This is a genomic window from Stenotrophomonas sp. C3(2023), assembly GCF_032911385.1.
GTDB lineage: Bacteria > Pseudomonadota > Gammaproteobacteria > Xanthomonadales > Xanthomonadaceae > Stenotrophomonas.
The window spans coordinates 2,262,909-2,317,234 of record NZ_JAWJLO010000001.1; the positions used below are offsets into that span (position 1 = coordinate 2,262,909).

55 protein-coding genes and 2 tRNA genes are annotated in these 54,326 nt (G+C 66.7%); 12 read left to right on the forward strand and 45 right to left on the reverse strand.

The genetic code is table 11. The annotated features are described in order from the left end of the window. Window positions 1-60: 60 nt before the first annotated feature. Window positions 61-975 carry a LysR family transcriptional regulator gene (locus tag RZA67_RS10120; RefSeq protein WP_317212627.1) on the reverse strand — a complete coding sequence of 305 codons (915 nt, stop codon included), beginning with the start codon at window positions 973-975 and terminating at the stop codon, window positions 61-63. A 138-nt stretch (window positions 976-1,113) separates the two neighbouring features. Between RZA67_RS10120 and RZA67_RS10125 the strand changes: the two genes are divergently transcribed. Both RZA67_RS10125 and RZA67_RS10130 read left to right on the forward strand, forming a co-directional pair. After that, window positions 1,114-1,815 (forward strand): pirin family protein, encoded by a 702-nt coding sequence (locus tag RZA67_RS10125; RefSeq protein ID WP_317212628.1) that lies wholly within the window; start codon window positions 1,114-1,116, stop codon window positions 1,813-1,815. A 190-nt stretch (window positions 1,816-2,005) separates the two neighbouring features. Then, window positions 2,006-4,141 carry a TonB-dependent receptor gene (locus RZA67_RS10130; protein ID WP_317213980.1) on the forward strand — a complete coding sequence of 712 codons (2,136 nt, stop codon included), beginning with the start codon at window positions 2,006-2,008 and terminating at the stop codon, window positions 4,139-4,141. A 65-nt stretch (window positions 4,142-4,206) separates the two neighbouring features. On the opposite strand, the gene RZA67_RS10135 is transcribed toward RZA67_RS10130, so the two are convergent. The 19 genes from RZA67_RS10135 to rlmE form a co-directional block, all read right to left on the reverse strand. Next, entirely contained in the window at window positions 4,207-4,776 is a 570-nt protein-coding gene (locus RZA67_RS10135; RefSeq protein ID WP_317212629.1) for a DUF488 domain-containing protein, read from the reverse strand. A 165-nt stretch (window positions 4,777-4,941) separates the two neighbouring features. Then, the gene (locus tag RZA67_RS10140) at window positions 4,942-5,916 is read right to left on the reverse strand and encodes a hypothetical protein (RefSeq protein WP_317212630.1); all 975 of its coding nucleotides are present in this window, start codon (window positions 5,914-5,916) and stop codon (window positions 4,942-4,944) included. Window positions 5,917-5,929: 13 nt separating this feature from the next. Further along, window positions 5,930-6,211, reverse strand: a complete 282-nt coding sequence (locus RZA67_RS10145) for a hypothetical protein (protein WP_317212631.1) — start codon at window positions 6,209-6,211, stop codon at window positions 5,930-5,932. 198 nt (window positions 6,212-6,409) lie between these two features. Continuing rightward, window positions 6,410-6,502 (reverse strand) — tRNA-Ser (locus tag RZA67_RS10150). An 80-nt stretch (window positions 6,503-6,582) separates the two neighbouring features. Then, a complete protein-coding gene (gene csrA / locus RZA67_RS10155) occupies window positions 6,583-6,783 on the reverse strand; it encodes a carbon storage regulator CsrA (RefSeq protein WP_317212632.1) in 201 nt (66 codons plus the stop codon). A gap of 157 nt (window positions 6,784-6,940) precedes the next feature. Then, complete coding sequence (gene alaS, locus RZA67_RS10160) at window positions 6,941-9,589, reverse strand: alanine--tRNA ligase (RefSeq protein ID WP_317212633.1); 2,649 nt, start codon at window positions 9,587-9,589, stop codon at window positions 6,941-6,943. 106 nt (window positions 9,590-9,695) lie between these two features. Then, window positions 9,696-10,187, reverse strand: a complete 492-nt coding sequence (recX, locus tag RZA67_RS10165; RefSeq protein ID WP_317212634.1) for a recombination regulator RecX — start codon at window positions 10,185-10,187, stop codon at window positions 9,696-9,698. A gap of 107 nt (window positions 10,188-10,294) precedes the next feature. After that, window positions 10,295-11,335, reverse strand: a complete 1,041-nt coding sequence (gene recA, locus RZA67_RS10170; RefSeq protein ID WP_317213981.1) for a recombinase RecA — start codon at window positions 11,333-11,335, stop codon at window positions 10,295-10,297. A 149-nt stretch (window positions 11,336-11,484) separates the two neighbouring features. Beyond that, window positions 11,485-12,123, reverse strand: a complete 639-nt coding sequence (gene lexA / locus RZA67_RS10175) for a transcriptional repressor LexA (RefSeq protein WP_317212635.1) — start codon at window positions 12,121-12,123, stop codon at window positions 11,485-11,487. 97 nt (window positions 12,124-12,220) lie between these two features. Beyond that, window positions 12,221-13,897, reverse strand: coding sequence for a 2-polyprenylphenol 6-hydroxylase (gene ubiB, locus RZA67_RS10180; protein ID WP_317212636.1), 1,677 nt, complete (start codon window positions 13,895-13,897; stop codon window positions 12,221-12,223). Between the two features lie 39 nt (window positions 13,898-13,936). Further along, window positions 13,937-14,431, reverse strand: a complete 495-nt coding sequence (locus RZA67_RS10185; RefSeq protein ID WP_317212637.1) for a nicotinamide-nucleotide amidohydrolase family protein — start codon at window positions 14,429-14,431, stop codon at window positions 13,937-13,939. A gap of 115 nt (window positions 14,432-14,546) precedes the next feature. Continuing rightward, window positions 14,547-15,857: a ribosome rescue GTPase HflX gene (hflX, locus tag RZA67_RS10190; RefSeq protein ID WP_317212638.1), complete on the reverse strand. Its 1,311-nt coding sequence runs from the start codon at window positions 15,855-15,857 to the stop codon at window positions 14,547-14,549. A gap of 14 nt (window positions 15,858-15,871) precedes the next feature. Next, window positions 15,872-16,147: an RNA chaperone Hfq gene (gene hfq, locus RZA67_RS10195; RefSeq protein ID WP_317212639.1), complete on the reverse strand. Its 276-nt coding sequence runs from the start codon at window positions 16,145-16,147 to the stop codon at window positions 15,872-15,874. Between the two features lie 76 nt (window positions 16,148-16,223). Further along, a complete protein-coding gene (gene miaA, locus RZA67_RS10200; protein WP_317212640.1) occupies window positions 16,224-17,201 on the reverse strand; it encodes a tRNA (adenosine(37)-N6)-dimethylallyltransferase MiaA in 978 nt (325 codons plus the stop codon). Then, complete coding sequence (folP, locus tag RZA67_RS10205; protein ID WP_317212641.1) at window positions 17,201-18,097, reverse strand: dihydropteroate synthase; 897 nt, start codon at window positions 18,095-18,097, stop codon at window positions 17,201-17,203. The genes miaA and folP overlap by 1 nt, the downstream gene beginning before the upstream one ends. Window positions 18,098-18,149: 52 nt before the next feature. Then, the gene (locus RZA67_RS10210) at window positions 18,150-18,650 is read right to left on the reverse strand and encodes a hypothetical protein (RefSeq protein ID WP_317212642.1); all 501 of its coding nucleotides are present in this window, start codon (window positions 18,648-18,650) and stop codon (window positions 18,150-18,152) included. 111 nt (window positions 18,651-18,761) lie between these two features. After that, window positions 18,762-18,947 carry a hypothetical protein gene (locus RZA67_RS10215; protein ID WP_317212643.1) on the reverse strand — a complete coding sequence of 62 codons (186 nt, stop codon included), beginning with the start codon at window positions 18,945-18,947 and terminating at the stop codon, window positions 18,762-18,764. Between the two features lie 133 nt (window positions 18,948-19,080). Further along, window positions 19,081-21,018 (reverse strand): ATP-dependent zinc metalloprotease FtsH, encoded by a 1,938-nt coding sequence (gene ftsH, locus RZA67_RS10220; RefSeq protein WP_317212644.1) that lies wholly within the window; start codon window positions 21,016-21,018, stop codon window positions 19,081-19,083. A 68-nt stretch (window positions 21,019-21,086) separates the two neighbouring features. Then, window positions 21,087-21,719, reverse strand: coding sequence for a 23S rRNA (uridine(2552)-2'-O)-methyltransferase RlmE (rlmE, locus tag RZA67_RS10225; RefSeq protein WP_317212645.1), 633 nt, complete (start codon window positions 21,717-21,719; stop codon window positions 21,087-21,089). Window positions 21,720-21,785: 66 nt separating this feature from the next. Here rlmE and yhbY point away from each other — a divergent pair, with 66 nt between their 5' ends. Continuing rightward, window positions 21,786-22,091 (forward strand): ribosome assembly RNA-binding protein YhbY, encoded by a 306-nt coding sequence (gene yhbY, locus RZA67_RS10230; protein WP_317212646.1) that lies wholly within the window; start codon window positions 21,786-21,788, stop codon window positions 22,089-22,091. Between the two features lie 10 nt (window positions 22,092-22,101). Then, complete coding sequence (locus tag RZA67_RS10235; RefSeq protein WP_317212647.1) at window positions 22,102-22,476, forward strand: Mth938-like domain-containing protein; 375 nt, start codon at window positions 22,102-22,104, stop codon at window positions 22,474-22,476. Between the two features lie 88 nt (window positions 22,477-22,564). Here RZA67_RS10235 and RZA67_RS10240 read toward each other — a convergent pair whose 3' ends face one another. From RZA67_RS10240 to surE, 4 genes are read right to left on the reverse strand one after another with little or no spacing between them, the layout of a single operon-like run. Then, window positions 22,565-23,341, reverse strand: coding sequence for a peptidoglycan DD-metalloendopeptidase family protein (locus tag RZA67_RS10240; protein ID WP_317212648.1), 777 nt, complete (start codon window positions 23,339-23,341; stop codon window positions 22,565-22,567). Then, complete coding sequence (locus RZA67_RS10245; RefSeq protein WP_317212649.1) at window positions 23,338-23,952, reverse strand: YqaA family protein; 615 nt, start codon at window positions 23,950-23,952, stop codon at window positions 23,338-23,340. Before RZA67_RS10245 ends, RZA67_RS10240 begins: the two co-directional genes overlap by 4 nt. 19 nt (window positions 23,953-23,971) lie before the next feature. Next, entirely contained in the window at window positions 23,972-24,649 is a 678-nt protein-coding gene (locus tag RZA67_RS10250) for a protein-L-isoaspartate(D-aspartate) O-methyltransferase (RefSeq protein ID WP_317212650.1), read from the reverse strand. Continuing rightward, a complete protein-coding gene (surE, locus tag RZA67_RS10255) occupies window positions 24,646-25,452 on the reverse strand; it encodes a 5'/3'-nucleotidase SurE (protein WP_317212651.1) in 807 nt (268 codons plus the stop codon). The genes RZA67_RS10250 and surE overlap by 4 nt, the downstream gene beginning before the upstream one ends. Before the next feature lie 175 nt (window positions 25,453-25,627). Here surE and RZA67_RS10260 point away from each other — a divergent pair, with 175 nt between their 5' ends. Then, window positions 25,628-26,170, forward strand: coding sequence for a Smr/MutS family protein (locus tag RZA67_RS10260; protein ID WP_317212652.1), 543 nt, complete (start codon window positions 25,628-25,630; stop codon window positions 26,168-26,170). 377 nt (window positions 26,171-26,547) lie between these two features. Here the strand turns inward: RZA67_RS10260 and truD are convergent, their stop codons facing one another. The 9 genes from truD to RZA67_RS10305 form a co-directional block, all read right to left on the reverse strand. Next, window positions 26,548-27,612: a tRNA pseudouridine(13) synthase TruD gene (gene truD / locus RZA67_RS10265; protein WP_317212653.1), complete on the reverse strand. Its 1,065-nt coding sequence runs from the start codon at window positions 27,610-27,612 to the stop codon at window positions 26,548-26,550. Next, on the reverse strand, window positions 27,609-28,106 hold the full coding sequence (ispF, locus tag RZA67_RS10270) for a 2-C-methyl-D-erythritol 2,4-cyclodiphosphate synthase (protein ID WP_317212654.1): 498 nt from the start codon (window positions 28,104-28,106) through the stop codon (window positions 27,609-27,611). The genes truD and ispF overlap by 4 nt, the downstream gene beginning before the upstream one ends. Window positions 28,107-28,134: 28 nt before the next feature. After that, window positions 28,135-28,833 carry a 2-C-methyl-D-erythritol 4-phosphate cytidylyltransferase gene (ispD, locus tag RZA67_RS10275; protein WP_317212655.1) on the reverse strand — a complete coding sequence of 233 codons (699 nt, stop codon included), beginning with the start codon at window positions 28,831-28,833 and terminating at the stop codon, window positions 28,135-28,137. Continuing rightward, the gene (gene ftsB, locus RZA67_RS10280) at window positions 28,830-29,180 is read right to left on the reverse strand and encodes a cell division protein FtsB (RefSeq protein ID WP_317212656.1); all 351 of its coding nucleotides are present in this window, start codon (window positions 29,178-29,180) and stop codon (window positions 28,830-28,832) included. Before ftsB ends, ispD begins: the two co-directional genes overlap by 4 nt. Window positions 29,181-29,184: 4 nt before the next feature. Further along, window positions 29,185-30,477, reverse strand: coding sequence for a phosphopyruvate hydratase (eno, locus tag RZA67_RS10285; protein WP_317212657.1), 1,293 nt, complete (start codon window positions 30,475-30,477; stop codon window positions 29,185-29,187). A gap of 128 nt (window positions 30,478-30,605) precedes the next feature. Beyond that, window positions 30,606-30,926, reverse strand: coding sequence for a hypothetical protein (locus RZA67_RS10290; protein ID WP_317212658.1), 321 nt, complete (start codon window positions 30,924-30,926; stop codon window positions 30,606-30,608). Beyond that, the gene (gene kdsA, locus RZA67_RS10295) at window positions 30,923-31,753 is read right to left on the reverse strand and encodes a 3-deoxy-8-phosphooctulonate synthase (RefSeq protein WP_317212659.1); all 831 of its coding nucleotides are present in this window, start codon (window positions 31,751-31,753) and stop codon (window positions 30,923-30,925) included. Before kdsA ends, RZA67_RS10290 begins: the two co-directional genes overlap by 4 nt. A gap of 98 nt (window positions 31,754-31,851) precedes the next feature. Next, complete coding sequence (locus RZA67_RS10300; protein ID WP_317212660.1) at window positions 31,852-33,507, reverse strand: CTP synthase; 1,656 nt, start codon at window positions 33,505-33,507, stop codon at window positions 31,852-31,854. 374 nt (window positions 33,508-33,881) lie between these two features. Further along, window positions 33,882-34,121: a hypothetical protein gene (locus RZA67_RS10305; protein WP_317212661.1), complete on the reverse strand. Its 240-nt coding sequence runs from the start codon at window positions 34,119-34,121 to the stop codon at window positions 33,882-33,884. Between the two features lie 147 nt (window positions 34,122-34,268). Here RZA67_RS10305 and parE point away from each other — a divergent pair, with 147 nt between their 5' ends. Both parE and RZA67_RS10315 read left to right on the forward strand, forming a co-directional pair. Further along, window positions 34,269-36,158: a DNA topoisomerase IV subunit B gene (gene parE / locus RZA67_RS10310; protein ID WP_317212662.1), complete on the forward strand. Its 1,890-nt coding sequence runs from the start codon at window positions 34,269-34,271 to the stop codon at window positions 36,156-36,158. A 143-nt stretch (window positions 36,159-36,301) separates the two neighbouring features. Then, window positions 36,302-37,789, forward strand: a complete 1,488-nt coding sequence (locus RZA67_RS10315) for a S10 family peptidase (RefSeq protein ID WP_317212663.1) — start codon at window positions 36,302-36,304, stop codon at window positions 37,787-37,789. Between the two features lie 472 nt (window positions 37,790-38,261). Here RZA67_RS10315 and RZA67_RS10320 read toward each other — a convergent pair whose 3' ends face one another. Both RZA67_RS10320 and RZA67_RS10325 read right to left on the reverse strand, forming a co-directional pair. Next, the gene (locus RZA67_RS10320; protein WP_317212664.1) at window positions 38,262-39,383 is read right to left on the reverse strand and encodes an inorganic phosphate transporter; all 1,122 of its coding nucleotides are present in this window, start codon (window positions 39,381-39,383) and stop codon (window positions 38,262-38,264) included. A gap of 13 nt (window positions 39,384-39,396) precedes the next feature. Continuing rightward, complete coding sequence (locus RZA67_RS10325; RefSeq protein ID WP_004152833.1) at window positions 39,397-40,023, reverse strand: DUF47 family protein; 627 nt, start codon at window positions 40,021-40,023, stop codon at window positions 39,397-39,399. 313 nt (window positions 40,024-40,336) lie between these two features. On the opposite strand from RZA67_RS10325, the gene RZA67_RS10330 reads away from it, so the two are divergent. Together RZA67_RS10330 and RZA67_RS10335 are read left to right on the forward strand one after the other, a co-directional pair. Beyond that, a complete protein-coding gene (locus tag RZA67_RS10330) occupies window positions 40,337-41,641 on the forward strand; it encodes a hemolysin family protein (protein ID WP_317212665.1) in 1,305 nt (434 codons plus the stop codon). Next, window positions 41,625-42,284 (forward strand): exopolysaccharide biosynthesis protein, encoded by a 660-nt coding sequence (locus tag RZA67_RS10335; protein ID WP_317212666.1) that lies wholly within the window; start codon window positions 41,625-41,627, stop codon window positions 42,282-42,284. Before RZA67_RS10330 ends, RZA67_RS10335 begins: the two co-directional genes overlap by 17 nt. 106 nt (window positions 42,285-42,390) lie before the next feature. Here RZA67_RS10335 and RZA67_RS10340 read toward each other — a convergent pair whose 3' ends face one another. The 4 genes from RZA67_RS10340 to RZA67_RS10355 form a co-directional block, all read right to left on the reverse strand. Further along, a complete protein-coding gene (locus tag RZA67_RS10340) occupies window positions 42,391-42,888 on the reverse strand; it encodes a pyridoxamine 5'-phosphate oxidase family protein (RefSeq protein ID WP_317212667.1) in 498 nt (165 codons plus the stop codon). An 86-nt stretch (window positions 42,889-42,974) separates the two neighbouring features. Beyond that, entirely contained in the window at window positions 42,975-43,970 is a 996-nt protein-coding gene (locus tag RZA67_RS10345) for an LLM class flavin-dependent oxidoreductase (protein ID WP_317212668.1), read from the reverse strand. Between the two features lie 124 nt (window positions 43,971-44,094). Then, window positions 44,095-44,862, reverse strand: a complete 768-nt coding sequence (locus tag RZA67_RS10350; RefSeq protein WP_317212669.1) for a sulfurtransferase — start codon at window positions 44,860-44,862, stop codon at window positions 44,095-44,097. A gap of 29 nt (window positions 44,863-44,891) precedes the next feature. Continuing rightward, window positions 44,892-45,257 carry a DUF6164 family protein gene (locus RZA67_RS10355; RefSeq protein ID WP_317212670.1) on the reverse strand — a complete coding sequence of 122 codons (366 nt, stop codon included), beginning with the start codon at window positions 45,255-45,257 and terminating at the stop codon, window positions 44,892-44,894. 291 nt (window positions 45,258-45,548) lie between these two features. Between RZA67_RS10355 and RZA67_RS10360 the strand changes: the two genes are divergently transcribed. The 3 genes from RZA67_RS10360 to RZA67_RS10370 all read left to right on the forward strand — a co-directional run bounded on the left by RZA67_RS10360 (window position 45,549) and on the right by RZA67_RS10370 (window position 48,523). Then, window positions 45,549-46,775: a YcaO-like family protein gene (locus RZA67_RS10360; RefSeq protein ID WP_317212671.1), complete on the forward strand. Its 1,227-nt coding sequence runs from the start codon at window positions 45,549-45,551 to the stop codon at window positions 46,773-46,775. 82 nt (window positions 46,776-46,857) lie between these two features. Further along, on the forward strand, window positions 46,858-47,289 hold the full coding sequence (locus tag RZA67_RS10365; RefSeq protein ID WP_317212672.1) for an FKBP-type peptidyl-prolyl cis-trans isomerase: 432 nt from the start codon (window positions 46,858-46,860) through the stop codon (window positions 47,287-47,289). Further along, window positions 47,273-48,523: a TIGR03862 family flavoprotein gene (locus RZA67_RS10370; protein WP_317212673.1), complete on the forward strand. Its 1,251-nt coding sequence runs from the start codon at window positions 47,273-47,275 to the stop codon at window positions 48,521-48,523. The genes RZA67_RS10365 and RZA67_RS10370 overlap by 17 nt, the downstream gene beginning before the upstream one ends. Window positions 48,524-48,572: 49 nt before the next feature. Here the strand turns inward: RZA67_RS10370 and RZA67_RS10375 are convergent, their stop codons facing one another. From RZA67_RS10375 to RZA67_RS10400, 6 genes are all read right to left on the reverse strand, one after another. After that, window positions 48,573-50,195: an FMN-binding glutamate synthase family protein gene (locus tag RZA67_RS10375; protein WP_317212674.1), complete on the reverse strand. Its 1,623-nt coding sequence runs from the start codon at window positions 50,193-50,195 to the stop codon at window positions 48,573-48,575. Between the two features lie 56 nt (window positions 50,196-50,251). Next, window positions 50,252-51,553 (reverse strand): nucleotide sugar dehydrogenase, encoded by a 1,302-nt coding sequence (locus RZA67_RS10380; protein WP_317212675.1) that lies wholly within the window; start codon window positions 51,551-51,553, stop codon window positions 50,252-50,254. Window positions 51,554-51,623: 70 nt separating this feature from the next. Continuing rightward, window positions 51,624-52,058, reverse strand: coding sequence for a BLUF domain-containing protein (locus tag RZA67_RS10385; protein WP_317212676.1), 435 nt, complete (start codon window positions 52,056-52,058; stop codon window positions 51,624-51,626). Window positions 52,059-52,279: 221 nt separating this feature from the next. Continuing rightward, window positions 52,280-52,364: transfer RNA gene (locus RZA67_RS10390), tRNA-Leu, on the reverse strand. Window positions 52,365-52,420: 56 nt separating this feature from the next. Beyond that, window positions 52,421-53,830, reverse strand: a complete 1,410-nt coding sequence (gene hemN / locus RZA67_RS10395; RefSeq protein ID WP_317212677.1) for an oxygen-independent coproporphyrinogen III oxidase — start codon at window positions 53,828-53,830, stop codon at window positions 52,421-52,423. 44 nt (window positions 53,831-53,874) lie between these two features. Beyond that, entirely contained in the window at window positions 53,875-54,315 is a 441-nt protein-coding gene (locus RZA67_RS10400; protein WP_317212678.1) for a group III truncated hemoglobin, read from the reverse strand. Window positions 54,316-54,326 lie beyond the last annotated feature (11 nt).

Here is a 54,326-nt window from a genome sequence, read left to right on the forward strand (position 1 = left end):
CGCCAACCCCCGGGGTGGGGCCCCCGTGTGGGACGTCACGCTTCTGCATTGCGCACGCATTCAACCCAGCGCCTGCCACCAGCACTGCAGCGTGTCCGGGCCGGTCAGGCGCTGCCGCCACCAGCGCAGCGCTGCACCGTCTTCCCCGGTCCGCCAGGCCAGCCAGAAACTCTCATCAGGTTTGTGCTCGGCCACCTCGCGGATCACCAGCTCGCCGCGGGCGGCCGCCGCGCGTGCGCAGGGCTCGGGCAGGAAACCGAAGCCCACGCCCTGACACTGCAGCCGCACCTTGCTGACCATGTCCGGCACGGTCAGCGTCTCCTGCCCCATCAACAGTCCGACAGTACGCGGCAACAGACGCCGAGCCGAGTCGGCCACCGCCACCGCGCAGTGCTCGGCCAGCTGCTCACGGCCCAGCACCCCCTGCACCCGGGCCAACGGATGCTGCGGCGCGACGGCGAACACGAATGCCACCGTGCCAAGCGGTTCGACCACGTACCCACCACCGCTGGGGCCCTCGCCGGCTGCGCCGATCAGCAGATCGGCACGCCGGTCCAGCAGCGCCTCCCAGGTCCCGGACAACGCTTCGCTGACCAGCCGCAGCCGGGTCTGCCGGGCCACCTCACGAAAGGCCTGCACGTCAGGCCCCAGCAGCCAGGCCGGGAACACTGAATCCAACGCCAGGGTCAGCTCCGATTCCCAGCCCGACGCGACCCGGCGTACCCGCAGCTCCAGCTCCCTGGCCGCGCGCAGCAGGTGGCGCCCTTCATCCAGCAACGCGCGCCCGGCGACGGTCAGCTCCGCCCGAGGCCCCACCCGGTCAAACAGCTGGACGCCCAGATCGTCCTCGAGTTTGGCCACCGTGTAGGAGATCGTGGAAGGCACCTTGTGCAGGGCCTTGCCCGCCGCCGAGAACGAGCCACGGCGGTCGATGGCGTCGAGAATCTGCAGGGCATCTAGGCTGAGCTTGAGCATTCGATTTTTTTGATGATGGCTTGCAAAACTATCCGTTTTTCAAAGCCATCGCGCAAGCCGATACTTCTTCGCAACGGGGGAACACCGCACACGGTGCGGCGCCCCACTTCATCGAAACCATCGAACGAGGAGTACAGCATGCTGCAGATCCGCAAGAGCGCAACCCGTGGCCTGGCCGAGCATGGCTGGCTGTCTTCGCGCCACACCTTCTCCTTTGCCAGCTACCACGACCCTCGCTATGTGAGCTTCGGTCCGCTGCGCGTGATCAACGAGGACAAGGTGATCGGCGGCCAGGGCTTTGGCACCCACAGCCACAGCAACATGGAAATCGTCTCGTATGTGCTCGGCGGCGCGTTGGAGCACAAGGACTCGATGGGCACCGGTTCGGTGCTGCGCTATGGCGATGTGCAGCGCATGAGCGCCGGCAGCGGCGTCTCGCACAGCGAGTTCAACCATTCCGCCACTGAGCCGGTGCATTTCCTGCAGATCTGGCTGTTCCCGGACACCGAGAACATCACCCCGTCCTATGAGGAGACCCACTTCAGCGCGGAAGCGAAGCAGGGGCAGCTGCGGCTGATCGTCTCCCCCGACGGTGCCGACGGTTCGCTGAAGATCCACCAGGACGCGCGCATCTACGCCAGCATCCTCGATGGCGCACAGCGGCTGACCCACATCCTGGCCGAGGGCCGTGGCGCCTACATCCAGGTCGCCCGTGGGCAGCTGCAGGTCAACGGCATCGCGCTGGACACCGGTGACGCGCTGCAGATCACCGACGAAGCCATCGTGACGCTGGACAATGCCATTGACGCCGAGGTCCTGGTCTTCGACCTGCCGCTGTAACCCACGCCCCAGCCCTGCCCGGGGCAGGTGACGACCGTTGGTCGTCACCCCTTACGGCGCCGTGACCCGCAGGCGGCAAACCAACGGCGTGACGACCAACGGTCGTCCCCCACCTGGAATGTTTACATGGATGAAGATGATGTTAATCTTTCGCACCTGCTAATCATTCTCATTCGTCACTGTGCGATACATATCATCCCCTACCCTGCTGGCGTCCGCGCTGGCCCTCGCTTGTGTATCGCCGCTGGCCGTTGCGGCCGAACCGACGTCCACGTCCACTCCCCGTGATCTGGATGCCGTACACGTGCTGGGTCGCGCCCAGACGCTGTACAAGGCCGACGACGCGGCCGTCGGGACGCGCACCGACACGCCGCTGGAAAAGGTGCCGCAGTCCATCCAGGTGCTGCCCCGTGAGTTGATCGACGACCAGGCTGCCCGCCAGGTCACCGACCTCTACCGCAGCATCAGCGGCCTGAGCACTTACAGCTATGGCGGCGCGGTTCTGCGTGGGTTCCGCCAGGACAACGTGCTGTATGACGGTCTGCGCGGCGACCCCTACGCCGGCTTCTCGGTGCCGCAGCTGTTCAACATCGAGCGTGTCGAAGTGCTGAAGGGACCCTCGGGCGCGCTGTACGGCGGCGGCGATCCGGGCGGGGTGATCAACTATGTCACACGTAAACCGCAGTCCATGGCCCAGCGCACGCTGGAGCTTCAGGTCGGGGATGAGGGGTTCCGCGCCGGCTCGCTGGAAGCAACCGGTCCGCTGCGCGGCACCGACCGCATCCGCTACCGCGCCGGCCTGTACGGTGAAGTCGAGGACGGCTTCCGCCGCAATACCGACCGCGACGGGGTCATCGCCGATCTCTCGGTAGCCTTCGATATCGGCCAGACCGGCGAGCTCACCCTGCAGTACACCGACATTACCCAGAACCTGGGCGGCAACCGCCTGCGCGGGGTGCCGGTGAACGACAACGGCACCTTCCTCACCGACATCCGCTGGAACCACAACGAAGCCACCGACTTCCTCGACATGTCAGCCAAGGTGGCGCTGGCCCAGTACCGCTTCTCACCGGGCATCAACTGGGACGTGGATGTAGCGGCACGCTGGTATGAAAACAGCGAGCACCAGATGTATCACGAGCCGCTGGGGCTGATCGACCGCGACCGCGATGGCGTCGCAGAATGGATGACCCGCCAGCTGCGCAACCAGCTGCGCGACAACGAGGGACTCACCCTTGCCGCCAATGCGGTGTGGCGTACCCGGACGGGGGCAATAGAGCACAAGGTACTGTTCGGTGCCGATACCTACCGGCTCGACGCCGACTTCAACGCACAGACCGCCAACAGTGCCGACCTGGCGCGCAATGCCGGACCGGTGCCGGGTCTGGACCTTTACCATCCGGTGTACGGTGCCAGCTCGTGGCGCGATTACGGCCTGGACCGCCTGCCGTGGCGCAACACCAGTACCCGCAGCGACCGGCAGGGTCTGTACGTGCAGGACGAGATCGCTGTGACCCCGCGCTGGCAGGTGCTGGCCGGCCTGCGCTGGGACCGCTTCAAGGACGTGGACAATCTCAGCGGCGCACGCGTGGAGGGCAATGACACGAGCTGGCGTCTGGGCAGCACCTACGCACTGACCGAAGGGGTGAACCTCTACGCCAACATCGCCGCCGGTTTCGTGCCGCAGACGGCGGCCAACCAGGAGCGCGCGGCTGGCGGTCCGTTCGATCCCGAGCGCAGCCGTCAGTGGGAGCTGGGCATGAAAACGCTGCTCGGTGGGCGCTACACCCTCAACGGTGCGGTCTACCGCATCGAGCGCAGCAACATCGTGCAGGCCACCGGCACCGTCGTGAACGGGGTCAATCAGCTTCGGGCGCTGGGGCTGGTGCGCAGCACCGGTGCCGAGCTGGACCTGCTGGCCGACATCACCGAGCGCTGGGTCCTCAACCTCAGCTACGCCTACAACGACGCACGGGTCATCGATGCCGGCACCGGCGGCATCACCGAGGCGGTGGGCGGCCGCTTCGCCAACGTACCGCGCAACACGCTGGGGCTGTGGACGCGCTATGACATTCCGGCGTGGAACTCCGCGCTCGGCTTCGGCGCCGACTACATGGGCGACCGGGTCAGCCTCGGGGGCCAGCGGGTCAAGCCGTACACGGTGTTCGATGTGAGCTGGAAAACGCAGTGGCAGCAGTGGCAGTTCCAGGCCAACATCAAGAACCTGTTCGACAAGGTGTACGCGAGCAGCGGGTTCGTTGCACGCAGTGGCCACTTCCCGGGCGAGCCGCGCCGGCTTTATCTGCAGGCGACCTACAGCTTCTGATCAACGCGGAGCAGACCGATTACAGGGTGCCGACCGAAGGGTCGGCACGCCGGCCGTGTGGTCCTTCAGCCCGGCGCGAACAGATCACCCTGCGTCGACGGATAGACCAGATCCGCACCGCGTTCCTGCGCCAGCGGGTTGAGCGGGTGCGGGCGCGGCTCGCCAAGGCCCATGATGTGCAGCACCGGATGACCCCGGTGCACAAGCAGGTCGCTGATCATCCGACGATGGCAGCGCCACCACGGCGCCTCGGCGCACATCAGCGCGGTGCGCCGGTGGCCGGCCAACGTCTGCAGCCGCTGCCAGCCCTCTGCAAACTCGACCGAGTACATGTGGTCGGCATATCCCTGGAACGCTTTGTTGTCCCAGCCATCGTTGGGGGATCCCGGCTGCGGTGCGCGGCGCCCGCCCAGCTCCGGCAGCCACTGATAACCGATGCCTGCCACGGGCAGCGCGGCCGCCATCGTTTCACTGGCAAACCACGGATGGCGCCGTGAGCCGGGAAAGCGGCGCACGTCGGCCACGGCTTCAATGCCGTGTCGCTGCAGCAGGTCCACGAAGTCGGACCATGGATGGGTCGAATGCCCGATGGTCCAGATCGTCGGTGTCGAATCGCATTGATGGGCGGCGCTCATGCACCCAGTACAGCGCAGCCGCGGTTGCCGACGCGTCAACGCCGTTGCAGCGCCTCGTGTTCCGGCTGGCCTGCAGGGAACGCGGTCGCGCCCCAGGTACCCCAGCCTGCATCGTCGATGCGCCGTTCTGCCGATGCATGATCATCCCGATGGAGCAGAGCGTGCTCAAGCCTGAAGCGAAATGCTCTCCTGCGCCCGGCTGCGCCTGGCACGCTCTGCGTGATACATGAGCTGATTGGACAGCCAGATCAACCGGGCACGCCAGCTGCCAGCGAACGGGGTCTGCCGCAGCCGTTCCATCGTCGCCTGATCCATGTCGCCGATTCCACTGAGCAACCGCGATGCACGGTTGGCGGCCGCCTGATCGGCAGCCGCCGCAGCGTTGATCATCCCGGCAAAAACAGCATCAAACCGCGCCCGCTCCGCTTTTGTCAGCATCCAGAACTCCTCCCTGGAATACGGCTCGGTACGCGCCCGGTAAGCGGCCAGCACAACGCGACGCTGCCGTTCGTCCAACTGTTCCCACGTCACACCCGCGCCCAGAACACGGGTGCCAAATCGCTGCAGATTGGCAGCCGTCATGCGCTCTTTGGCCGGTGCCAGCCTGAGCGCACGTGTGACCAGCAACAGGGGAGGCTCCTTCGAAGCCCGGCTGGGCACGATGTCGTCCGGCAGCCTGGCCAGCCCCGACAATGCCAACAACGTCGGGTAGCGGGTCTGCGGCACGGCCACCGCCATCATCACCAGACTGGTCACCAGCAGTACGGCCCCGGCTGCAACCTTCAGCAGAAGAATGAGCCCGCGCCGGCTGTTGGCCGCAGAAGGCGCGGTAATACGATAATCGCCCGAGGTCTCGACGTACCCTCCGGTGAACATTCGATCGTTGATTTCCCGTGCCCGCGCTTCCTGCTCTTCCCGCTGCAGCGTGCGCAGTGGCGTTTCACCACGCAGCTGCCCTTGGACAGTACGGGCGAAGTCGAGTCCATGCGCTGCCGACGAAAACGGATCATTGTTGCTCATGCGATTCCTTGCATAACGAATCCTGTGGACGCGCGCGCGCGATACATGTCTGCGTCGGCCCGCCGGGTGGGTCTTGGGGCGGCTGCTGGCAGCCTGCGCTGCCAACAGCATTGCTGCCATTGATGGCGCGGTATCAGAGCTTCTCGATGACCGCCGTCCAGACCACACTCACGGTACCCGGGCGTGCCACGTCCATCGAACTCTGCGGGAAGACCGCTACCACCCGCCAGCCTTTGTCGTAGAGCTGGCTGACCGTCGCCGAGCCCGCCTTGGAGCAGTTGAACACTGCGCTGTCGTCGAACGACCGCATCTGCTGCACCGGCGTGGTCAGCGCCACGGTGAGACAGACCTCTCCCTGTGCAGCAACGGCCGATGCCGAAACCATGCACAGCAACCCTGCCAGAAGCACTTTCATTCGCACCTAGACTCTCCTTGTGAACCACCGCAACGGCAGCATGGCGTGCCGCAACAGCCTGCTGCTCCTCTACAGACATTATCGGCAGCACATCTCGATGCTTGAGTCGCCCGCAGCAGCCGCCTCTGGACTTCAACGGTGCTCGGGATGCAAAGCAAAACGCCCAAAGATCGTCGATCTTCGGGCGTTTCTTTTAACTGGCGGAGTGGGAGGGATTCGAACCCTCGATAGAGCTTTTGACCCTATACTCCCTTAGCAGGGGAGCCCCTTCAGCCACTCGGGCACCACTCCGGGGTTTTGCATCCGCTCAACGCTCAGGCGTCTCAGCGGGGACGCGAATAATAGCCTTATTCGCGACCAAAGGTAAAGCGTTATTCACCAGAATTTTCATCTGCGGCGGTTACGTCATCGCCGCGCTGGATGCGCTGGTAGATTTCTTCGCGATGCACGGCCACATCCTTCGGCGCAGTGATGCCGATACGGACCTGGTTGCCCTTGACGCCCAGCACAGTCACGCTGACCGAGTCGCCAATCATCAGGGTTTCGCCGACGCGGCGAGTCAGAATCAACATTTGGGTATTTCTCCATGGAACCGTGTGGAAGGGTATCCCCCACCGGCTTAGCAGGCTGTCAAGGCCCGCTCCACGACAAAGGGAAAAGATTGCCAATTTTACCGTCAGCCCTTCTGCAGCGACAAGCAACAGAAGGGCGTGCGGTGTTCAGGCAAGGTCAGAGCCGCGGGCGGATCCACTCGGGAACGGCCGACAGTGCAGACGCAAGGGCGGGCCCGTCCTCACCACCACCCTGGGCGAGGTCCGGGCGGCCGCCGCCCTTGCCTCCAATCTGACCCGCCACATGCGACAACAGTTCCCCGGCCTTGACCTTGCCCATTGCACTGCCATTCACGCCAGCCACCAGCGCTGCCTTGCCGTCCTGCGCACCGGCCAGCAGGATCACCGCGTCGCCGAGCTGCTGCTTGAGACGATCCACCGCGTCACGCAGCGCCTTGGCATCGAACCCTTCCAGACGTGCCACCAGCACCTTGACTCCGGCAATATCGACAGCCTGGCTGGAAAGATCGGCGGTGGCCCCGGCGGCGACCTTGGCCTTGAGCGACTCCAGCTCACGCTCGAGCTGCTTCTGACGCTGGCCCATGAGACGGATCTTCTCGACCACATCGCCTGCGCTGCCGCCCAGCAGCTCGGCCGCTTCAGCCAGACGTGCCTCTTCGGCATCGACATGGTCCAGCGCGCCCTGCCCGGTCACTGCTTCGATACGCCGCACGCCGGCGGAGACACCGCCTTCGGAGGTGATCTTGAACAGCCCGATGTCGCCGGTGCGACCGACGTGGGTACCGCCGCACAGTTCGGTGGAGTAGTCACCCATCTTCAGCACACGCACCTGCTCGCCGTACTTCTCGCCGAACAGTGCCATCGCGCCGAAATCCAGTGCTTCCTGCATGCCCATGTTGTGCACTTCGGCCGCACTGTTGGCGCGCACCTGCTGATTGACCTTGCGCTCGATCAACGCCAGTTCCTCGCCACTGATCGGCTGGAAATGCGAGAAGTCGAAGCGCAGGCGATCCGGCGCGACCAGCGAGCCCTTCTGCTGCACGTGGGTGCCCAGCACTTCGCGCAGGGCGGCGTGCAGCAGGTGGGTGGCGGAGTGATTGAGGATCGTGGCGCCGCGGCGTTCGGCATCGACCTGGCCGGCAAGCACGTCGCCCACCTTCAGGCTGCCGCCGCTGACCCGGCCGACATGACCATGGAACTGGCCGGCGAACTTCTGCGTGTCTTCCACCTCGACCTGTACACCGGCGCCGGTAAGCTGGCCGCTGTCGCCTACCTGGCCGCCGGACTCGGCGTAGAAGGGCGTACGGTCGGTGAGCACGATCGCCTCGTCGCCCGCCTCCACCGCCTGCACCGGGCGGCCATCCTTGAGCAGGGCGACCACGCGCAGCTGGTCGGCCTGCAGGTCGGCATAGCCGAGGAACGTGGTCGGCGCCAGGGTAGCCACCAGATCGGCCGGAAGCGTCACGCCACCGCCGAACTTCCCGGCTTCGCGCGCACGGCGGCGCTGTCCGTCCATGGCGACCTTGAAGCCGTCTTCGTCCACCTTCAGCTCGCGCTCGCGCGCAATATCGGCCGTGAGATCCAGCGGGAAACCATAGGTGTCATACAGACGGAAGGCGTCCTCGCCGGCGATCACGCCGCCAACGGCCTTGGCCGCCACGTCCTCGAAGATCTTCATGCCGGCGTCGAGCGTTTCGGCAAAACGCTCTTCCTCGGCCTGCAGGGCGCGGGTGACGGTGTCGGCCGCTGCCGGCAGCTCCGGATAGGCCTGGCCCATCTGTTCGACCAGGGTCGGCACCAGCCTGCTGAAGAACGCCTGGCGCACGCCCAGCATCCAGCCATGACGCAGGGCGCGGCGGATGATACGGCGCAGCACATAGCCACGACCTTCGTTGGACGGCAGCACACCGTCGACGATCAGGAACGCGCAGGCACGGATGTGGTCGGCGATGACGCGCAGCGACTTGTTTTCCAGATCGGTCGTGCCGGTCAGCTCGCCGGCCTTGCTGATCAGGGCCTGGAACAGGTCGATCTCATAGTTGGTATGCACATGCTGCAGAATCGCCGCCAGGCGCTCCAGCCCCATGCCGGTATCCACGCACGGGGCGGGCAGCGGCTGCAGGGTGCCGTCAGGCTGACGGTCGAACTGCATGAACACCAGGTTCCATATCTCGATGAAGCGGTCGCCATCCTCGTCCGGCGAGCCCGGGGGGCCGCCGGCGATGTGTTCGCCGTGGTCATAGAAGATCTCGGTGCACGGGCCGCAGGGGCCGGTATCGGCCATCTGCCAGAAGTTGTCCGAAGCAAACGGCGCGCCCTTGTTGTCGCCGATGCGCACGATGCGCGATTCGGGAATGCCGATCATGTCGCGCCACAGCGCGTAGGCTTCGTCATCGGTCTGGTAGACGGTGACCAGCAGACGATCGGCCGGCAGCTTCCAGACCTGGGTCAGCAGCTCCCACGCCCAGGCAATGGCATCTTTCTTGAAGTAATCGCCGAAGGACCAGTTGCCCAGCATCTCGAAGAAGGTGTGGTGACGGGCGGTGTAGCCCACCTGGTCAAGGTCGTTGTGCTTGCCACCGGCACGCAGGCAGCGCTGGACGTCGGCGGCGCGCACGTAGCTGCGCTTTTCGGCGCCCAGGAAAACGTCCTTGAACTGCACCATGCCGGAATTGGTGAACAGCAGGGTCGGGTCATTACCCGGCACCAGCGGTGCCGACGGCACGATGGTGTGGCCCTTGTTCCTGAAGAACTCAAGGAAATCGCTGCGGATCTGGGAGGTCGTGAATTTGGCGGATGCGTTCATGTGGGGCTGGCAGTCTGCGGGCCGGGCGGTCCACCGCCACCGGCCACACTGGCCAGGGTCGGGTTTCGGACCTCCGAAACCCTGAAGGGTAACAGGCCAGAGGCGCTCAGTCCTCCGGGTCGTAGCGGGTGGCGCGCCGGATGCTGTCGCCATCGAAGCCGCGACGGGCCAGCAGATCAGCCGCCTTGCGCCGTTGCGGCAGGTCCAGCGGGCCCTCGTCGCCGAAGCGGCGGCGGACCAGATCACGCGCATTTTCCTGCCAGTCACCTTCGAAGGTATCCATGGCCGCTGCAATCGCGCTGCTGTCCAGCCCATGCGTCCCCAGCTCGGCGCGGATATGAAGCGGCCCATAGCCGGTGTTGGCGCGACTGCGCACCAGGCTCTGGGCAAAGCGTTCGTCGTCCTGCCAGCCCTCACTGCTCAGGCGGTCGACGGCGGCCTGTGCCTGCTCGGGATCGATGCCCTTGGCCACCAGCTTGCGGCCCAGCTCGCGGCGCGAATGCTCCCGGCGCACCAGCAGGCCGAGGGCCCGTTGCACCGGTGTCTGCTCGGGGCGGCGGCGCCTGCGCCGACCCGGCCCGGTATCGGTCTCGTCCATAACTGTCCCATCACGTCATAGCGAGGCTCAAGCCGTCGCTGCGGGAGGGTAAATCCACGGGACAGGGCAGCGTCACTGACGGCGCTCCCCTGCCCCGCGGCAAGCCCTTACTTGTCGTCGTCGCCGTCGTCGTCGCCTTCCTCACGGGAGGCTTCGGCAGGCTGGAACTTCTCGCGCAGCTCGGCTTCGAGCTTGGCCGCCACCTGCGGGTTGTCGCGCAGGTAGCCACGGGCGTTGTCCTTGCCCTGGCCGATGCGTTCGTCGCCGTAGCTGTACCAGGCACCGGCCTTGTCCACGAGCTTGGCATCCACCCCCATGTCGATCAGTTCACCCTCACGGCTGATGCCTTCGCCGTAGAGGATTTCAGTGATGACCTGCTTGAACGGCGGCGCCAGCTTGTTCTTGACGACCTTGATCTTGGTCTGGTTGCCGATGATCTCGTCACCCTTCTTGATCGCACCGATACGGCGGATGTCCAGGCGGACCGAGGCGTAGAACTTCAGCGCGTTGCCGCCGGTGGTCACTTCGGGGCTCTGGCCCGGCATCATCACGCCGATCTTCATGCGCAGCTGGTTGATGAAGATCACCAGGGTGTTGGAACGCTTGATGTTGCCGGTCAGCTTGCGCAGCGCCTGGCTCATCAGACGGGCCTGCAGGCCCGGCAGCTGATCGCCCATTTCGCCTTCGATTTCGGCCTTCGGGGTCAGCGCTGCGACCGAGTCGACCACCACGATGTCCACCGAATTGGAACGCACCAGCATGTCGGCGATTTCCAGCGCCTGCTCACCGGTATCGGGCTGGGACAGCAGCAGGTCGTCGACGTTGACACCCAGCTTGGCCGCGTAGACCGGGTCCAGGGCGTGCTCGGCGTCGATGAAGGCGGCGGTGCCCCCCTTCTTCTGGCACTCGGCGATGGCCTGCAGGGTCAGCGTGGTCTTGCCCGAGGACTCCGGACCATAGATTTCCACCACACGGCCCTTGGGCAGGCCGCCAATGCCCAGCGCGATGTCCAGCATCAGCGAACCGGTGGGGATGGCTTCGATGGGCTCGACCACGCGGTCACCCATGCGCATCACCGAGCCCTTACCGAACTGCTTTTCGATCTGGCCCAGTGCGGCTGCAAGGGCGCGCTTCTTGTTCTCGTCCATCGTCTTGGTCCTTGAGGAAGTGGTCATCTGTCTTTCTAGGTCAACTCAGGTTCGGGGGAGACTGTAGCGGCGACCCATCGCACAGACTGAGACGGGGCCAACGAAGTCGATCATTATCGCCGCTGGCGCCAGTTCCCGCCGTACCCGGGTCATCGGTTCGGCCGCAGCAGGCCGCAGTACAGCCCTTCAATCGAGAAATCCTGGTCGGGCAACACGTCGATGGGGGCGTAATCAGGGTTGCGCGGCAGCAGCCGGATGCGGTCCTTGGCGATCTTCAGCAGCTTGACGGTGATCTCGTCATCGATGCGGGCCACCACGATCTGCCCGGTACGCGCGTCGCGTGTGCGGTGCACGCCGATCAGGTCGCCATCGAAGATGCCCTCGTCGATCATCGAGTCGCCCTGCACCTTGAGCAGGTAGTCCGGCGCCGGTGAGAAGAACACCCGGTCGAGCACCACGAAGTCATCCGAGCCGATGTCGGCGCCGATCGGCAGTCCGGCAGCGACGCGGCCGAGCACCGGCAGGCGCAGCACGCTGTCATCGTTCCGTGCCTCGACGGCCGCCGGCTTGACCGCTGCCGCCTGTACCAGCCGGATGCCGCGCGCCTGTCCCGGCACCCGCCGGATGGCGCCGGCCTGCTCGAGCGCCTCCAGGTGGTACTGGGCCGCGCGGACGCCCTTGAAGCCGAACGCGCGGGCAATTTCAGTCTGCGACGGCGGTGCGCCATCGCTCTCGATACGCTCGGCGATCAACTGCAGGATCGCCTGCTGGGTGTCGGTCAGGTCCATGGTTAGTAGTATTACTACTAACGAAACGGAATGCAAACAGGAAACCGCCCGCATGCCGGTAAGCCAAGTGCCGCGCTCTGCCCGGGAGCACTACCGGTCACGGCCGCCGACCGCTGCGCCAGATCGAGAACAGGATCCAGACACCGCAAAGCCCCGCCCCGACGAACCCGGCCACGCCCAGCGCCAGCAACCAGCGGCTGGAAAGCCCGCCCACGCTGTGCATCACGATGGACGAGCCGATGATCAGCGCGGCGGTGATGATACCCACCACCATGCGGTTGGCGGCCTTGTTGACCTGGTCACCGAAACCGGCCAGCGCGCTGGTCTGCACGTTCAGCTGCAGCCGCCCGCGGCGTGCTGCCTGCACCAGTCGGCGCAGATCACGAGGCAGATCACCGGCCAGGTCGACCAGCCCGAGCAGGCTGCGTCGGCCACGCTTGAGCAGCGCTTTGGGTGCATAGCGCTGCAGCACCACACGCTCCACATACGGCCTGGCCGCGCTGGCCATGTCGAATTCCGGATCAAGCTGCCGCCCCATGCCTTCCAGCGTCAGGAAGGCTTTGATCATCAAGGCAAGATCCGCCGGCAGCACCAGCTGATAACTGCGCAGCAGCTGGGTGATGTCGGCCAGCATGCGGCCGATGCGCAGGTCCTTGAGCGGTACGCCGCGGTACTGATCAACGAACTGCCCGATGTCCTGCTGCAACCGGCCCTCGTCCACGGCCACGCCCCCGGCCCAGTCGAGCAGGATGTCGGCCACTGCTTCAGGCTCCTGGTCGACCAGCCCGTGCAGCAGCTGCGCGATCTGGAAACGGCGTGCCTCGGACAGCGCGCCGACCATGCCGAAGTCGATCACGCCGATGCGGCCATCATGCAGGTAGAAGATGTTGCCAGGGTGCGGGTCGGCGTGGAAGCAGCCGTCCTGCAGCACCATTTTCAACACGATGCCAGCGCCGCGCTGGGCCAGGGCCGCGCGATCCAGCCCTGCGGCATCAACCGCAGCCAGATCACGCCCGGCGATGCCTTCGACGAAGTCCTGCACGTTGAGGCTCTCGCAGGTCCATTGCCAGTGCACGCCGGGAATCAGGATGTCGTCGCGGCCTGCGAAATTGCGCGCGATGCGTTCGGCGTTGCGACATTCGGCGGCAAAATCCAGTTCGCGGCGCAGCGAGGATGTGAACTGGGCGACCACTTCGGTGGGCCGGTACCGGCGCAGGTCAGGCACCTGCGCTTCGATGATCTCGGCCAGCCGGGCCAGCAGCCGCAGGTCTGCCTCGACCACATCGCGGATGCCCGGACGGCGGACCTTGAGCACGACCTGGCGACCGTCATGCAGACGTGCGCGGTGCGCCTGGGCCAGCGAAGCTGCAGCCATCGGCGTCTCGTCGAGCCACGCAAACACCTGTGACGGATCCTCGCCCAGATCGCGCTCCAGCTGGTCACGGATCTGCGCATAGGGCAACGCAGGCACCGCATTCTGCAGTTCGGAGAACTCGGCGATCCATTCGGCGCTGAACAGATCCACGCGGGTGGCCAGGATCTGCCCGAGCTTGACGAAGGTCGGCCCCAGCTCCTGCATCGCAAGCCGCACCCGCTGCGGCGCGGTCAACGGCACGCGCGCCGGTTCGCCCCAGTGCAGCAGCCTTCCGGCGCGCTCGAGGGCAGCGGCCAGGCCGATGCGCCGCACCAGATCCCCAAATCCGTAACGGATCAGGACACCGGCGATTTCCTGCAGCCGGCCCAGGTCACGGACCGTTCCCAGTGTTTCCCACATTGATGCCTGCTCCGTGCCGGGATTGCGGCCCCCAGCATCTCACAGCCGTCGCGCGATTCCGTCCAGCGCGGTGGCCACGGTCTGCCGACGGATGGCGTCGCGGTCACCGTCGAACTGGAACAGCTCCGCATCGGCGTAGCCGCCGCGGCGCTTCCAGCCGATCCAGACACTGCCGACCGGCTTGTCCACGCTGCCACCGCCGGGCCCGGCGATACCGGTCACGGCCACGGCGAAACCCGCCCCGGAATTGACCAGCGCCCCGGAGACCATTTCCAGAACCGTCTCACGGCTGACCGCCCCGCTCTGCTCCAGGGTCTGCGCGCGCACGCCGAGCAGACGCTGCTTGGCCTCGTAGCTGTAGACCACGATGCCGCAGTCGAAGAACGCAGAGGAGCCGGCAATATCGGTCATCACCTTGGCGATCCAGCCGCCGCTGCAGCTTTCCGCGGTGACCAGCAGAAGACCGGCCTGCTGCAGGCGTCGGCCAAGGACTACGGCCTGGGCGTTGAGGTCGGTATCGGTGACGTGGGTCATGGACAGGGGTCGGGATGAAACAGGCACGTTGTAACCTGTGAGGCCGCGCGCGTCGAGGGGGGCGTGACGACCAACGGGCGTCACCTGCCAGCGCGATGCCGGGCAGAGCCCCGCACTACCATTCGGGTTGCTTTTCCGGCAGCAGGGCGCGGATGGGCTCGCCGTCGGTACCGGCAGCCAGCTTTTCGGCTTCGGCGATCGGGATGTCCACCTGCAGCAGCCAGCCGTCCTCGTCGGCCTGCTCGCTGCGCACCACCTCGAGCTGATGCAGGCGCGCGCGCAGGCGGCCGGCTTCCGGAGGCAGACGCAGCTCACCGGTCACGTGCTGCAGGCCCAGCCGCTTGCCCAGCACCGACTGCAGCAGCTCCAGGCCGCGGCCATCACGTGCCGAGAGCCAGACCCGCTCCCGCCGCGATTCATCCGGCACGCCGTCCTGACCGTCGTGGCGGACCTCGCCATTGTCGAGCCGGTCGATCTTGTTGAACACCAGCAGCTGCGGCAGCTCACCCGCACCTACGGCCTCCAGCACCTCGTCCACCTGGGCGATGCGCTCTTCGCGGTGCGGGTCTGCCGCATCGACCACGTGCAGCAGGAAATCGGCCTCGCGCGCCTCGGACAGGGTGGAGCGGAACGCGGCGACCAGATCGTGCGGCAGATCGCGCACGAAGCCCACCGTGTCGGCCAGCACGACATTGCCGCCAGGCAGCACGATGCGGCGCACGGTCGGGTCGAGCGTGGCAAACAGCTGGTCGGCCGCGTAGGCCTCGGCGCCGGTCAGCGCGTTGAACAGTGTGGATTTGCCCGCATTGGTATAGCCGACCAGCGCCACGCGCGGCAGTTCGCTGCGCACACGGGCGCGGCGCATCTGGGTGCGCTGCACTTCCACTTTCTCCAGCCGCTTCTGCAGCTGCTCCACCCGCTTCTGCAGCAGGCGGCGGTCGGTTTCCAGCTGGGTTTCACCCGGGCCACGCAGGCCGATGGAACCACCCCGCTGGCGCTCAAGGTGGGTCCAGCCGCGCACCAGGCGCGTGGCCAGATGGCGCAGCTGCGCCAGCTCGACCTGCAGCTTGCCTTCGTGGCTGTGCGCGCGCTGGGCGAAGATGTCCAGGATCAGACCGGTACGGTCGATCACTCGACGCTCAAGAAAGCGCTCCAGGTTGCGCTCCTGCACCGGGGTCAGCGCATGGTTGACCAGCACCAGGTCGGCACCGGTGGCTTCGGCGGCGGCCTTGACCTCGTCGAGCTTGCCGCTGCCGATCAGGGTCGAGGGATTGGGCCGGTCCAGCCGCGCAGTCAGCGTGGCGGCGATGCTTGCGCCCGCCGAGCGCGCAAGGTCACCGAATTCTTCCAGCACGTCCTCTTCGAGCTTGCCGAAGTGCGGCTGGATCAACAGGGCGTTTTCGCCCTTTTTCGAGCGGTCAAACACGGACCGCTCCGCAATCAGTTGTCTTCTTCATCACCCGCCTGGGTACCTTCAGTGGACTGCACGTAGCCGCCGCCCGGACCGACCTTGACGTTGCGCGCCGGCACCACGGTGGAGATGGCGTGCTTGTAGATCATCTGGCTGACGGTGTTGCGCAGGACGACCACGAACTGGTCGAACGATTCAACAGTGCCCTGCAGCTTGATGCCGTTGACCAGGTACACCGAAACCGGCACGCGTTCGCGCCGCAGAGCATTGAGAAAAGGATCCTGCAGCGATTGTCCCTTGGACATTGCCAACTCCTGTTTATAGTTTTTATGGTTGCTGGTCACACGGACGGTCGCCAGAGGACCGCCAGCCGTGCTGATGTTACACGCTGCCGGGGCACGGCACGGGGCGTTCGACAAAGGTCGACACCGCCTCGCGCAGCGCCTCGGACTGAACATGGGGATCGAACCAGCGCGCATCAAGCTCACCGCGCAGCCAGGTGAGCTGGCGTTTAGCCAGCTGGCGGGTGGCCTGGATCGCGCGCTCGCGGAAGGCCGCGGCGCTGCCCTGCCCGTCCAGGAACTCCCAGGCCTGACGGTAGCCGACTGCGCGTACCGCAGGCAGGTCCAGTGGTGCTGCCACCGCCGCCATCTGCGGGAGCGCACGCAATGCCCGCACCTCGTCCAGAAAGCCCTGCGCCAGCATCAGGTCGAAGCGGCGCTCTATCCGATCGTGCAGCACGCTGCGCGCGGCAGGCGCCAGCACCAGCTTGAGCGTGCGCAACGGCAGACGGCCGCTGCTGGGCAATGCCTGCCACTGGCTGATCGGCCGTCCGCTGAGCCGGTATACCTCCAGCGCCCGCTGGATGCGCTGGGGATCGGTAGCATGGATGCGCGCGGCGGCAGCCGGGTCCACAGCCGCCAGTTCGGCATGCATCGCCGCCAGGCCACGCTGTTCGATCTCGGCCAGCAGACGCGCGCGCATCGTTTCATCGGCCGGCGGCATCGGCGACAGACCCTCCAGCAGAGCACGGAAGTACAGCCCGGTTCCGCCGGCCAGAATCGGAATGCGGCCGCGCGCCACGATGCCATCGATCGCGCGCCGCGCATCCACCGCGAATTCCGCCGCCGAGTAGGTCTGCCAGGGGTCGCGCAGGTCCAGCAGATGATGCGGCGCCTGCGCGCGCTCGGCCGCGTCGGGCTTGGCCGCACCGATGTCCAGGCCGCGATACACCAGCGCCGAGTCGACGCTGACGATCTCTCCGCCGAGCTGCCGGGCCAGCGCGATGGCGGTGGCGGTCTTGCCGCTGGCGGTCGGCCCCATCAGGGCGATCGCCAGCGGGCGCCGGTCGATACCCATCAGTCTTCGTCCGGCCAGCGCAGGCTCGGCGCGGCGTCCACGCGCGGCGCGGGCACCGCATCCACGGCCTGCCAGATCTTCAGCGCGTCGACGGTGGCGGCAACATCGTGCACGCGCACGATGCGGGCGCCCCGCTGCACCGCAATCAGGTGCGCCGCCACCGAGGCGGCCACCCGCTCGCTTGGCCGCTCACGTCCGGTCAGCTCACCCAGGCTGCGCTTGCGCGACAGGCCGGCCAGCATCGGCAGACCCAGTTCGGCAAAGCGCGCGGTGCGCGCCAGCAGGGTGATATTGTGCTCTGTGGTCTTGCCGAAACCGAAGCCGAGGTCGATGACCAGTCGTTTGCGTTCGATGCCGGCCATCTCGGCGGCGAACACCCGCTGCAGCAGGAAGCCGTGCACCTCGGCCACGACGTCGCCGTAGTGCGGGGCGGCCTGCATGCTGCCCGGCTCGCCCTGCATATGCATCAGCACCACGGCGGCACCGCTGGCGGCGGCCGCTTCCAGCGCGCCAGGCTGGCCCAGGGCGCAGATGTCATTGATCATGCCGGCACCAGCGGCAACCGCGGCCCGCATCACCTCTGGTTTGAAGGTGTCGACGCTGATCGGCACGGTGGTGCGCGCGGCCAGCTGCTCGATGACCGGAATCACCCGTGCCAGTTCGTCTTCCACGCTGACCGGGGTTGCGCCCGGTCGTGTGGATTCGCCACCGACATCAAGCAGGTCGGCGCCCTCCTCGACCAGTTTCAGACCATGGGCCACCGCAGCGGCGGTGGTGTCATGCGCGCCGCCGTCGGAGAACGAGTCGGGAGTGACATTGACGATGCCCATGACCCGGGCGCGGTCCAGCCGCAGAACGCGTCCGGCGCAGTCAAGCTGGGGGGCGGTATCGAACATGTGGGTTCCTGCAGACAACAACGGCCGCCAGTTTACGCGCGGCCGCGTCGGCTCAGAAGTCGCCCAGCCGTGCGCTGTCGGTGGGCGCTGCCAGCCACGTCGCCAGGTCGCCGGCGATCGCGGTGACCACCCGGTCCAGTACCGCGCACGAGCCCTTGAAGCCCCCCAGGGCGCCACCACGGGAGATGCGGCGCGCGGTCACGGTCGCCACACGGGTCCCGTCTTCATACAGTTCGCCGCGCACCGCAGCGGATTTGAAGTGACCGATGAAGGCATTTCCCGCGCTCTGCGCTTCCACGAACTCCAGCTTGAGCGATCGACCCGCGCCGCTGTCGGCCCCCACCGCGCCCTCAATCAAGGTATTGCCCAGCGCGTTGGCCTTGGTCGCCAGCTCCACCGACAGCGTGGTACCGATGCCACACTCGGCCTTGATCGCCTCGGCGATGATCGCGTTCTCGGCGTACGGCACCGGTTGGTTGACGCGGATATCGGCAGCGCACGCAGGCGCCGCCAGCACCAGCCCAAGCAGGGCCAGCGGGTAGACAGGCTTCATCGAATTCCCCGGATTCAGCGGCTGCCACCATGGCGGCCGTCCGCCGCATGCTGCTCCCTGCGGTGGGTCAATGCAAGCGTCGGTCAGCCCCGCCTGCCGCGCACGTCGGCCTCAGCGGCGGCGCTTGCGGTCCACGTACAGCGTCTTTGCGATGCTCAGGACGATGCCCAGCCCGATGCCGACAGCGCAGCCGAGCAGCAGGTTGTCGGTGCCCAGGCCGACGGCGACGCCCACCACGGTGGCGATCACCATCTCGAGGGTGTGGGAAATCGGTTCGGGACGCGGCGGCTGGGACATGCGGCAATGACCATCAAAGAGCGGAAACGACCGCTATTGTCACCCAAGCCGTGCCGCTGCGGCGCTGACGGCCTGAACGGACAAGGCCGGGTCACCCCGGCCTTGTCTTTCCTGCGGATCAGCAGTGGCGCACTCAGTGCTGCTCGGCCGGTCCTGCAATCGGCGGCAGCGGACGGGCGTCACCGCCTGAATCGTTGCCACCACCATCCTTGTTCGACTTGCCCCAGCCGGCCGGCGGCGGCGGATCGCGGCCTTCCATGATGGCGTCGATCTGCGGCGCATCGATGGTCTCGTACTGCAGCAGCAGCTGGGACATGGCGTGCAGCTTGTCCAGATTGGCGGTCATCAGCTCGGTGGTGCGCGCATAGGCTTCGTCGAGAATGTTGCGCACTTCCTCGTCGATGCGGCGCGCCGTGTCATTGGACACGCTCTTGTGCTGGGTGACCGAGCGGCCCAGGAACACTTCGTCATCCTCTTCGCCGTACGCGATGGGACCCAGCTGGTCGGACAGGCCCCACTTGGTGACCATGTTGCGGGCCATCTTGGTCGCGCGCTCGATATCGTTGGACGCACCGGTGGTGACCTTGTCGGCGCCGAAGATCAGCTCCTCGGCCACGCGGCCACCATACAGCGAGCACAGCTGTGACTTGATGGCCACGCGGTTCATCGAGTACTTGTCGCCCTCCGGCAGGTACATGGTCACACCCAGCGCACGGCCGCGCGGGATGATGGTGACCTTGTAGACCGGATCGTGCTCGGGCACCAGCCGGCCGACAATGGCATGGCCGGCCTCGTGGTAGGCGGTGAGGGTCTTTTCCTCCTCGCTCATGGCCATCGAGCGGCGTTCGGCCCCCATCAGGATCTTGTCGCGGGCGCGGTCGAAGTGGTCCATGCGGACCTCCTTCTCGTTGCCTCGCGCGGCGAACAGCGCGGCCTCGTTGCACAGGTTGGCCAGGTCGGCACCCGAGAAGCCCGGGGTACCGCGCGCAATCACCATCGGCTCGACGTCGCCGGCCAGCGGCAGCTTGCGCATGTGCACCTTGAGGATGTGCTCGCGACCCTTCACGTCCGGCAGGCCGACCACCACCTGGCGATCGAAACGGCCCGGGCGCAGCAGCGCCGGATCGAGCACGTCCGGACGGTTGGTGGCTGCGATGACAATCACGCCTTCCCCGCCCTCAAAGCCGTCCATTTCCACCAGCAGCTGGTTCAGGGTCTGCTCGCGCTCGTCATGACCACCGCCCAGACCGGCGCCACGGTGGCGACCGACCGCGTCGATTTCGTCGATGAAGATGATGCACGGGGCATGCTTCTTGGCCTGCTCGAACATGTCGCGCACGCGGCTGGCGCCGACGCCCACGAACATTTCCACGAAGTCCGAACCGGAGATCGAGAAGAACGGCACCTTGGCTTCGCCGGCGATGGCCTTGGCCAGCAGCGTCTTGCCGGTGCCGGGCGGGCCGACCATCAGCACGCCGCGCGGGATCTTGCCGCCCAGCTTGGTGAACTTGGACGGGTCGCGCAGGAAGTCGACCAGCTCGCCGACCTCTTCCTTGGCCTCGTCACAGCCGGCGACGTCGGCAAAGGTCACTTTGATCTGGTCCTCGCCCTGCAGCTTGGCACGCGACTTGCCGAAGGACATCGCGCCCTTGGCACCACCACCCCCCCCCTGCATCTGGCGCATCATGAACAGCCAGAAGCCGATGATAAGCAGCACCGGCAGGAAGTTCATCAGGATCGCGCCCAGCGAGAAGCCGCTGGAGGGCTCCTGCTGGACGATTTCCACGTTCTTGGTCCGCAGCACGTTGATCAGATCGCGGTCGAACGGCGCCGGAATCGTGGCGGTCTGGCCGCTGCGGGTGGTGTAGGTCAGCTCGGTGGTGCCACCGCGCATGTCACCGGCAAAGGTGACCTTCTGCACGTTGCCGTTGTCCACCTGGTCCAGGAACTGCGAATAGGTCGCGCCCTGCGCCGCCCCGCCACTGGTTTTGGGGGAGAAGCTCTGGAAGACCACCATCAGCACGACGGCGACGACCACCCATAGCAGGAGGTTCTTGGTCAAGTCGTTCATCCTCATTGGCTCCGGCGTTCCTCTCAGTGCTTGCGTGTCGCGTGGGTTTCGGGCTTGCGGGTTCGAGCTTACTTGATCTGGGCGCGTTTGCCCTGCCCCAGGGCGTAAACCTCGGGCGAACGCTTGCGCGAAGCTTCCGGCTTGCGGATGGAGACCTTGTCGTACCGGCGGCGCATCTCGCGCACGTAGTCGTCAAAGCCCACACCCTGGAACAGCTTGATCAGGAACGCCCCACCGGTCTTGAGGTGGTTGTCGGCGAAATCCAGCGCCAGCTCGGCCAGATGCATCATCCGCGGCTGGTCCACCGCGTCCATGCCACTCTTATTGGGGGCCATATCGGAGAGCACAAGGTCCACCGGCTGATCGCCCAGCATGGCTTCAAATGCCGATAGGACGGTTTCTTCCCTGAAGTCACCGTGAAGGAACTCGACCCCGGCCAGCGGCGGCATGTCCAGGATGTCCAGCGCGAGGACCCTGCCAGTGTCGCCCATCTGCCGGCGGACCTGCTGTGACCAGCCGCCCGGCGCGGCGCCCAGATCGACCACCACCATGTTCGGCTTCAGCAACCGGTCACGTTCGAGCAGTTCTTCGAGCTTGTAGGCGGCACGCGAGCGCATGCCTTCGGCCTGGGCCTTCTTCACGAAGGGGTCGGAAAAGTGTTCTTTGAGCCAGCGCTGGCTGCTTTTGCTGCGGGAAACCATTGAGAATTACGGCCAGATGGGGTGGTCATGATACCCTGATCGCCCCAAGTCACCGCGCTTTCCTGCATGTCCACTGCCCTGACCTCTTCCCAGACCCGCTTCCTGCGCGGCCAAGCCCACGACCTGAAGGCCCTGTTGCAGATTGGTGGCAAGGGCGTCACCCCGGCGTTCGTGGCACAGCTGGAGGAAGTGCTGGAGCTGCACGAACTGGTCAAGGTGAAAGTGGCGGCCGAGGACCGTGAAGCCCGCGATGCCATGATCGCCGAGCTGACCAGCAGCACCGGCAGCGCGCTGGTGCAGCGCATCGGCCATACCGCGGTGCTTTACCGCCCCAGCAAGGAAAAGCGCCAGATCGTGCTGCCGCGCGGCTGAGCAGGACCGGATGCAGCTTACCCACGAACTCCCCGATTTCACCTATTCACTGCGGGCCGCCAGTGGCCGCAGCGCACGGGTCAACGACATCGAGCTGCAGCGCAGCTTCTGGCTGACGCCCGATACGCTGGTGCAGGACTGGCCGGTGAGCGGCGTCGGCGAGCTCACGCTTGAGCACCTGCAACCGGTGCTGGAGCAGAACCCGGCGCTGATCGTGCTGGGCACCGGCGATACGCAGGTGTTCCCGTCGGCGCAGCTGATGGCGGCCTGCCTGGGCCGTGGTATCGGCCTGGAAGTGATGAACAACGCCGCCGCCGCGCGCACGTTCAATATTCTGGCCAGCGAAGGGCGCAAGGTCGCCGCCGCGTTCATTCTGCACGGCTGAAGCGCGGGGTCAGCGCGATCTGTCCGGAGAGCAGCCGACCGTGGGGTCGGCTCTACCGGTGCGGTTGTGGCGGGTCGTCTGCCAGCGCCTATCGGGCTGGCAGATACTGTTGCGGGTCCACCGGCTTGCCGTTGTAACGGATCTCGAAATGCAGCATGTCCCGGTTGGCACCGGTGCGCCCCATCTCGGCGATCTGCTGGCCCGCCTTGACGTTCTGGCCTTCGTTGACCAGCCGCTTGCGGTTGTGCCCGTACGCAGAGAGCCACTGCTCGTTGTGCTTGATGATGATCAGCTCGCCATAACCGACCAGGCCGGCACCGGAATACACCACCACGCCGTCGGCGGCAGCCTTGACTGCCTGCCCGCTGGTGCCGGCGATGTCCACGCCCTGCCTGGTGGTCTCGCCGGCCACGAAACGACCCACGATGCTGCCGTCGGCCGGCCATCGCCAGCTGATGTTGCTGCGCACCGGGGCCGCCGCCGGGGTTGAGGTTGCCGGGCTGCTGGCGGTCGTGCCGTTGCCGGCGCGCGGGGCGGTGACCACCGTGGTCGGCGCCCGGCCACTGCTGGCGCCCGGTGGATACAGGCGGATGACCTGGCCCGGATAGATCGTGGACGGGTTGGTCAGGCTGTTCCAGGCGATCAGGTCGGCCGGCGTGATGCTGTGGATGCGCGCCAGCGCATAGATGGTGTCGCCCTTCTGCACACGCACCGACTTGCCGGGCTGGGCGACCGAGGTTTTCGGCGTGGTGGAGATCGCGCCGCCGGAAGGACGGACCACCGTTGCGGTGCCACAGCCGGCCAATGTCGAAGCCAGCACCAGCGCCACTGCAATCCGCGCTCCCTTGTTGAAACCTGCACTCATGCGAACTTCGCCCTCCAGACAAGCACACCGACCAGCAGCACCACCAATCCGGTGGCCACCCAGCCCAGCGGTTCAATCCAGCGCCGCAGTGCAAGTTCCGCACGCGGCCCACCAATGCGGATGACCGCGGCCAGCAGGTAGACCCGCTTGCCACGGCCGATGATCATGCTCAGCACGTACTGCAGCATCGGCACCCCGACGATACCCGAAGCCCATGTGAAGACCTTCATCGGAATGGGCATGAAGCCGCCCAGTACCAGGAAGGTGAACACCGCCCAGGGCGATTCGGCCATCTTTTCCTGCACCACGGCGATGCCGCTTTCAATGGCCGGCAGCATGCCCATCGCAGCCAGCAGCGGCTTGACCGCCTCGAACGCGAAATGGCCCAGCGCATAGCCCACCAGCGCACCGGCCAGCGAACCGGCCAGACTCAGCGTGGCAAACCACCAGCCGCGCTTGGGCTGGGCCACACACATCGGCGCCAGCATCACCTCAGGCATCACCGGGAAGATGATCGCCTCGATGAAACTCAGCACCGTCAGGTAGGTTGGCGCACGCTCATGGCTGGCCCACTTCAACGCCCGCTCGTAGAGCGGCCCAAAAATCTTCATGAATGTCGTGCTCCGTTGATCAGTCCAGCATGCCAGACAGCAGCGGCACAAAGGTGACCGGCGCCAACACGCGTTGTTCGATGCTGCCGTCCTGCAGACGGTCCAGCTGGATGAGCGACTGCGCGCCGGGGCCACCAACCGGGGCCACCAGTCGTCCGCCCACGGCCAGCTGCTCGACCAGTGCGTCCACCAGCGCGGGCGCCGCAGCGGTGACCACGATCGCATCGAACGGACCATGCTCGGGCCAGCCCACACGGCCGTCGTCGTGCTTGCTGCGCACATTCATGCCCAGCGCACGGAACCGCTTGCGCGCCTGCCGCAGCAGGTCACCGATGCGTTCAACGGTATGCACTTCCAGTCCGATCGCCGCCAGCACCGCGGCCTGGTAACCCGAGCCGGTACCAACCTCCAGCACGCGCCGAGGCGTTATCTGCAGCACCGCCTCGGTCATCCGCGCCACCACCCAGGGCTGGGAAATGGTCTGGCCGTGACCGATCGGCAGGGCAGTGTCCTCGTAGGCGCGCGAGGCCAGTGCTTCGTCGATGAACAGGTGCCGGGGCACGACACGGATCGCATTGAGGGTCGGCTCGTCGACGATGCCGGCTTCGCGCAGACGCTCGACCAGACGGTCACGCACCCGCTGCGAGGTCATGCCGATGCCCACGGCTTCGGGCTGCAGGCGCAGGCGCTGACTCATGCCGGCCGGTCCAGTGCAGCACTGAGGCCACCGACCCAGCTGGCGACCTTTTCCAGCGCCTGGTAGCGGGTGAGGTCGACCTGCAGGGGCGTGATGGAAATGAAACCGGTACGCACGGCATGGAAGTCGGTACCCGGGCCGGAGTCCTGCTCGCGACCGGCCGGTCCGATCCAGTAGACCTGGTTGCCGCGCGGATCCTTCTGTGCGATGCAGCCTTCAGCCCGATGCCGGTTGCCCAGACGGGTGACCTCGAAGCCTTTGACCTGTCCCCAGGGAAGATCGGGCACATTGACGTTGAGGATGGTGTCGGCAGGCAGCGGGTCGGCCTTGAGCCGGGCGACGATCTCCACCGCAGCGCGGGCAGCGGTCTCGAAATTTTTCGGGTCGTGGCCCTGGCTGACCAGCGATACGGCCACGGCGGGAAGACCGAGAAAACGCCCTTCCATCGCGGCAGACACGGTACCCGAGTAGATCACGTCGTCGCCGAGATTGGCGGCGTTGTTGATGCCCGAGACCACGATGTCCGGCTCGAACTCAAGCAGACCGGTCAGGGCCAGGTGTACGCAGTCGGTCGGCGTGCCGGCAACCGCGGCGGTGTAATGGTCGATGCGGCGTACCCGGATCGGCAGGTCCAGGGTCAGCGAATTGCTGGCGCCGGAACGGTCGCGGTCAGGCGCGACGACGGTGACTTCATGGCCGGCCTGGCGCAGGACCTCGGCCAGCATGCGGATGCCCGGCGCATCGACACCATCATCGTTGCTTACCAGAACCCGCGTCTGCGATTTAACCGCTTGATTGTTCAAGAATTCGTTTCCATCACTTGCCGTCGTGGGCGTGGTCGCGGCGTTCCCCAGGTGGCGGCGACGACCACGCAAGTGCGTCCTGTATTGTGCCGCATGCGCGCCGCACGGCCTACCCTGCCATGGGTCATCCGGCGCACACATAGGCAGTTCTGCCCGCCCGGTTTACGATGACACCATGTCGCATCCGAAAGACGAAGACCCGGCCGAGCTGTTCCGCTCCGCGATCGGCGAGGTGAAGCCGCTGCGCAAGGTCAGCACGCGCGCGCCTGCCGCCGTCCCGCCCCGTCCCAGGCCGCGCGCCCGGATGGCCGAGCTGGACGAGGCCGAGGCTGCGGGCGAGTTCGCGCGTCTGCTGCGCGATGGCACGCCACTGGAAGCGGGCGACACCGCCAGTTACCGGCGCGAGACGCTGCCGCCGCGCATGTTCCAGCGGCTGAAGAAGGGCCAGTATTCGGTGCAGGACGAGCTGGACCTGCACGGCGCGACGGCGCAGCAGGCCGAGCGCCTGTTGCGACAGTTTCTGCAGGAAGCGCATGCGCATGACCATGGCTGTGTGCGCATCATCCACGGCAAGGGCCTGCAGGCTGATGGCAGTGCGCCGGTGTTGAAGAACCTGGTGGACCGGATGCTGCGGCTGCGGCAGGACGTGCTGGCGTTTCATTCGGCGCCGAGCGGCCAAGGGGGCACCGGTGCGGTGCTGGTGCTGCTGGCCCGGTAGGGGATTGTTGGCCGGGGCTGCGCCCCGGCACCCCGCCGAAGCCACAGCAACAACCACTGCGACGGCAACAGCAACAGCAACGGCAACGGCAACAGCCATTTGGCGGGCTGGGCGGTGCTGCGGTCTGGTGGGGCGGGAGCGGCTTGCGGGGGACGGCAAAAGCCGCTCCTGCGGGCCTCGTTTCGCGCCATCCCTGGCGCTCGACGCCCCCGCACGCCGCTCCCGCCCCTCCCCGATACATCGCGGCCACGGCAAGGCAGGCAACGGCAACGGCGACGGCCGCAGCACAACTGCTCTGGCGCGGGCAGCGGATCCGGTAGGTGACGACCGTTGGTCGTCACGCTGCTGCTGTTGGTTCCCTGCCCGCCATGCCGGACTCAGGCGTTGGCGGGAACTTCCTGGACTGCAGACTCCTGCGAGGCGTCCACGATCGGGCCGAGCTCGTGCAGCACGGCGGTGGCGTAGCAGCCCGGGGGCAGTGCGAACGCGATCTCCAGTGTCTGCTCCCCCAACCACTGGTGCTGCATCAACGCCGGTCGCAGCCGCAGTGCGCGACGCTCCTGCTTGAGCCCTTCGGCCTCCAGACCGGCACGCAGGGCAAGGCTTTCTTCGTCCGCCAGCGCAGCCTGCTCCAAGGCAGCCAACTCACCGCTGCTGCGCAGCTCGCCGGCGCCCCACAACGGGCCGCTGGGATGGATGTCGAAGCGGGCCAGACGCTCGGCCAGCACCTCGCTGTACGCCTCGGGACCGAACACGCTGCGGCTGCCATCGAGCATCCACACTTCACCATCAACAGGCTGGTCCCAGCTGCCCTGCTCCACGCGGGCGGCGAGCACCCGGTTGAACAATGCCGAGCGGGCCGCCGACAGCAGCAGCGAGCGCTGGTCACGGCGCATGCGGCGGCCGCCGAACATCGCCAGCGCGGCCGGCACATTGCCGCCATCGCGGCCAAAACGCTGCTCGCCAAACCAGTTGGGCAGGCCACGGCGGGCGATCTGCTGCAGCCGCTCGTCCACCCGGTCGTGGTCGGCCTGCACGCCGCGCAGCACCAGCCTGAAACGGTTGCCGGCCAGCGCCCCCCGCTGCAGCTTGCGGTTGTGCCACGTCGCGCTGATCACCTGGATCTCGTCGCTGGCCAACGCGGCCACGTCCGGTGCGATGCGCTTGGGCAGATGCACGCTGAAACGCTGGGTAGTCACCGCGTGGCGGTCCTTCATGCCGGCATAGCTGACCGCCATTTCCGGCAGGCCGGCCCACTGCGCGAGCACACGCGCCACGTGTACGGTGTTGGCGCCGCGCTTGCGGATGTCCAGCAGCAGGTGCTCGCCTTCTCCGGTCGCCTCGAACGCCGGCAGTTCGTCGACCTGGAAGTCGTCGGGTGTGGTGCGGATCCGCGCGGCGTCCCACAACGCGTCGCCAAAGGCCAACGGCAACGGAATCATGCCGCCACCAGCAGGACGACGGCCTGCGCCGCGATGCCCTCTTCCCGGCCGGTAAAGCCGAGCTTCTCCGACGTGGTCGCCTTGACGCTGACCGCATCCAGTGGCAACTGCAGCAGCGCTGCAATGCGTTCGCGCATCGCCAGCGCGTGCGGGCCCACCTTGGGCCGCTCGCAGATGACGGTGATGTCGGTGTTGCCCACGCGCCATCCGCGCGCGCGCAGCAGCGCATCGCAGTGGCGCACGAACGCACTGCTGTCGGCGCCCTTCCAGCGGTCGTCGCTGGGCGGGAAATGCTGGCCGATATCACCCAGCGCCAGTGCCCCGAGCATCGCATCGCAGAGTGCGTGCAGAATCACATCGCCATCGCTGTGGGCCAGCACGCCGGCCGTGTGCGGCACGCGCACGCCGCCGAGCATGATGTGGTCGCCCGCGCCGAAGGCATGGACGTCGTAGCCCTGGCCGATACGCACGGGCGGGAACGCAGTGGTACTCATGGAAACAACCTTTGCAGTGCGCGCCGGATCAGTCGGCGCGGCGGGAAAGAATGAACTCGAAATGGTCCAGATCGGCCGGCGTGGTGACCTTGAAGTTGTCTTCACTGCCTTCCACCAGCAACGGCCGCTGGCCCTGACGTTCCATGGCCATGGCCTCGTCGGTGACCTGCACGCCGGCAGCGGCGGCCTCGGCCAGCGCCCGGCTCAGCTGATGGCGCCGGAACAGCTGGGGGGTCAGCGCCCGCCACAACCGCTCGCGCGGCTCGGTGCCGTCGATGCCACCGTCGTCACCGGCACGCTTGAGGGTGTCGCGCACCGGTGCGGCCAGGATCGCCCCGACCGGGTCGGCACGCCCCACTTCGAGCAGCCGGCCCAGATCGGCCAGCGCCAGATTCGGCCGCGCCGCATCATGGACGAGGACGAACTCGTCCGCCCGAACGCTTTCCGGCAGCGCCTGCAGTCCTGCCAGGACCGAATCGGCGCGGGTGGCGCCGCCAATGCAGGTCAGCACCGGTTTGCCGGCACGCTCGCACCAGCCCGGCCAGTCGGCATCATCGGCGCCCAGCACGACCATAGCGCCGGCCACCGCCGGATGGGCCAGCAGCGCATCCAGCGTGTGGGCCAGCAGAATCCGGCCACCGGCCTGCAGGTACTGTTTGGGCAGCGGCGCACCAAAGCGGGTCCCGCGACCGGCGGCAGGAACCACCGCCCAGATCGCGGCACTCATGGCACTTCCGCGGGCAGATCGTTGCCCGTGGCAGCGGCGGCGGCCGGACGCGGCGGCAGCACCGGAGCGTCCTCGACCACGCGGTAGAACTTCTCACCGGGTTTGATCATGCCCAGCTCGCTGCGCGCGCGCTCTTCGATGGCCGCCTGGCCCTCCTTGAGGTCCTGCACTTCCGCAGCCAGCGCATCGTTGCGCTGCTGCAGTCCTTCATTGTCGCGCTCCTGATGCTGTACCTGCGCTTCCAGCGTCATCACCTCACCGGAATTACCCGGACCAAACCAGAAACGGTACTGCAGCCATGCCAACAGCAGGGCCAGCACCAGCAGCAGCCAGCGCCAGTTGCGCATCGTCTCAGCGCTTCAGCGAGACGAACGCATCGCGACCGGCATAACGCGCGCCGGCACCCAGTGCTTCCTCGATGCGCAGCAGCTGGTTGTACTTGGCCACGCGGTCGCTGCGGCACAGCGAGCCGGTCTTGATCTGGGTCGCGGTGGTCGCCACGGCGATGTCGGCGATGGTGGTGTCTTCGGTTTCGCCCGAACGGTGCGAGACGATGGCGGCGTAGCCGGCACGGTCGGCCATGGCGATCGCTTCCAGCGTTTCGGTCAGCGTGCCGATCTGGTTGACCTTGATCAGGATGGCGTTGGCGGTGCCGCTGTCGATGCCTTCCTTGAAGATGCGCGGGTTGGTCACGAACAGATCATCGCCCACCAGCTGCACCTTGTTGCCGATGCGATCGGTCAGCAGCTTCCAGCCAGCCCAGTCATTCTCGGCCAGGCCGTCTTCGATGGTGATGATCGGGTACTGGGCGGCCCAGTCCGCCAGGAAGTCGACGAACTGCTCCGACGTCAGCCGCTTGTTCTCGCCGACCAGGTTGTACTTGCCGTTGTCGTAGAACTCGCTGGAGGCCACGTCCAGACCCAGCAGCACGTCCTCGCCGGCGGTGTAGCCGGCCTTGCCGATGGCCTCCAGGATGGTGTCCAGCGCTTCGACGTTGCTGCGGAAGTCCGGCGCGAAGCCGCCCTCGTCGCCCACGGCAGTGCTCAGGCCGTGCCCCTTGAGCACCGACTTGAGCGAATGGAAGATCTCGGTACCGGCGCGCAGCGATTCGGAGAACGAGGTGAAGCCCACCGGCAGCACCATGAACTCCTGGAAGTCGACATTGTTGTCGGCGTGCGCGCCGCCGTTGATGATGTTCATCATCGGCACCGGCAGCGAGGGCGCCACACCGGTTTTGCCGCCCAGGTACTGCCACAGGGCCTGCCTGCTGGAGGCAGCGGCTGCATGCGCGGCAGCCATCGAAACACCCAGCAGCGCGTTCGCGCCGAGGCGGCCCTTGTTGTCGGTGCCGTCAAGGTCGATCAGGCGCTTGTCCAGCGCTTCCTGGTCGGCCGCATCAGCGCCCTGCAGGGCGGCGGCAATGGTCGTGTTTACGTTGTTGACCGCATCGCGCACGCCCTTGCCCAGGTAACGGGTCTTGTCGCCGTCACGCAGCTCCACCGCTTCCTTGGTGCCGGTCGAAGCGCCCGAGGGAACCGCGGCGCGACCAAACGAGCCGTCCTCCAGGATGACATCGGCTTCCAGCGTGGGGTTGCCACGGCTGTCGAGGATTTCACGGGCATGGATGCTGCGGATCGTACTCATGGGCGGACCGGATACCTGTCTGTAGAGGGATGCGACGTGCGCATTGCCGCGTGATTATCTCCGGCGGCCCCGGTATTGCCAAATGCCGGTGCGAGAGGCGCACCGCGACGCCCTGCGGCGGGACGGATTCAGCGCAGCAGCGGGACGCCCAGCACCAGCACCAGCACGCCAAGCAGCAGGGCCGCCACCGCAGCACGGGCGCGGCCGTGCCCACTACGCCACGCCAGCACCGAGGCGATGGTACTGCCGGCGCTGCCGGCCACCAGCACGCCCAGCGCCAGCATCAGCCCGCCGTGCGCGGCAGCCATACCCTGCGCTCCATCGCCGGGCATGCCCATGCTGGAGAGAAAGACGAGCACGCCGCCGAGCAGACCGGCCCAGGCCAGTACTGCAAGCGCCAGCGCGATCGCTCCCCACGGCCGCGCGCGGCCGTTCGCTACGGGCCTCACGCGAAGCGCGAGAAACCGTGCTTCTTGGTTACCGCATCGAGTTCCATCAAGGTCTCCAGCAGCGCTTCCATCTGGTCCAGCGGCCACGCGTTGGGGCCGTCGGAGAGGGCTTTGGACGGGTCCGGATGGGTCTCGGCGAACAGGCCGGAAATACCGACAGCCACCGCCGCACGCGCCAGCACCGGCACGTGTTCGCGCTGTCCACCGGAGCTGGTGCCCTGCCCGCCCGGCAGCTGCACCGAGTGGGTGGCATCGAAGACCACCGGGCAACCGGTATCGCGCATCACCGCGAGCGAACGCATGTCGCTGACCAGGTTGTTGTAACCAAAGCTCGCGCCGCGCTCGCAGACCATGATCTGCTCGTTGCCGGTCGATCTGGCTTTTTCCACCACCGGCTTCATGTCCCACGGGGCCAGGAACTGGCCCTTCTTGATGTTGACCGGCTTGCCGGCGGCGCACACCTTGCGGATGAAGTCGGTCTGGCGGACCAGGAACGCCGGAGTCTGCAGCACATCGACCACCGAAGCGACCTCGTCCATCGGGGTGTACTCGTGCACGTCGGTCAACACCGGCACGCCGATCTGCTTCTTCACCTCGGACAACACCTTCAGGCCTTCTTCCATGCCCGGGCCACGGAAGGCGGTGCCCGAGGTGCGGTTGGCCTTGTCGAAGCTGGACTTGAAGATGAAGTTGACGCCCAGCCGGCTGGTGATTTCCTTCAGCTTGCCTGCGGTATCGAGCTGCAGCTGCATCGACTCGATCACGCAGGGTCCGGCGATCAGGAACAGGGGCTGGTCCAGCCCGATCTCGAATCCACACAGTTTCATGGCATTTCCTTGTTGTCCGCGGCGCCGGGGACCCGGCGCGCTGGGGTTTCATGTGGCAGATGGGGGCCGGCGGCCGCCATCACAAGCACAGCGTGGGCTCAGGCGGCCGGCAGCGCGCCGCCGGCCTTGCGCTCACGTGCGGCGCGGATGAAGCCGATGAACAGCGGATGGCCGTCGCGCGGGGTGGACAGGAACTCCGGGTGGGCCTGGCAGGCCAGGAACCAGGGGTGCGCGTCGCGCGGCAGCTCGATCACTTCCACCAGCGTGTCATCCATCGACTTGCCGGCAATCACCAGGCCAGCGTCTTCCAGCTGGGTGCGGTAGCGGTTGTTGAACTCGTAGCGGTGGCGATGACGCTCCTCCACCACATCCTTGCCATACAGCTCACGGGCCAGCGTGCCCGGCTTGAGCCGCTGTTCCTGCAGGCCCAGGCGCATGGTGCCGCCAAGGTCGCTTTTCTCGTCGCGCTTTTCCACATCGCCGGTGGCGGTGCGCCACTCGGTGATCAGGCCGATCACCGGATTCGGCGACTGGCGGTCGTTCTCGGTACTGTTGGCGTCTTCCAGCCCGGCCACGTGCCGCGCGAAATCGACCACCGCAGCCTGCATGCCGTAGCAGATGCCAAAGTACGGCACCTTGTTCTCACGGGCGTACTGCGAGCTCAGCACCTTGCCCTCGAAGCCACGGTCGCCGAAACCGCCGGGGACCAGAATGCCGTCGACATCGGCCAGTGCGGACAGGTCGGTGCCTTCCAGTTCCTGCGCTTCCAGCCACTTGAGGGTGACCTTGGTACGCTGGCGCAGGCCGCCGTGCTTGAGGGCCTCGCCGACCGACTTGTAGGCGTCCTGGTGGTCGACGTACTTGCCGACCACGGCGATGGTGACCGCATCGTCGGGGTGCAGGGTGGCATCGACAGCCGCTTCCCACTCGCCCAGGTCAGCCGGACCGGCCTTGTCGGCCAGCTTCAGCTGGTTGATGACGATCTCGTCCAGGCCCTGCGCGTGCAGCCCGGCGGGGATGCGGTACAGCACGTCGACGTCAGGCACGCTGATCACCGCGCGTTCGGAGACGTTGGTGAACTGGGCGATCTTGCGGCGCTCGGAGTCCGGAACCGCCTGCTCGGAACGGCACAGCAGCACGTCCGGTTGGATGCCGATAGAGCGCAGTTCCTTCACCGAATGCTGGGTGGGCTTGGTCTTCAACTCGCCGGCAGCGCCGATGTACGGCACCAGGGTGAGATGCATGAACAGCGCTTTCTCCGCACCGCGCTCGGTGCGCACCTGGCGGATCGCCTCCAGGAACGGCAGCGACTCGATGTCGCCCACGGTTCCGCCGATCTCCACCAGCGCCACATCGTAGCCTTCGGTGGCTTCGTCGATGCAGCGGCGGATCTCGTCGGTGATGTGCGGAATGACCTGCACGGTGGCGCCGAGGTAGTCACCCCGACGCTCCTTGCGGATGACGTTCTCGTAGATGCGGCCGGTGGTCACCGAGTTGCGGCGGCTCAGACGGGTGCGCACGAAACGCTCGTAATGCCCGAGGTCCAGATCGGTCTCGGCACCGTCGTCGGTCACATAGACCTCGCCATGCTGGAACGGGCTCATGGTGCCCGGATCGACGTTGATGTACGGGTCGAGCTTCATCATCGTGACCTTCAGGCCACGGGCTTCGAGAATCGCAGCGAGCGACGCAGCGGCAATGCCCTTGCCGAGCGAGGACACCACGCCGCCGGTTACGAAAATCAATGGAGTCATGGCTGAGAGCGTCCTGTAGAAAGATGGAAAACGGCATGGCCGCGCGCGGCGGAGGGTGCCGGGCGTGACGTGATCGGGGTTTTCCGGTTCGCCGCCAGGGCGGGAAAGGTGCGGGCCGCGTCGCGGTGGCACATCGGGGCGTGGCCATCGAGCGAGGTCGGAAGGGCCGTGCCGGTCGTCGAAACCGTCACCTGCGTCCTGCCTTGCTGGCGCCCGGACAGGGCTGGGCCAGCGCGTTCGCTGATGGTGGACACACACTGCTCCCGGAAAGCCATAGTTTACAGACAGATGGCGCCAAGCCCAAGCGGTTGTCGTCGCCAGAACGGCAAACGCCCCGGCAGGCGGGGCGTTTGCAGCAAGACACGACAGCATGGTCAGCGGCGGCGGCGGGCCTCTTCTTCCTCCTCGGGCTCGCTGGTCTGCTGGCCCTTGGCCTTCATCTCGGCGTTGGCCTGTGCGCGGCGCTTGGCCTTGGCTTCCGCTTCGGCCTTGGCCGGATCGGCCTGCGCGCCCTGGTCGGTCGGCGGATTGGGCTGGCCGGCGTTCTGGGCCAGCACCAGCGGCACGGCTGCCACAGCGGCGGCGGCAATGGCGATGGTCAGCAACTTCTTCATGGAGTCCTCCTCACGGCGATCGGGGAGCCGGATGCGATTCCAGCATGTCGATTTTACCGCGCCGGGGCCGCCTCCGGCTGAAGGCGTGCAAAATCGCCGCCCAGACCGCACACTTGCGCGTCGCTCCGCGCTCCCGTTAGAAGATAGATGAACGCCCGCTATAACGCCGCCGATATTGAAGTCCTGTCCGGCCTGGACCCGGTCAAGCGCCGCCCTGGCATGTACACCGACACCGCGCGCCCGAACCATCTGGCGCAGGAAGTGATCGACAACTCGGTCGACGAGGCCCTGGCAGGCCACGCCCGCTCCATCGAGATCACGCTGTACAAGGATGGCAGCGTCGAAGTCAGCGACGATGGTCGCGGCATGCCGGTGGACATCCACCCCGAGGAAAAGATCCCCGGCGTCGAGCTGATCCTGACCCGCCTGCACGCCGGCGGCAAGTTCAGCAACAACAACTACACCTTCTCCGGCGGCCTGCATGGCGTGGGCGTGAGCGTGGTCAACGCGCTCTCCACGCTGGTGGAGGTGCATATCAAGCGCGAAGGCGCCGAGCACCGCATCACCTTCCGCAATGGTGACCGGGCCACGCCGCTGGAAGTGGTCGGCACTGTGGGCAAGAAGAACACCGGTACCCGCGTGCGCTTCTGGCCGGACCCGAAGTACTTCGACACGCCGAAATTCGCCGTGCGCGCGCTCAAGCACCTGCTGCGCGCCAAGGCGGTGCTGTGCCCGGGCCTGACCGTCAAGCTGACCGACGAAGCCACCGGTGAAGTCGATACCTGGTACTACGAAGACGGCCTGCGCGATTACCTGAAGGCCGAACTGGGCGAGCGCGAGTCGCTGCCGGCGGACCTGTTCGTGGGCCACCTCAAGAAGGAAACCGAGGTTGTCGACTGGGCCGTGGCCTGGCTGCCGGAAGGCGAGCTGGTGCAGGAAAGCTACGTCAATCTGATTCCGACCGCACAGCACGGCACCCACGCCAACGGCCTGCGCACCGGTCTGACCGAGGCGCTGCGCGAGTTCTGCGACTTCCGCAACCTGCTGCCGCGCGGCGTCAAGCTCGCCCCGGAAGACGTGTGGGACCGGGTCTCTTTCGTGCTGTCACTGAAGATGACCGACCCGCAGTTCAGCGGCCAGACCAAGGAGCGTCTGTCCTCGCGCCAGGCGGCAGGCTTCGTTGAAGGCGCTGCGCACGATGCGTTCAGCCTGCTGCTGAACCAGAACGTGGAGCTGGGCGAGAAGATCGCGCAGATCGCCATCGAGCGCGCCAGCGCCCGCCTGAAGACCGAAAAGCTGGTCGTACGCAAGAAGGTCACCCAGGGCCCCGCCCTGCCCGGCAAACTCGCCGACTGCATCAGCCAGGACCTGTCGCGCACCGAGCTGTTCCTGGTGGAGGGTGACTCGGCCGGCGGCAGTGCCAAGCAGGCGCGCGACAAGGATTTCCAGGCCATCATGCCGCTGCGCGGCAAGATCCTGAACACCTGGGAAGTGTCTTCCAACAGCGTCCTTGCTTCGGAGGAAGTGCACAACCTGGCCATCGCCATCGGCTGTGACCCGGGCAAGGAGGACATCAGTGGCCTGCGCTACGGCAAGGTGATCATCCTGGCCGACGCCGACTCGGACGGCCTGCACATCGCCACCCTGCTGACCGCGCTGTTCCTCAAGCACTTCCCGGCGCTGGTCGATGCCGGCCATGTGTTCGTGGCGATGCCGCCGCTGTTCCGCATCGACGTGGGCAAGCAGGTGTTCTACGCGCTGGACGAGGAAGAAAAGCGCACCACGCTGGACAAGATCGAACGCGAGAAGATCAAGGGCGCGGTGAGCGTGACGCGCTTCAAGGGCCTGGGCGAAATGAACCCGCCCCAGCTGCGCGAGTCGACCATCCACCCGGACACGCGTCGCCTGGTGCAGTTGACCATCGACGATGGCGAGCAGACCCATTCACTGATGGACATGCTGCTGGCCAAGAAGCGTGCATCCGACCGCAAGGGCTGGCTGGAAACCAAGGGCGACCTGGCCTCGCTGGAGGTCTGAGTTGCAGCTCATGCACCGATGGCGCCGGGCGCCTCTGCCCGGCGTGCCGGATGTGGCGGTTGGCGCCGGCCATGGCTTTGGACACATGCGGCGCCGCCCTGGGCACCCCAGCATCGAATCTTCTTGAAACAGTGCGTGGTGCCATGACGTCCCTGCTGCATTCGGCTGCGCTGTGCGCCGCCCTGCTGATCGCCTCACCCGCCGTGCTGGCCGCCACGCCCGACGCCGGGGCAGCCGACGACACCGCCCAGGCCGCCACCCTGCCCGCCGATGCATCGGTGCGCCAGAGCATGCGTCTGGACAACCGCACGCTGGACTACACCGCCAGCGTCGGCACCCTGCCGGTGCGCGATGCCCAGGGCAAGGTGATCGCCGACGTGGTGTTCACCGCCTATACGCTGCCCGGGCGCAACCGACCGGTGACCTTCGCCCTCAACGGCGGCCCGGGCGCATCATCGGTGTACCTCAATCTGGGCGCGATCGGTCCGAAGGTCGTCACCTTCGGCTCGGAGGGCGACAGCGCTTCGGCCCCGGCTACCCTGCGTGACAACCCGGGCACCTGGCTGGACTTCACCGACCTGGTGTTCATCGACCCGGTCGGTACCGGCTTCAGCCGCGCGCGCATCAGTGACGAAGCCGCCAGGAAGCAGCTCTACACGCCGCAGGCGGACATCGAATACCTTTCGCGCAGCATCTACGACTGGCTGCTGCGCAACCAGCGCATGACCTCGCCAAAGTATCTCACCGGCGAGAGTTACGGCGGCTACCGCGGCCCGCGCATCACCCACTACCTGCAGACCCGGCTGGGGGTGGCGATGAACGGCCTGGTGCTGGTCTCGCCGTACCTGAGCCCCACGCTGGAGGACAACGCCGATGTTTCGCCGATGGCCTGGATGCAGACGCTGCCGTCGATCGCGGCGGCGCATCTGGAGCGCGAGGGCCGGCTGACCGATGCGGCCATGCGCGAGGTGATCGAGTACACCCGCGGCGACTACGCCACGGCGCTGATGAAGGGCCGCAGTGATCCGCAGGCCACCGAGGCGATGCTGCGTCGGGTCACCGCGATGACCGGGCTGGACCCGCAGTATGTGCGACGGGCGGGTGGACGCCTGGAGACCCAGGCATACCTGCGCGAGGTGTTCCGGGACAAGGGCACGCTGGGCAGCCGCTATGACGCCAATGTGACCGCGTTCGATCCGTTCCCGAACGACCCCGAGCAGCGCGCGAATGATCCGCTGCTGGACAGCATCATTGCTCCCACCACGACGGCCATGGTCGACTTCGTGACGCGGGTGGTGGGCTGGAAGGTAGATGGGCGCTATCAGGCGCTGAACTACGAGGTGAACCGGATGTGGGACCGCAATGCCGACCTGCGCGCGGGTGCGGTGACGCAGCTGCGCCAGGCGGTGGCGATCGATCCGAAGCTGCAGGTGCTGATCGTGCACGGCTGGAACGATCTGTCGTGCCCGTTCATGGGTTCGGTGTTGACGGTGGATCAGATGCCGGTGATGGGGAGCGATCCGGACCGGGTGCAGGTGCGCAGTTATCCGGGCGGACATATGTTCTACAGCCGGGCGGACAGCCAGGCGGCGTTCCGACGGGATGTACGGGCGATGTTCGAGCGTAATTGAGGGGTTCTGGATTGCCGGGCCTGCGGCCCGGCACCCGCCTGAAGCAACGGCAACGGCAACGGCAACGGCAACCGCAACCGCAACAGCAACAGCAACAGCAACAGCAACAGCAACAGCAACAGCAACGGCGGGAGCGTCGGCTGGGTGGTGCTGTTTGTTGGGTGGGGCGGTGTGGGTTTGCGGGGGACGGCAAAAACTGCGTCCTGCGTGCCTTGTCTCGCGCCATCCATGGCGCTCCACACCCCCACAAACCCACACCGCCCCACCTCCGACACACTCCGATGGACGGCAGAAACGCACCTGGTAGGTGACGACCGTTGGTCGTCACGCTGTTGTTGTTGTTGTTGTTGTTGTTGTGGCTGTTGTGGCTGTTGTTGCTGTTGTTGCTGTTGCTGACTGCCAGGTTGTTTCTGGCTTGTGCACAAAAAAGCCCGCCGTTTCCGGCGGGCTTTTCTGTTTCCGGGCTGGGGGGTCAGGTCCAGCCGAACAGTTCGAACAGCTTGAGGATCAGGTAGGCGCAGCCGCCGGCGGCGGGGATGGTCAGAATCCAGGCCCAGACGATGCGCTCGATCACGCCGAACCTCAGCGAGCGGGGGTTCTTGGCAAAACCTACGCCCATGATCGCGGTGGAAATGCTGTGCGTGGTCGAGACCGGCATGCCGAAGTGCGCGGCCAGGGTCAGGATCGTGGCCGAGCTGGTCTCTGCAGCAAAACCGTGGATCGGGTGCAGCTTGACCATCTTGTGGCCGAGGGTCTTGATGATCTTCCAGCCGCCCGAGGCGGTGCCGGCGGCCATCACCACGGCACAGGTCAGCACGATCCACATCGCGATGCCGTCACCGGCATGGGCGTCGGGATGCATGAAGGCCAGCCAGGACGGGAGCTGATCGAGTGCACCGGTGGCTTCGGCGCCGATCAGGGTCATCGCGATGATGCCCATGGTCTTCTGCGCGTCGTTATGCCCGTGGGCAAAGCCCATGTAGGCCGCCGACACGATCTGGGCCTTGCCGAAGAAGGCGTTGACGATGCGCGGACGGGCCAGGCGACCGAGCATGCCGCCGATTTTTGCCAGCCCTGCAATCAGGCCCCACAGCAGCAGCATCACCACGATGCCCAGCAGGAAGCCGGCAATGGGCGAGGTGATCATCGGCACGAAGACCTTCCACAGCAGGCCCTTGTTCTGGGCCCAGCTGCCAAGACGCTCGGACCAGATCAGCGCATCCCAGTTGTTGTGCGCGGCGGCCAGACCAGCACCGCACAGGCCGCCGATCAAGGCATGCGAGGACGACGACGGCAGTCCCTTCCACCAGGTGATCAGATTCCAGATGATGCCGCCCAGCAGGGCGCACAGGATCACCTGCGGGGTCACTTCAACCACATTGGTGTTGAGCAGGCCGGAGGCGATGGTCAACGCCACCGCGGTGCCGGTCAGTGCCCCGATGAGGTTCATGAAGGCCGCCAGCATCACCGCCCAGCCGGGCGACAGCACCTTGGTGGCCACCACGGTGGCGATGGAGTTGGCGGTATCGTGGAAGCCGTTGATGAACTCGAAGACGAGCGCGGCCAGGATCACCACCAGGACAAGGGTGAGCATCAGTGGCGGCCCGTCAGCTGTTCTTCAACACGATCTGGTACGCCACCACGCCGGCTTCGCGGCAGCGGTCGATGGCCTTCTCGAGGATCTCGAAGAACTCCTTGAGCAGGAACATCTGCAGGTTGTCTAGGCGGCCGGAATAGATGTCGCGGTACAGCTCCAGCATCAGGCGGTCAGCTTCGTTTTCCAGCGAGCGCAGCTTTTCGTTCAGCGCGGTCATCCGGTCCAGGTTCATGTGGCGCAGGTCGGCCACCATCTCCACCACCACGCCGGCGGCCTGTTCGAGCATCGCCGCGCGCGGCGCGAAATCGATGTGCTCCAGGTGGGTCGTGGCCAGTGAATAGCGATCAGCGAACTTTTCGATCTGCTTGGGAATCTTGTACAGCGCCGAACCCAGCGCTTCGATGTCCTCGCGCTCGATCGGGGTCATGAAACTGTCCACCAGCGCCTGGCTGATCTTGTCCGAGGCGGCGCGTTCGCGCAGGCGGGCCAGCTTGAAGGCGTCCAGTGCCGGCTGGCGGTCTGCTTCGCGCAGCATCGAGTGCAGCGCCTTGGCTGCGTCGGAGGCTGCGACGGCCGCTTCATCGAGCAGGGTGTAGAACTGTTTGCCGGAGCCGAAAATGGTCTGCAGAGAGAACATTGAAAAACCTGTTCGCCGTCGCGGGAAGGACGGCACCAAGGCGAATTATGACGGTTTGATGACCCATCCGGGTAGACCAGACCGCCAAAAGCCGTGTCTTCACGCGCCGCAGCCCGCCTCGAAGGCTAGTCTGAACAGGCAGTTGCGCGCGCCCTCCCCTGTCTTGTTAAGATGCCTGCGCGCCTTCGGGCGCACCCTATGGACGACGACCCTTATCCCCCAGCGCCGCGCCTGCCTCTGTTGCTGAGCGCCTGCCGCCATCGCAAGCACCCGCCCTCCCTGCCACCAACCGGGGATGCCGCCCGTGTTTGAAATGTTTCTGATCGTTTTCGCGCTCGTTCTGTTGAACGGCTTCTTCGCCATGTCCGAGATGTCGGTCATGACCTCGCGCAAGAGTCGCCTGAAGCAGATGGCCGGTACCTCCAAGCGCGCCGCCAAGGCGTTGGAGCTGTCCGAGAAGCCGGAGAGCTTCCTGTCCACCGTGCAGATCGGCATTACGGTGATCGGCGTGCTGACCGGCTACCTCGGCGGTGAGGCGCTGGGTGCGGCCATCAGCGCCTGGATCGGTGGGCTGATGCCCGGTTTTGCCTACGCGGGCAATGTCGGCACCGCGCTGGCGGTAAGCCTGATCACCTTCATCACGCTCATTTTCGGCGAGCTGGTGCCCAAGCGGCTGGCGTTGACCCGTTCGGAAACCATAGCAGGACTGGTCGCCATGCCAATGAGCTGGCTCGCCAAGCTCGCCCTGCCCTTTGTCTGGCTGCTGTCCAAGACCACCCAGCTGGTGCTCAAGCTGCTTGGTCTGGGCAACGACGAAGTTGCGTCGGTCACCGAAGAAGAGATCCGCATGCTGGTGGCCGAGAGCCACGAGGCCGGGGTCATCGATTCGCACGAGCGCGACATGATGAACCGTGTCATGCGCCTGGGCGACCGCACCGCCGACAGCCTGATGACCCCGCGCAACCGTGTGGCCTGGCTGGACACGCAGGCCCCGCTGGAGCGCAACCTGGAGATCATGGCCGAGCACGAGTTCTCGCGTTACCCGGTCTACCGTGGCAATGATCAGGACGTGGTCGGCCTGCTGGAACTGAAGACACTGGCCACGCGGATGGCGCGCGGCGACACCGCGTTGTTCCAGACCCTGCGCGAGCCGCTGTATGTGTCCGAATCGACCCATGCGATGAAGCTGCTGGAGATCTTCCGCGAAGAGCAGCAGTCGATGGCGCTGGTGGTCGATGAATATGGTGAAATCCAGGGACTGGTCACCATCAGCGACCTGATGGGTGCGGTGGTGGGGCGGCTGCAGGCTGTTGAGAACGCGGACGAGGACGCGCTGGTGGTGACCCGCGAGGACGGTTCGCTGCTGGTGGACGGTTCGCTGCCCATCGAAGACCTGCGCGAGTTGCTGGGCAGCAGCGAGCTGCCGGACGCCGAGGAAGGTGATTACTACACGCTGGCCGGCATGTGCATCCACTACTTCGGCCGCATTCCGCATGCCGGTGAGTATTTCGACTGGGCCGGCTGGCGCATCGAGGTGGTCGATCTTGACGGCGCGCGCGTGGACAAGCTGCTGCTGCGCACCCTCTCCGACGACCAGGCCGATGAACTCACCGCCTGACCCGCAGCCGGCACCGGCGCAGGCCGAGGCCGGCTACCGCAACGAGGGCATCCGCACGCTGCTGGCGATGTTCCAGTTCGGCGACCCGCGCCAGCACATGCAGCTGGGGCACATCCTGCAGGATCTGCAGCAGAGCGCGTTCGGCGTGTTCCTGTTCGTGGCGATCCTGCCCGCCTTCATCCCGGTTCCCGGCCTGGGCGGTGCGGTCAGCGGTCCGCTGGTGATCCTCATCGGCCTGCAGATGCTGTGCTGCATGCGGCGCCCGTGGCTGCCGGTCTTCATTGCCCGGCGCGGTCCGCGACGCGGCACCATGCATCGCTTTCTCGACCGCCTGGAGCGGCCGCTGCGCCGCCTCGACCGGCTGCTCAAGCCGCGCCTGCCGCAGCTGCTGGTGCCCGTGCCTTCGCACGCGTTCAGCGGCCTGCTGCTGGTGCTGCTCGGCATCCTGCTGTCGCTGCCGATCCCCTTCACCAACTACCTGTTCGGGTTCCAGCTGCTGCTCTTCGCGCTGGCCCTGCTCGAGCGTGATGGCGCGCTGATGCTGGTCAACTGGATCGGCGCGGTAGCCGCGATCGTCTTCTTCGGCTTCAGCTCGGGGCAGCTGGTGACCTACACCGTTGAGCTGTTCCAGCGCTGGTTCTAGTCCGCGCCGGCGGCAGGCATCTGCGCTTGCGCCAACCCTGCAAAAGCCAATGCCGGCCAGTGGCCGGCATTGGCTTTTGCAGGGTCGGAAGGAGTCGGGCCAGCGATCAGCGCAGGTCGACGAACCCGTTATCGCCCAGCGCCTTGGGCTCGTCTTCAACCGCCGAGAGCACGAAGGCCAGCGCCTTGCCCAGCAGCGTGCCCGGGCCGTCCCAGTACTCGGCCGATTCGGCACGCACGTGGATCAGGCGCAGATTCGGATCGTCCTTGCCGCCGGGGAAGAACAGCTTCATCGCCGGCGACCACAGCTGTTCGATCCTCGCGCGGTCGTCGATCACCTGCGCGACGCCGGCCACCGACACGTAGGTGTTCTTGCCTGGCGAGGCGTACGCCACATTGACCCGCGGATTGCGCGCGATCTCAGCGACCTTCGGGCTGTCGGCGGCGGTGGCGAACCACAGGTCGCCGTCGAAGGTGACCTGCTGGGTGCCCAGCGGACGGCTGTAGAGACGCCCATCCACGCCCGTGGTGGTGAACATCGCCACCTCCACATCCTTGATGAGCTCGGCGAGCTGGGCGATATGGTCGGATCGGGTGTCGGTCATGCCAGGCTCCTGTTGGAAGATGACCTCCATGAAACGTCGGCACCGCGCAATGTGGCGTGATGCCGACGTTCAACCGGCGTGCGCGTTCAGCTGGCGTGGTGCGCGTGCCAGGCCCGCATGGTCAATTCGAACGAACGCAGCCGCGCCGCGTGGTCGTACAGGTTGGCGGTCAGCATCAACTCGTCCGGCTGGTAACGCTCGACGAACGCCGCGATGCCCTCGGCCACCTGGCCTGCATCGCCAAGCACCGTGCAGGCCAGCGCGCGCTCGACGCCGGCCTTTTCCTGCGGCGTCCAGAACGCCTCGATGTCGTCGATGGGCGCGGGAATCCTGCCCGGCCGACCGCGGCGCAGGTTGACGAAGCTCTGCTGCTGGCTGGTGAACAGCCGGCGGGATTCGGCTTCGCTGTCGCTGGCCACCACATTCAGCGCCAGCATCGCGTGCGGTCGTTGCAGCGTGGCCGAGGGACGGAATTCACGGCGATACACCGCCAGGGCTTCCTCCATCGCGTCGGGCGCAAAGTGCGACGCAAAGGCGTACGGCAGCCCCATGGACGCGGCCATGCGCGCACCAAACAGGCTTGAGCCGAGCACCCATACCGGCACCCGCAGGCCCCCACCGGGCACGGCCTGCACTGCCTGGCCCGGCTGTACCGGCTCGAAGTAATGCAGCAGTTCGCGCACGTCCTGCGGGAACTGGTCGGCGCTGTCGAAGTAGCGGCGCAGCGCGCGCGCCGTCGGCTGATCGGTGCCCGGGGCCCGGCCCAGCCCCAGGTCGATGCGGTCCGGGTACAGCGAGGCCAGGGTGCCGAACTGTTCGGCCACCTGCAGGGGCGCGTGGTTGGGCAGCATGATGCCGCCCGAGCCGACACGGATGCGCTGGGTGCCGCCGGCGACGTGGCCGATCAGCACAGCGGTGGCCGCGCTGGCGATGCCGGGCATGTTGTGGTGTTCGGCCAGCCAGTAACGGCGGTAGCCCAGTGCGTCGGCATGCTGGGCCAGTTCCAGCATGTTGGCGAACGCAGCGGTGGTATCGCTGCCCTCGCAGACCGGAGCGAGGTCGAGAATCGACAAGGGAATCATCAGGCGGTTTCCATCACGGGTTGCCCTCTGCATGGGGGCATGCCGGGGCGCCTGCCAGTCCGGCTGGCGGGACGCTGATTCCCGCCGACGCGGCGCAGACCGCGCGCCCCGCCGCAGGACGACCTCAGAAGGCGCTCGGATTCGGCTCGGGCAGCGGCTGGTCTACCAGGGGCTTGAGCTCGGCGTCCAGCGCCACCCGCTCGTCGAAGACGAAGCAGCGCCCCTCGTAGCCCTCGCCCCCCACCGCCTCGAAGTAGCCGAGGATGCCGCCGTCGAGCTGCAGCACGTTGTCCATGCCGTCGTTGCGCATCCACAGCGCGGCCTTTTCACAGCGGATCCCGCCGGTGCAGAAGCTGACCACGGTGCTGTCCTGCAGGGCCTGGCGATGCGGTGCCAGCGCCTGCGGCAGGTCGGTGAACTTCTCGATCGGCAGCACCAGCGCATCCTTGAAAGTGCCGTGCGCCACCTCCTGTAGATTACGCGTGTCGAGCATCACCACCGGCTTGCCGGCATCGTCGTGCCCCTGCCGCAGCCAGCGCTGCACGGTGGCCGGATCGACCGCAGGCGCTCGCGGGTAGTCCAACGGCTGTCCGTCAGCGCGGCGGAAGCTGATGATCTCGTCCTTCACCTTGGCCTTCAGCCGCGCAAACGGCTGATGCTCGCTGAGGCTGGTCTTGACCCGCATGCCGGCAAAGCGCGGGTCGCCGTGCAGCGCGTCGTAGAACGCCTGCACCTGCGCCGGCTCCCCGGCCAAAAACAGGTTCAGGCCCTCGGCGGCGACCAGCACGGTGCCGCGCAGCCCGCCCGCCTCGGCGCGGGCCTGCAGCTGGTCGCACAGGGTCTGGGGAGCATCGATATCGACGAAGTGGTAGGCAGCGGTATTGGCGATCATCCGCGCATTTTAACCGCTGCCGCCCCGCTTCACCCGCGCAGCAGCAGGAAGGGCAGCAGAACCAGCGCCGCTGCGGCGGCCATTGCCGCCAGCACCAGCAGCACATAGGCCGGGCGCTGCCTGAACAGACTGGCGAAGGTTTCGGCGCTGCCGTCGCGCAATGCCTGCTCCCGCTGGGCCCGCATGCGCACGCTGCGCTGCGCCTGGTACTGCCCCAGCAGGGCCCGCGCACGCGCCAGCTCGGCATCATCGCGCAGCCACAGCCCACCGTTGGAGATGCCCCACGGGCTCGGCTCGGTGCGGTACCAGCCAATGTTGTGCTGGTCCAGCAGGGTGCAGACCTCATGGTATTCGTCGTCACCGACGTGACGCAGATTGAGCAGCAGCTTTGACATGGTGCACATCATAGCCACACCCGGGGCTGGGCTGACCCCAGGGCAGGCAAACACCTGATCCAGGGCCTGTTGGTGTCGCGGCTAACGTGTGCCTGCCGCAACCGGCGGCTCACTGTAGGAGATGTGTGATGGGTATCTTCGGCCTTCCGATCCTGATGACGTCCGCAGACAAGACCGAGCAGCTGCAGCTCAGTGAAGCCGAGCAGGCACTGCTGGCCTGAGCCGGCGCGTGTAACGCCCGGCGGCCGCACGGCCGCCGGGCACTGCCCAGGCCACTGCGGAGACAGCGCGATGTACGCACCTGAAGAACGCCAGTTCAGTCTCGACCATGCGACGCGCCGGATCGAGCGCGAGATGCGCCAGCTGCGCCTCGGCGCAACCGTCGATGTGCAGGGCCAGGGCCCGTGCATTGCCCGCACCCTGCTGCACGACGCCGGCGGCAGCCTGCTGACCGTCGGCTGGGGCAAGGGTGAGCGCGAAGCGGCGCGCACCGGCAGCCTGTACGAGGCGATGGAACACCTGCTGAGCGCACGTCATCTGCTGACCGGCGCAGAGGTCCATCCGGTCGAAGCCGTACTGGCGGGGCTGGCGGGCGGCGGACCCGGTGACATGCCGCTCACCCTGCTGGCCGACCAGATCGAGGAGACCATCGCATGCCGGCGCTACACCTCGCTGTGTGGCCGGGAGGCCTTTGACTATCCGCTGGTGTTGTCGGCACCCGACTACCTGCACGCAACGCTGCCTGCCGAAACCTTCGACCACGCCGGTCTGCGCCGCTACGCCAGCAACAGCGGGACAGCCATCGGCGCCTGCCCCGCCGAGGCGCTGCTGCACGCGCTGAACGAATGCATCGAGCGCGATGCGCTCTCGTTGTTCCTGCTGACCCACTTCTTCCATGAGTGTGACGCGCCGCTGTACCGCGTCGACCCGCAGTGCATGCCCGCACACCTGACCGACCTGTACGACCGCGCATGTGCAGCGGTGGATGCACCGATCGCGCTGCTGGACATCACTGCCGACGGCCCGGTATCGACCTGCTTCGCCGTCGCCCTGCACAGCTACCCCTATCCGCGCCCCTACGGCGCCGGTGCCTCGTTGAACCCGGCCCACGCTGCCCGCCGCGCCCTCACCGAGCTGGTGCAGGCCGAGCACGGCGCCGCGGCCGCCGACGAAGCAGCACAGCAGGCCGCGTCGGCGATGTTTGACGATCTTGCGGCGTGGCCGCGGCTGCGTGCTGCCCTGGCGATGGACATCGAGACATTGCTGCGCCGCCGCCGCATCATTGCCACGGGCCTGCGCGAGCGTCCCGGCGGCGAGCTCTGCGGCCAGATCCGCACGATTGCCGCGGCGCTCGACGACCAGGGGCTGCACCCCGGCTATGCCCTGCTGCGCCAGAGCTTCAGCGGCTCCAGCCTGGTCAACGTGGTGGTGCCCGGCATGGAGCGCTTTTTCCTGGTCACGGCAGGCAACGTCGTGCTGCCCGGCAGCCGCGGCCAGGCACTGCGGCCCATGCAATGAACGCCGCCGCCCCGCATCTGCGGTTGCCATGGTCAGCGATGGGATGCGCTACCCTTGCAGCCCCGAATCGTCCGAGGCCCGCATGCGCCGCCTGCTCGCTCCCCTGCTGCTCTCCCTGCTCGCCGCCGGCTGCACGCCGGATGGCCCGCCGCCCGGCGGCACCCTGACCACCTTCGAGCGCATCGACGCCCAGGTGGGCGAAGGCGCCGAGGCCCGCCCGGGCGACACCGTGAGCGTGCATTACACCGGCTGGATCTATGACGAGCGCGCAGCGTCCAGGCACGGCAAAACGTTCGACAGCTCCGTCGGGCGCGGCGAGCCCTTCAGCTTCAAGTTGGGTGCTGGCCAGGTCATCCGCGGCTGGGACGAAGGCGTGGCCGGCATGAAGGTCGGCGGCAAGCGGACGTTGATGATTCCGCCGCAGTACGGCTACGGCGACCGCCGGGTGGGCCCGATTCCCGCTGGTTCGTCACTGGTGTTCGACGTAGAGCTGCTTGATGTCAAACCGCAGTAATGGCCTGCCCGACCACCGCGTTGCGGTGGTCGGTGGCGGCCCGGCAGGGCTGTTTGCCGCTGAAACGCTGCGTGCGGCCGGCCTGCAGGTCGACCTGTACGAGGCCAAGGGCTCCCCGGGCCGCAAGTTTCTGATCGCCGGCAAGGGGGGCCTGAACCTGACCCATTCCGATCCGCGCCCGTTGTTCGACAGCCGCTACCGCCCCCAGCCCACCACCGTGGGCCAGTGGCTGGACGGCTTCGACGCGGTGGCGCTGCGCGAATGGGCAGCGGGCCTGGGCGTGGAGACCTATGTCGGCAGCTCGGGGCGGGTGTTTCCGGTTGACCGCAAGGCCGCGCCGTTGCTGCGCGGCTGGGTGCGGCGGCTGAAGGAACAGGGCGTGCGGATGCACGTCAATCACCGCTGGCTGGGCTGGGACGCTGCCGGTCAGCTGCGTTTTGCCACCGACACCGGCGAACAGCACATCCAGGCCGATGCCACCGTACTGGCGCTGGGCGGTGCCAGCTGGCCGCAGCTGGGCTCCGACGGCGCCTGGGTTGCGCTGCTCGAACAGCAGGGCATTGCGGTGGCGCCGCTGCAGGCGGCCAACTGCGGCTTCGACGTCGACTGGACGCCGTGGTTCGCCCAGCGTCATGCCGGCGCCCCACTGAAGGCGGTCGTCGGCCATTGGCTTGACCTGGACGACCAGCCTCGGCAGATGCAGGGCGAATGCGTGATCAGCGCTTATGGCATCGAAGGCAGCCTGGTCTATGCCCTGTCAGCCGACCTGCGCGAGCGCCTGCGGCGCGACGGCGAGGCCACGCTGTGGCTGGACCTGGTGCCTGACCGCGACGCCGCGCGCCTGCTGGCCGAGCTCTCCCGCCCGCGCAAGGGGCGCAGTTTCGGCGAGCACCTGCGCCGGCAGGCTGGGCTGGATGCAGTGAAGACGGCACTGGTATTCGAAGTCCTGGGCAAGGATGCGGGACAGGACGTGCCTGCGGTAGTCGAGGTGCTCAAGCGGCTGCCGGTGACCCTGCAACGCCCACGGCCCGTCGCCGAGGCGATCAGCACAGCCGGAGGCGTGATGCTGGCGTCGCTGGATGCCGGGTTGATGCTGCGCCAACGACCCGGCACCTTCGTGGCCGGAGAGATGCTCGACTGGGAAGCCCCGACCGGCGGCTACCTGCTCACCGCCTGCTATGCCAGTGCACGGCAGGCCGCGCACGGCGTGATCGACTGGTTGACCAGGCAGTAGCCTGCCTCCGGCGCGGTAACGGGCTGGCCCGTCGCTGCCACGCAGGTCCTTATTGCGATCTGCTCGCGCGCAGGGCCTGCAGCCGCGCGGGCGGCTGGAAGGAATCGGTGCGCGCGTCGCCCCAGAAATCATGGAACACGGCATGGTCCGGGATGCCGCGCAACAGCTCGCCCGGCTCCAGGTAGCGATACAGCGAGGCCAGCGAGCGGATTTCCACCGCCGAGACACGGCGCAGGATGTGTTCCGGCCCCAGCTCAGCCGGATCATTCAGGCCCGCCGCGCACAGCAGTTCCATCAGCGCGTGCAGGGTCTTGTCGTGATAATTTTGAACGCGGCTGGCCTTGTCGGCCGGATCCAGGTGTTTCCAGCGCTTGGCGTCCTGGGTGGCGATACCGGTCGGGCAGCGGTCGGTATGGCAGCTCAACGACTGGATGCAGCCCAGCGCGAACATGAAACCGCGCCCGGCGTTGCACCAGTCCGCGCCAAAGGCGATGGTGCGCGCGATGTCAAAGGCGCTGGTGATCTTGCCTGCCGCGCCGATGCGGATGCGCTCGCGCAGGTCCAGGCCGACCAACGTGTTGTGGACCAGCAGCAATGCTTCATACATCGGAATGCCGACGTGGTCGACAAACTCTGCCGGCGCCGCGCCGGTGCCGCCTTCGGCGCCGTCGACCACGATGAAGTCCGGCAGCAGGCCGGTCTCACTCATCGCTTTGGCGATGCCGAACCACTCCCAGGGATGGCCGATGGCGAGCTTGAACCCGACCGGCTTGCCACCGGAGAGCTCGCGCAGGCGCGCGACGAACTGCAGCAGTTCCACCGGCGTGGAGAACGCCGAATGCCGTGACGGTGATACGCAGTCAACACCCTCGGGCACACCACGCGTGGCGGCGATCTCGGCACTGACCTTGGGCGCCGGCAGCACACCGCCATGGCCCGGCTTGGCGCCCTGCGACAGCTTGATCTCGATCATCTTGACCTGGTCGAGCGTGGCGTTGGCGATGAAACGTTCCTCGCTGAAGCGGCCCTGCTCGTCGCGGCAACCGAAGTAACCCGAGCCGATCTCCCACACCAGGTCGCCGCCCTTCTCCTTGTGATAAGGCGAAATCGAGCCTTCGCCCGTATCGTGGTAGAAGCCGCCGCGACGTGCACCTTCGTTGAGCGCCCGCACCGCGTTGGCCGAAAGCGAGCCAAAGCTCATCGCCGAGATGTTGAACACGCTGGCCGAGTACGGCTTGGCGCAGTCAGGACCGACCAGCACGCGGAAATCGTGATGGCCGATGGTGGTGGGTGCCATCGAGTGGTTGATCCATTCGTAGTCCACCGCATACGTGCTGCGCAGGGTGCCGAACGGCACGGTGTCCATCTCGTTCTTCGAACGCTGGTAGACCAGCGCACGCTGCTGGCGCGAGAACGGCACGTCTTCCAGATCGCTCTGCACGAAGTACTGGCGGATTTCCGGGCCGATCGATTCCAGTCCGTAACGGAAATGGGCCAGCACCGGATAGTTGCGCCGCAGCGTGCTGCGCTTCTGCAGCAGGTCCCACGTCCCCACGGCGACCATCGCTGCGGTCAGGCCGACGCCCCAGTACCACGCCGGCCACAGCGTGGCCAACCAGAGACAGACGGGAAGAAGGGCGATGGCGAGCAGGTAGACCAGGTACCGGTGCATGGCTGTCCTCGTTGCAAACACCGGGCCAGTCTAGCGTGGCTGCCTGTATGGAACGCTCACAACCGGTCGTCGACCTGCTCGCGCGGCCAGGCGGATTTGACGTCGTAGATGATGCCGCCCGGTGCACGCAGCGCCTGGATGCGCGCGGCATCGTAGTCACGGAACTGCGTGTGCGCCACTGCAAGCACGACCGCGTCGTAGCCCTCTGCCCTCGGCGTCGCAACCCACTGTACGGCCGCGTCAGCCAGTGCTGCCGGTCCCACCCACGGGTCGAGCACCTCCACCTGAGCTCCCTCGCCCTGCAGATGCTGGGCCAGCTCCAGCGCGCGGCTGTTGCGAAGGTCCGGGCAATCCTCCTTGAAGGTCACCCCGAGCACCAGCACGCGCGCCCGGCTCAAAGGCCGCCCACGCTCTGCGAGCAGCGCCTGCACGCGTTGGGCGACGTGCAGCCCAACCCGGTTGTTGACCTGGCGGGCGGTGTGGATCAAATCCGGGTGATAGCCCACGCTCTCGGACTTGTGCAGCAGATAATACGGATCGACACCGATGCAGTGCCCGCCCACCAGACCGGGCCGGAACGGCAGGAAGTTCCATTTGCTGCCCGCAGCGTCGAGCACATCCTGGGTGTCGATGCCGAGCCGGTCGAACACCAGCGCCAGCTCATTGACCAGCGCGATGTTGACGTCGCGCTGGATGTTCTCGACCACCTTGGCGGCCTCGGCCACGCGCATCGACGGCGCGGCAAACGTGCCGGCGGTGATGATGCGCCGGTAGAACGCGTCGACGAATGCGGCCACCGCCGGCGTCGAGCCCGAGGTGATCTTCCGGATGTCACGCAGGCGCCGCTGGCGGTCGCCGGGGCTGACCCGCTCCGGGCTGTAGCCGCAGTAGAAATCCTGGTTGAAGCGCAGCCCCGAGCCCGACTCAAGCAGCGGCACGCAGACCTCTTCGGTGGTGCCGGGATAGACCGTGGACTCGTAGATCACCAGATCGCCACGTTGCAGCACGCTGGCAACCAAAGCCGTCGCCGCGCGCAACGGCCCAAGATCGGGCTGCTCGTACGCATCGATCGGGGTGGGCACGGTGATGATGTAGAGGTTGCACGCCTGCAGCTGCGCGGGCACCGACGTGCAGCGCAGCAGATGTGCCTGCGCCAGTTCGTCGGCTTCCATCTCCAGGGTGTGGTCGTGGCCGGCGCGCAGCTCATCCACACGCGCGGCGTCGATGTCATACCCTACCGTCGGCATCAGCTGGCCGAAGGCCACCGCCAGCGGCAGTCCTACATACCCCAGGCCGATGATGGCAGGCTGCGGCTGCTGCAGTGCAGACAGCGTGGCAGGGCTCAGCGAGTGCTCCATTGCACCTTCCCGAAGACATCCAGAGACCGTCAAGAGTACCCCCCGCGCGACGGGCGGTCATCTGCCGATGTCACGACCCCAGGCAGACCGCGGCCGGCTCCACCTCGCCATGCCGGCCCGTCCACGCTGACACCAGCATTGCCATGCCGACCGACTCCGGCACGCGGTGCTGCCAGTCGGCCTGGATGATGCGCGCGGTGGTCGCCTCATCGATGCGCTGGGAGGCCATCGCCCAGCGCGGAAAGCGGCGTATCGCCACCTCGCCCTGCGCCAGCACCTGCAGCCCGGTATGGCTGCGTGCATTGCTGATGCGCGCAAATACCGAAGCAACTCCATCACTGGGACCTTCGATGTACTGCAGAAAACGGGTGCCATCGAACATCAGCACACCCGTCACCCCCGCCACACGGTTGAAAGCGGTCGCCGCCTCCAGCAACGCGTCCAGGTCCGCCATGATCAGGCCTTCGCGAGCGCGGCTGAGGTAGGCGATGGCGCGAAGTGGCATCGAAGCGGTCCGGTATCTGAAGATCATGACTATGCCACGCTGCTCCGCATTGGGATACCAGCGCTGCATGGCGGGGAACGGGACGGACGCACGCACCTGGCAAGCATGGGACAGAGCCGCGCCATTCGCGTCACGCCTGTCACGCAACGCACCGCGCGGCGGCAGCGCCGATGCCATGCCATGATCCCCCCTCCGGGGCGGAAAACGTGCCGTTCGCGCGATGGTACCCGAGGCCGGAATCGAACCGGCACGCCTTGCGGCGAGGGATTTTAAGTCCCTTGTGTCTACCAGTTTCACCACTCGGGCCAGACCCGCATAGGTTGACGCATTGCCGTCGGTTTGGGAATGCCCGGTGCACGGCGCTAGATGGCGCGGGAATAGCGCGGCCCGTTACCTGGCTGCTCGAGATAACGGTCAAAGCACATGGCCAGCAGGCGCAGCAGTGGCCGTCCCTGCGCCGTCACCCGCACGCGCCCCTGCGCCTGTTGCGCAAGTCCGTCGTCCTGCAGCTGCTGCAGCGACTGCAGTGCGTCGGCAAAGTAATGCCGGTAGTCGATGCCATGCCGCTGGCCCAGTTGAGCGAGGTTCACCTCGCCCTGACACATCAGCTTCTGGATGACCTCGGCACGCAGCAGATCATCGTCGTCCAGCCGCACCCCGCGCCAGATGGGCAGCAGTCCGGCATCCACCAGCTCTTCCCAGCCCGGGAGGTCACGCGGATTCTGGCTGTAGGTGCGCCCGATGTTGCTGATCGCACTGACGCCAAGTCCGATCAGATCGGAGTCTCCGTGGGTGGTGTAGCCCATGAAATTGCGGTGCAGCTGGCCGGCGCGCTGCGCGCGTGACAGATCCTCTTCTGGCAGGGCGAAGTGGTCCATGCCCACGTACTGGTAGCCGGCCGCGGACAGCCGCTGCACCGCCAGCCCCAGCAGCGCCAGCTTCTGCTCCGGCGCGGGCAGCTGCTGTTCGTCGATCTGGCGCTGGGCCCGGAACAGGTTTGGCAGATGGGCATAGCCATAGACTGCCAGCCGATCTGGACGCTCAGCCAGGACCTGCTCCAGGGTCCGGCCGAAGCCCTGCTGGGTCTGTCCCGGCAGACCATAGATCAGGTCCACGTTGACCGAGCGCATGCCTGCCGCGCGGCAGGCGCGGATGATGTCCAGCGTCTGCTCCACGCCCTGCACGCGGTTGATCGCCACCTGTACCTGCGGGTCGAAATCCTGGACCCCCAGACTGGCGCGGTTGAAGCCCAGTGCGGCCAGCTGCATCACCTCTGCAGGAGTGACGAAACGGGGATCCAGTTCGATGGAGAAATCCCGCTGCGGCGAACTGCTCAGCGCGAAGCGCATGCGCAGCCCGTCGACCAACACCCGCATGGCCTCGGCGTCGAGGAAGTTCGGCGTGCCACCGCCCAGATGCAGCTGGATGACCTCGCGCCCGGGCGTCAGCACCGCAGCCATCTGGTCAGCCTCGCGCAGCACCCGGGCCACGTAGGCCAGACCACGGCTGCGGTCGCGGGTGATCACCCGGTTGCAACCACAGTAGAAGCACGGACTGCTGCAGAATGGGATGTGCACGTACAGCGACAGCGCACGCCCGGTCTCGTTGCTGGCGAGCAGGGCCTGGGTCAGCTCGTTGCGCCCGAAGCCCTCGTGGAAGTGCGGTGCGGTCGGATAGGACGTGTAGCGCGGACCAGCACGATCATGCCGCTGAAGCACCAGCGGGTCGAAGCACCAGTCCAGCTCGGCAGGCAGGGGTGAGAGCGTTTGCATGGGCACAGCCTGCGGCCTTCCTCCGCGGCGCGCCTTGACCCAGATCAATCGGCGCGACGGGCACCCACCACAGGCAGTGGCACCTGCGGCCAGCGCAGCATCTGGTAGCGCTTCCAGAAGGTATCGGCAATGCGTGCGGCGATATCATCGGCCAGTCGCTGCATCGCCGGGTTTCCACTTTCGGCACTGGTCTGCCGGAACAGGCCAAGCCAGCGATCGAAGAGATCGCGGTCCATCGCATCGATGGCCATGTGCTTGGACATCGGCGAGCCCTGGAAGCGCCGCGTGCCGCGCAGCAGCGCCGACCAGAAATCGACCAGTTGCCCCAGGTGCGCCGGCCAATCCTGTACATGCGCAGCAAACACCGGCCCGAGCCGCGGCTCATCGCGGACACGGGCGTAGAAGTCGTGGACCAGCCGGGTCACCTCCGCTTCGCTGCACAGCTCGGGCGACGCTTCGGGCAAGGGGTCGGGTGGAAGGGACATGGGAGCTCCGG

What these genes read in the sequence shown, in the direction of transcription:
- RZA67_RS10365 (WP_317212672.1), top strand. Translation starts at nt 46,858, where the DNA reads ATGCGCCGCCTGCTCGCTCCCCTGCTGCTCTCCCTGCTCGCCGCCGGC.
- RZA67_RS10240 (WP_317212648.1), bottom strand. Translation starts at nt 23,341, where the DNA reads ATGAGTGCAGGTTTCAACAAGGGAGCGCGGATTGCAGTGGCGCTGGTG.
- alaS (WP_317212633.1), bottom strand. Translation starts at nt 9,589, where the DNA reads ATGAACGCATCCGCCAAATTCACGACCTCCCAGATCCGCAGCGATTTC.
- RZA67_RS10380 (WP_317212675.1), bottom strand. Translation starts at nt 51,553, where the DNA reads ATGGAGCACTCGCTGAGCCCTGCCACGCTGTCTGCACTGCAGCAGCCG.
- RZA67_RS10245 (WP_317212649.1), bottom strand. Translation starts at nt 23,952, where the DNA reads ATGAAGATTTTTGGGCCGCTCTACGAGCGGGCGTTGAAGTGGGCCAGC.
- RZA67_RS10320 (WP_317212664.1), bottom strand. Translation starts at nt 39,383, where the DNA reads ATGCTCACCCTTGTCCTGGTGGTGATCCTGGCCGCGCTCGTCTTCGAG.
- RZA67_RS10330 (WP_317212665.1), top strand. Translation starts at nt 40,337, where the DNA reads ATGTTTCTGATCGTTTTCGCGCTCGTTCTGTTGAACGGCTTCTTCGCC.
- ubiB (WP_317212636.1), bottom strand. Translation starts at nt 13,897, where the DNA reads ATGTGGGAAACACTGGGAACGGTCCGTGACCTGGGCCGGCTGCAGGAA.
- ftsB (WP_317212656.1), bottom strand. Translation starts at nt 29,180, where the DNA reads ATGCGCAACTGGCGCTGGCTGCTGCTGGTGCTGGCCCTGCTGTTGGCA.
- rlmE (WP_317212645.1), bottom strand. Translation starts at nt 21,719, where the DNA reads ATGGTTTCCCGCAGCAAAAGCAGCCAGCGCTGGCTCAAAGAACACTTT.
- RZA67_RS10185 (WP_317212637.1), bottom strand. Translation starts at nt 14,431, where the DNA reads ATGACCCACGTCACCGATACCGACCTCAACGCCCAGGCCGTAGTCCTT.
- parE (WP_317212662.1), top strand. Translation starts at nt 34,269, where the DNA reads ATGAACGCCCGCTATAACGCCGCCGATATTGAAGTCCTGTCCGGCCTG.
- RZA67_RS10140 (WP_317212630.1), bottom strand. Translation starts at nt 5,916, where the DNA reads ATGGCAGCAATGCTGTTGGCAGCGCAGGCTGCCAGCAGCCGCCCCAAG.
- RZA67_RS10235 (WP_317212647.1), top strand. Translation starts at nt 22,102, where the DNA reads ATGCAGCTTACCCACGAACTCCCCGATTTCACCTATTCACTGCGGGCC.
- RZA67_RS10385 (WP_317212676.1), bottom strand. Translation starts at nt 52,058, where the DNA reads ATGCCACTTCGCGCCATCGCCTACCTCAGCCGCGCTCGCGAAGGCCTG.
- RZA67_RS10125 (WP_317212628.1), top strand. Translation starts at nt 1,114, where the DNA reads ATGCTGCAGATCCGCAAGAGCGCAACCCGTGGCCTGGCCGAGCATGGC.
- RZA67_RS10325 (WP_004152833.1), bottom strand. Translation starts at nt 40,023, where the DNA reads ATGTTCTCTCTGCAGACCATTTTCGGCTCCGGCAAACAGTTCTACACC.
- RZA67_RS10350 (WP_317212669.1), bottom strand. Translation starts at nt 44,862, where the DNA reads ATGATCGCCAATACCGCTGCCTACCACTTCGTCGATATCGATGCTCCC.
- kdsA (WP_317212659.1), bottom strand. Translation starts at nt 31,753, where the DNA reads ATGAAACTGTGTGGATTCGAGATCGGGCTGGACCAGCCCCTGTTCCTG.
- ispF (WP_317212654.1), bottom strand. Translation starts at nt 28,106, where the DNA reads ATGAGTACCACTGCGTTCCCGCCCGTGCGTATCGGCCAGGGCTACGAC.
- ftsH (WP_317212644.1), bottom strand. Translation starts at nt 21,018, where the DNA reads ATGAACGACTTGACCAAGAACCTCCTGCTATGGGTGGTCGTCGCCGTC.
- RZA67_RS10120 (WP_317212627.1), bottom strand. Translation starts at nt 975, where the DNA reads ATGCTCAAGCTCAGCCTAGATGCCCTGCAGATTCTCGACGCCATCGAC.
- RZA67_RS10260 (WP_317212652.1), top strand. Translation starts at nt 25,628, where the DNA reads ATGTCGCATCCGAAAGACGAAGACCCGGCCGAGCTGTTCCGCTCCGCG.
- RZA67_RS10360 (WP_317212671.1), top strand. Translation starts at nt 45,549, where the DNA reads ATGTACGCACCTGAAGAACGCCAGTTCAGTCTCGACCATGCGACGCGC.
- recX (WP_317212634.1), bottom strand. Translation starts at nt 10,187, where the DNA reads ATGGACGAGACCGATACCGGGCCGGGTCGGCGCAGGCGCCGCCGCCCC.
- RZA67_RS10335 (WP_317212666.1), top strand. Translation starts at nt 41,625, where the DNA reads ATGAACTCACCGCCTGACCCGCAGCCGGCACCGGCGCAGGCCGAGGCC.
- RZA67_RS10250 (WP_317212650.1), bottom strand. Translation starts at nt 24,649, where the DNA reads ATGAGTCAGCGCCTGCGCCTGCAGCCCGAAGCCGTGGGCATCGGCATG.
- RZA67_RS10370 (WP_317212673.1), top strand. Translation starts at nt 47,273, where the DNA reads ATGTCAAACCGCAGTAATGGCCTGCCCGACCACCGCGTTGCGGTGGTC.
- RZA67_RS10340 (WP_317212667.1), bottom strand. Translation starts at nt 42,888, where the DNA reads ATGACCGACACCCGATCCGACCATATCGCCCAGCTCGCCGAGCTCATC.
- miaA (WP_317212640.1), bottom strand. Translation starts at nt 17,201, where the DNA reads ATGGGTATCGACCGGCGCCCGCTGGCGATCGCCCTGATGGGGCCGACC.
- RZA67_RS10210 (WP_317212642.1), bottom strand. Translation starts at nt 18,650, where the DNA reads ATGAAGCCTGTCTACCCGCTGGCCCTGCTTGGGCTGGTGCTGGCGGCG.
- eno (WP_317212657.1), bottom strand. Translation starts at nt 30,477, where the DNA reads ATGAGTACGATCCGCAGCATCCATGCCCGTGAAATCCTCGACAGCCGT.
- RZA67_RS10215 (WP_317212643.1), bottom strand. Translation starts at nt 18,947, where the DNA reads ATGTCCCAGCCGCCGCGTCCCGAACCGATTTCCCACACCCTCGAGATG.
- RZA67_RS10300 (WP_317212660.1), bottom strand. Translation starts at nt 33,507, where the DNA reads ATGACTCCATTGATTTTCGTAACCGGCGGCGTGGTGTCCTCGCTCGGC.
- hfq (WP_317212639.1), bottom strand. Translation starts at nt 16,147, where the DNA reads ATGTCCAAGGGACAATCGCTGCAGGATCCTTTTCTCAATGCTCTGCGG.
- truD (WP_317212653.1), bottom strand. Translation starts at nt 27,612, where the DNA reads ATGATTCCGTTGCCGTTGGCCTTTGGCGACGCGTTGTGGGACGCCGCG.
- RZA67_RS10315 (WP_317212663.1), top strand. Translation starts at nt 36,302, where the DNA reads ATGACGTCCCTGCTGCATTCGGCTGCGCTGTGCGCCGCCCTGCTGATC.
- RZA67_RS10135 (WP_317212629.1), bottom strand. Translation starts at nt 4,776, where the DNA reads ATGAGCGCCGCCCATCAATGCGATTCGACACCGACGATCTGGACCATC.
- ispD (WP_317212655.1), bottom strand. Translation starts at nt 28,833, where the DNA reads ATGAGTGCCGCGATCTGGGCGGTGGTTCCTGCCGCCGGTCGCGGGACC.
- RZA67_RS10305 (WP_317212661.1), bottom strand. Translation starts at nt 34,121, where the DNA reads ATGAAGAAGTTGCTGACCATCGCCATTGCCGCCGCCGCTGTGGCAGCC.
- lexA (WP_317212635.1), bottom strand. Translation starts at nt 12,123, where the DNA reads ATGGACCTGACCGACACCCAGCAGGCGATCCTGCAGTTGATCGCCGAG.
- folP (WP_317212641.1), bottom strand. Translation starts at nt 18,097, where the DNA reads ATGTTCGATACCGCCCCCCAGCTTGACTGCGCCGGACGCGTTCTGCGG.
- RZA67_RS10345 (WP_317212668.1), bottom strand. Translation starts at nt 43,970, where the DNA reads ATGATTCCCTTGTCGATTCTCGACCTCGCTCCGGTCTGCGAGGGCAGC.
- RZA67_RS10400 (WP_317212678.1), bottom strand. Translation starts at nt 54,315, where the DNA reads ATGTCCCTTCCACCCGACCCCTTGCCCGAAGCGTCGCCCGAGCTGTGC.
- RZA67_RS10375 (WP_317212674.1), bottom strand. Translation starts at nt 50,195, where the DNA reads ATGCACCGGTACCTGGTCTACCTGCTCGCCATCGCCCTTCTTCCCGTC.
- csrA (WP_317212632.1), bottom strand. Translation starts at nt 6,783, where the DNA reads ATGTTGATTCTGACTCGCCGCGTCGGCGAAACCCTGATGATTGGCGAC.
- recA (WP_317213981.1), bottom strand. Translation starts at nt 11,335, where the DNA reads ATGGACGAGAACAAGAAGCGCGCCCTTGCAGCCGCACTGGGCCAGATC.
- RZA67_RS10355 (WP_317212670.1), bottom strand. Translation starts at nt 45,257, where the DNA reads ATGTCAAAGCTGCTGCTCAATCTGCGTCACGTCGGTGACGACGAATAC.
- hemN (WP_317212677.1), bottom strand. Translation starts at nt 53,830, where the DNA reads ATGCAAACGCTCTCACCCCTGCCTGCCGAGCTGGACTGGTGCTTCGAC.
- yhbY (WP_317212646.1), top strand. Translation starts at nt 21,786, where the DNA reads ATGTCCACTGCCCTGACCTCTTCCCAGACCCGCTTCCTGCGCGGCCAA.
- RZA67_RS10145 (WP_317212631.1), bottom strand. Translation starts at nt 6,211, where the DNA reads ATGAAAGTGCTTCTGGCAGGGTTGCTGTGCATGGTTTCGGCATCGGCC.